Consider the following 57,671-nt stretch of genomic DNA (forward strand, 5'->3'; position numbering starts at 1 on the left):
GAGACGACACCATTTATCAATCACAACCGTAGAGCCTGGGAGACACTCGAATCATATCTTGCAGAACAGGCGGCAGATTACCCAGAGGAGGCAGTTCAAATTTACACCCGGCTGATTGAACAGGAAGAGAGACCAGGCTGGATCGAGTTCAACGACACTACCGCCAAGATCTTGGAAGAAGGGATAGCGGTCGGAGGAGAAACTGAGACTCAGGCCCTGGATATCGCAGAAGATTACTTCAGCCGTGGAGATGATGCCGCAGAAGAATTTTTAGACAATCATACCTGACCTCATGAGCAAGTTCAGGAAGAACCAATAATCGCGTCCAGATCCGTTGACTGGACCTCGTTCTCGATCTCGTTCATTCCCTTAAGCCGGTAGATGTCGGACTCGGCCATCTGCTCGCGCACCTCTTCGTGCTCCTCGATGTCCTTCGATTTGCACATCACGAGACAGGTCTGGATGCCCTCCTCCGATGTCACACCGGTGATGAAGTCGTAGAACCGGGCGAGCCGGATGTAGTCGAACCGGTCCGCGGCCTCGTCGAGTAGGATCGGGAGGTCGAAGCTCTTCGCCAGCGATAGCATGATCCCGAAACTCATCACCGCCCGTTGCGACCCGGAGGGATGCGTGATCTCCTCACCGTTCAACATACACCGGAACTCACCGTCTCCCTCGTGGCTGAACTCCAGACTCTCGCCGGCGAAGATGTGATCATAGGTCGCCCGCACGTTGGTCTCAATGCTGTCCGCGAGCTGGTCGACAATCTCGGTGATATCGCTCTTCTGCTTGACTTCCCGGAACACCAGCGCACCGATCGCCGCCACGTCCTCCGTCACGCGGGCCGTCTCCAATTGCTCCACGGTCTTCTCCACATTCTCCAAGTTCTGGTCGATCCAGCTCTCCAGCGCGTCCAGCACCTCGCCGGCCTCCTGCAGCTCCTCCTGCTTCTCCTCAAGGGCGCCAACCAGCTCGTCCAGCGACTCTGCATCGATCTCCTCTGGCACCTCGATGTCACCGAACGTGGACAGTTCCTCCTCCAGGTTCTCGCGTACCGTGGATTTCGCCGCTGCCACTGCCTCCTCCATATGCGACGCTGCCGCCGCTACCGCCGCCACGCTGTCGAATGCAAGATCCACCTCATCGATATCGTCGAACTCCGAGCAGAGCTTACTGTACGTTGTATTCCACTCCTGCTTCGTGTCGTCAATCTTGTCCTCCCGGTAGTCCGCCTTCCGCTTCAGTGACTTCCTCTCCTCCTCCAACTGGTCCGGCACCGTTTCCTTGAACGCCGACAACAGCCGCTTCGCCTCGTTCTGGGCCTCAATCGCCTCCTTGATCTCGTCACGATCCCCCTCCACCTCGTCGCGGTACGCATCCAGTGACTCGGTCGACCCATCCTCCGTCTGCACAACCTGCGGCGTGCTCGCAACGTCGGTGTACGACGGCTCGTCCTGGAGCGCGTCCACCTCGCTCTCTGGCACACCGACTGCCGCCCGGTCACCCTCAACGAACAGGACGGAATCGACGCCGTCCGGCTCCGCGACCGGATCGTCCAGCGAGTCGATTAATCGGTCCAGCTCCGTCTTCCGCTCATCAAGCCGGCCCTTCGGGATCCCGTGTTCCTCCCGTATCTCCGCCGATTCCGCGATCTTCTCCTGTATCGTAGAGATCATGTCGAGGCCTTCCTTGATGTCTTCCCCGTCCTCCAGCAGGTCGAAGTCGAATTCCTCGGTGTCTAGCGGCGAAAACTCCGTGACGGTCTCAATATTCTCGGTTGACGGCAGTCCCTCCAGCTTGTCTCGCCAGCCCTGCACCGTCTTCTCCGCAGCCTCGAACTTCGGCTGATCCTCCACCCACCCCTCCAGCTTCTCCCGGTCATGCAGCGCGTCTTCTACATCCCCGATCCATCTGGTCTGGTCCTGCACCCGGTCCACCAGTTGCGAGAGTTCCTGCACCTGTTGCTGGACATCCGGAAGCTCCCGCTGCCGCTCCGACACTGTCTCTTTGAACGACCGCAACCCGTCAGCACCCTCATCGAACTGCTCCGCGGCCACCTCCTGCGACAGGTCTGACGCGTCGAAGTCGTGGTCTAGGAACGCCTCCCGCAGCTCGCCAAGCTCCGTCGACAGCTGCTCGTCCTGTTTCTCACAGACGTTCTTCATGGCCGTCAACCGCTCCTCGTACCATTCGGACCGCTGCCGCCGCTGCTCAATCTCCTGTTCGATGAGTTCGGGCACATCGATGATCTCGCCGCTGACCGCCTCCGAGAAATTCGCGATGTTCGAGGGGGCGATCAGCACATCCAGAATCTCGGGATACACCTGCTTCTCCTCGAGCTTGTCCTTGATCTTCGTCACCCCGGTCTCGTCACGGCTCCCCCAGTCCACGCGCCGCAAGGCCTTCGGTACGTGCTCCGCCGGCGGTTCCACCTCCGTGATGTACAGCGCCTCTTGGCGGTTCACGCTCGAACCGGACCGGGTGAACCGGTACTCCAGCTTGAACAGCTCCTCGCCCTGGACGAAGTAGACCGTGACACTGCCCTCGTCCAGCGGATCCACCAGCATCTCCTGCTTCGCGGGTAGCTTGTCCTCCGCGTAGTCGCTTCCACGCCGGCCACGGCCGGGCGGGTTCATGCAGTACCGGAGCGCGTTGATGATGTTCGACTTCCCCGACACGTTCTCGCCGTACAGGACGAGCGGCCGATCCTGCGGGAACACCACCTCCCCCTGCACCCCCAGCACGCCGTCGAACTCGGCGAACAGGAACCTCATTGCTTCACCTCCTCCGCCACCGCGGCCAGATGCGTCTCAAAATTGTCCGGCAACTCCTTCTCGTCGACAGCGTCCGTGTTCTCTTCCACGAACCGCCTGAGCCCGTCAACCACCTTGGGCGGATTACTGCCCGCGAAGACATCGGCGTCCTCCCCGGTCACATGCTCCACCACCTGGGTCACCGATGCCTCGTCCGTCTTAACGCCCTCGTCCTCCAGCTGCTCAACGATCACCGGCACCGCCTCCAGCACCGCATCCTGCAGGTCCTCGCCGGACACGATCGACGTCGCCGGCTCTGTCCCCTCCAACTCGGGCGGCACCTTCTCCGCCTCATCGCTCTTGATGTTCGTCACGAAGAGATCGAACTCGTCGGGCACATCTTCCAGCAGGATCGGCGAGAACCGGAGCTCCCCCCGCACCGCCGGGTACACCAGCAACTCGTCCCCATCCTCGCGGGCCGCCAGCTCCGCCAGCAACTCCTTGAACCGCGTCCGCGCCTCACCCACCGACAGGCCCGAAAGATCCAGCGTCACCTCGACCACGATCTTGGACGGCTCAAACCGGTGCACCGTCGCTTCGTCGTTATCATCTACCGACACGTAGGCGAACGGCGACTCCTGCACCTCGTGACTCGTCTCCCCGTCCGCCCACCGATACTGCTCCGTCCAGTAGCTCCCCCGCACCAGCCGAGACGGTTGTAGCGACGGCAAATTCATCACGTTCCCGAACCCGCCGGCGCCGTGTTCCAGGTGGTGCATATGCCCGTTCAGCACCATATCGAACCCCTCGGAGACCGCCGCCAGCGCGGCATCCGGCAGTGCCGAGTCAAGTCCGCCCACCGTCTCGTGCATCACCAGCACCGGATACGTCCGGTTCGCCGCCGCCTCACCGATCTCCTGGAACTCGTCGACGATCTGCTCGCGGTACCCTTCGGTCCGGTAGTGCGTGTCCAGCAGCAGGAAGTCACGGCCGCCGATTGTGATCCAGTGCCGCCCGGGCTCGTAATGGAAGGTCTCTACCGTCTGCTCCAGCCCCTCCAGCACCACCTGCTTCTCGTGGTTCCCCCGCAACGCGTACACCGGCGCGTTCAGCGACCGGAACAGCTTCCGCAGCCGCACAAGGAACTCCTCCCCCTGGTAGTGCCGGAGGTAGGTGGTGTTCGTCGTCTTGTAGTCGAACACGTCGCCGGCCAGGACGTACGCCTCCGGCCCTTCGTCCGCACAGTTCCGGACGGCGCGCTCGAAATCCACCACCGAATCGTACCAATCGAGATACGTCTGGAACAGGTGGGCGTCGCTCAGCACGAACGTGGTCATGCCCGGAGTAACCGGCCTCTAGGAATAAATAATTCCGTAGGAGACACAGAGGATCTTCCAAAAATAACTATACGAAGATCAGAACACAATTTACAAGGAAAATTTATTTTGCTTACGTTTCGCTGTCAGGAGTATGGATACCGATACTGAGGATCTCGAATCACTCCTTCTGGACGGTGTATTCGATATCCCGGAGTATCAGCGGAGTTACTCCTGGGAGAAAAGGCAGTTGGATGAATTATTGGAAGACCTGCGGTATCTTCCCGAGGACCGGAAGCACTTCTTCGGCAACATAATCCTCGATAAACGCGAGGAGCAGCACACAACCGAGAAGAACCGGCGACTAGACATTTACCGGGTGGTGGACGGACAGCAGCGGCTCACGACAGCACTGATCCTACTGGATGTCGCCAGCGAGATGGATCCGGATGTGAAGGCCCCAATAGAAGAGGCCAACCTGATCCAACTGCCCAACGACCGTCCGCGATTACTTCCACAGGACCAGGACAAGGAGTTCTTCAGAGACAGCCTCCTCGGTGATTCATCGATCTCACCAAGCACGCCCTCACAAACGCGACTCGCCAAGGCGAAGGAGCATTTCCAGACAAAGCTCGCAGAACTCGACGGAGACCTCTCCATTTCGGGCTTGGCGAACCGATTGAAGTACGATATCCAGATCAACGTTGTTAAAGTGGATGACGATTCCGAGGCGGCCTCCATCTTCGAGAGCATCAACGACCGTGGGAAGCCCCTCTCCTCGTTAGAGAAGACCAAGAGCTTCCTGATGTACATGGACGGTCGGGCAGACTCAAGCCAATCGCTACGTAATCGGATCGATGAACGGTTCGGGGAGGTCTATCGCGAGCTCTTTGTCCTGGAGCGGGGCCACGACAGAGTCGACGATTTTGACGAGGATAGTGTCCAGCAGTTCCACTGGGGGATTTACGATGGCTACGACTCTGACGAGTACTTCAACAGCCTCGAAACACTGAAATCGCGGCTTTACGAGATGTACCGGAACGGCGATTACGACGGTGTGCAGACCGTCATTGATGACTATACAGCGGGGCTCCGTGAGGCGTCCGGGGCGTTCGCGGAACTGTTCTACTACAAGAGGCGGCCAGAACCGGTAGAAGAGCGACTGAAGCGGCTTCTGGAACTCGGCCGGCTGGCCAACGTGCTGCCTGTGCTGATCGCTGCGCAGCTGGAGTACGGTGACGCGAATCCAAACCAGATGGCCGAGGTAGTCGAAAAGTGCGAGACCTTGGTCTTCCGGATGTACGCCATAGACGGTCGACGCTCAGATACGGGCCAGGGGAAGTTGGTGCGACTGGCCCACGATATGCGGAAAGACCCGGAACACGCATTCAAGGATACGATCCAACGGATAGAGAAGATCATCCGCGACTACACGGATGACGACCGGTTCGATCAGAAGCTCCGGGACCCGGACTTCTTCAACTCAGTGTCGAGTAGTGATACACGATACCTGTTCTATCACTATGGGCAGCAGCTGGAGGCGGATGACGAGGAATACGTCCAGCGAGACCTTCCCCAGATTCTTTCCACAGACTTCCAAGTGGAGCATATCCTGGCACAGGAGCTAGATGAGGAGTACATCCCGGAGAATCTAGAGGACGAGTTCGAAGATCACGTGCATCGGATCGGAAACCTCACCACTGCCGGCCGGTACTGGAACAGCACGTACGGGGCCCTGCCGTTCCACAAAAAGAAAACTGTCCCAGATTCGGAAGACAGTGACCGCGAGAAAGCGTACGAGAAATCGAACCTGAAGGTCCAGCACGTCCTCGCCGATTACGACCAGTTTGACCGCGACACGATAGATGATCGAACGGACGACATGGTCACGTTTGCGCTTGAGGAATGGTCGCTGGATACCGAGCCCGGCGGCGTGAGCATCGAGGACGTCCCCGACATGGAGGAACTGAGAGAACAATTGGACGTAGACGAGGACGAGGTGTCTGCTCTGGAGCTGTTCGTGTTGCGCGGCGTCATGAAGAACCCGGGAGTCGCCCTACGGAGCGTCCAGTCAACGGTCGCCTCACTGGAAGACTCGCCGATCGAGGATACCGACGGCTGGAGTGATGAACGCACAGACGTGCAAAGCGCGCTCCACTCCCTCCGAAGCGAGGACTTGGTCTATCTGAACCAGCGGTCCTGGTATCCTAACTTCGAGTAGAGCGCTGCTCCTCGACAAGGGATTTTTATGTAAAATATGACAATATGTATGCATGTTCGACTGGTTCCGGGATAAGCCGGATCGGTCAGACTCTCTCTCTCTACGATCGGGCCATAGAACGCGATATTGAGCGAGCAGAGCAAAGTCCGTTCGTCGACATTCCATTCGCCGATCACACGGACCAGCGTCCTGATCCACCCGAAATCAATGGCCGAGTTCCAGACGAGATTCGGCGAAACAACCTCACGAACAACCTCACCGCTGTTGAGCGAGAGACGCATCCGAACTCGAAGCGGTCTCGGAGGCAGAATGCCGCCCTCCGTGAGGGTGCCCTGGACATAGGAATAGACTTCGAGATGGAACCGGTCGACGAAGACGATTTCCGGTAACTCATTATCTCGTTCTGTGAGAGAGCTGTAGAAGCCGCAAAGTAGCACTTCCTACATGTAAGAAGCTCTGTCTCCTGCAGTATAACTAATGAGTGGAGCTCTTCAATTCGATCTACCGGAGAACAGCGTCAGCAGGCTCTTAGATCAGTTTGAACTGGTTTCGCACCGATTCCTCCGGTTTTACTGATAAATATTGGACCCGTGCCCAAGGTTGTGGCTGCGCGCGCAGCGACCGGAGGGAGCGAGCACGGAGCGGTGGGCGGGGCGGCGGGGCTTGGGCCGGTCCGGCACTCACCAGAAAAAGAAGAGGCATCGGCCCCTACTCTTCCCACCAGCGGCGGTCGCGCTCCGGGAAGACGATCATACTGTCGTAGGTGACTGCGAGGGAGCACCGACCTTGGTACCAGTTCTTTTTGAGATGCCGCATCCGCACCCGCTCACCTTCCTGAACGAAGGCGGGCTTGCTGGCCTTCCACGACGTCCACTTGATTTTGGCCGTGTCATCGGCTATCAAGCCGACCTGGGCTATGGCTGGATCGGAGGGAGCCCACAGCTCGATCACGGTTCCCTCGATGCTCACCTCGTCGGTCGGCACGTCCGGGACGTCCTCGATCGGGCAGATGGCTCCGGGGGCCGCCTTCAGTTCGTCCATCGTCGCGAACACCGCTTCGGTGATGTCCTGCCCCCGTGCGACCCGCCTCGCGAGCACCCGGGAGACGGCGGCCCGACTGTGGTCCGTCCGAAGCCGCTGTGCGATCCGGTCTGCTTCTTGGTTCACCTCCGCCAGCTCCATCCGGGAGAGGCGTTCACGCGGATCCGTCCGGTCCGGGGTACGTTCCTCCCGCTTGCGCTGCCGCCGTTCGGTGACGACCTCGCGAGTTCGCTTCGCCCGCCCCTCTTGGGTACCGAGTTCCGCCTGGGCGCTGATGTGGTCCAGTTCGGCCTCCCGGGCGCGTATCTTCTCTTCCTGCGCGAGGGGCAGGTGCGAGAAGTCCTGGACAATGCCGTCTGGGTGGTTAGAATCCACCTTCGCCTGCTTCTCCTGCTGGACCGTCGCCCGGAACTCCGGCTTGTCGTCGACGACCTTGAAGCCGTCCTCGTCGACGCCGGCGTCCTCGGTTCGTTCGAATCCCTGTTCATCGACCGAAACTTCATTACTCGAAAGCTGCTTACCTGACATTGGAGTTCACCAACTCCGAAGGCGCTCACGCGCCGCCACCGCGATGTCCTAGCATCGCGGTTTTTCCGACGATATCGACGTCCGATAGCACCGACTGCGCGCTCTCGCTCGCGCCTTCGCGAGCGCCCTACCGGGCGCGAGCGAGAGCGCGCCCGAGTGCGGCGACCCCAACCAGCACCGCGCGCCGACCCGCCCGGAGCGAGCGGCCAGCGGAGAAAGCGTGGGGGGTGAGCAGCGACGCCGCGCAACCCCCCGCGCTTTCCCGCTGGCGTCGAGGGCACATTCACTTTAGCCCGGCAGTCCGCCCGCTACTGCAGGCAGACCGCCCGGAATGGTCGGTCGCGAGCGACGCGGAGGGCGGCAGCGGCGAGCGGGGCGGGCCGTGGCGTACACACTGTCCAGCCGGCCATATCGCTCGGCTGGCCATCCACCGTCCTGGCGGACTCAGAAAGGGCGAGGCCGCCTCGGTCGTCCCCCGACCCCGCAAGCACCGCAGGGACGAGGAGCGCAGCGGCGGTCGCGGGATGCCGAGCGGCCGAGGGCTTTCAAGAGTCGTCTCCGTCGACGCATCCGATCACGCTTTAGGTTCACTGACCCGGTCAGCTTGTCGCAAAGGACGTCGACTCCCTCTCCCTCGAGGTTCTCCACGTGGACTGCTCCGCCGACTCGACGCGATGATCAGCCAGATCCCGTGTCCAGTACGTGGCCGCCCCGTCAGGACAGCAATCCGCACAGAATTGGAGCGGCCCCTCGAGATGACCGAGTTCCACGCGGAATCGGGTGAGCGCCGCGAGCGCGTCGACGACGAGCCCGCAGTCGTCACACGCGTAGTGGTCGCGTTGCTCAGGGTCCGGGGTTACCTGCGTTGCACAGTCGACACAGATCGGGTGACTCACCCGTTCGTCCTTCCCCCAGGTGTACGCGGTGCCGGTGTCCGTGCCGGGCGGCGCCGCACAGAACGCGCACCCGACGAGCGTTTGTTGGGTCACGACTCCGTCTCGCCGGCGTCCGCGGCTGCCGTCCAGCCCTTGTGGAAGACGCCGAGCTGCCACAGCGATTCGAACGCCGCGCCGCTGGGCTCGTGTACGAGGACTCGCTCGTCGACGACGGGAGTGACCGTCCCGGCATCGAGCAGGTCTCGGACGAGATCTTGTGCTGCCTCATCATCGAGATCCGCTGTCGACGGCCGGCGCGCATCTCGATCCTGCGCGAGAAGTTCCCGCTCGAAGCGTTCGTGATCGTCTGCCGTATCGTCGTGGATATTTGGCTCAGACATATGCATCCGGGGGCAAGTAACGACCTGCCCCGCACCCATCCTGGGACGCGACAAACAGCTCTCTCGAGCCCTCTTGGGAGCCTTCGCCCTGACGACTGCTCGACCCTCCACGCCCCACGCCATCGTCCGGGTGGCAGCTCTCAACCGTGGCCCGCGGCCTGGCACCTCGGCCCTGTTGGCCGCGAACGCAACTTTGGCCGGCCATCCCCACCACATATCGGTTGATTTTCCTGCTGTCTAGTAGCCGAATTCGGCCCCAAATCGCAAGACAGCGATACCTGACACCAGATTTTGGGAGCTGTCCGGGGACTCACTCGTTAGTGAGTCTGGTGTCTAGTGCTGCCGTCCTTCGATTTGCGGACTCAGAACGATCCCTATCATATCTGGTGTCTAGAACAAGTCAGGGCTGGTGTCAGCCGGTCCAGTCGGGCGATTGGAGAGGAAGCGTCTATTGGTCAAACGAAACGAACTGTTTCGCCCTGTCCAGAGCGGACTGGTTCTCGTCCCGATCTTCTTGCTTCGGCTCTTGCTCGAACTCACGTTCTTCGAGAGCAGTTTCCAGCCGATTGCGTTCGGAGCGTACGGTAGCGAGTTCTGATCGGAGCTGGTTGACCTCCGTTTCAAGTTCCTTGATTCGCTCCGATTTCTCCTTCAGTTCGGACTCGAGACGCTCGACCTTCGCTGTCAACAGCCGGTTCTTTTCGTGTAGGTGTGCTCGGTCCAAGTCACCAGGTCGCTCGTCGCTCGGGAGAGCATCAGGTGCCGACTCCGACTGGTCGTCAGCTGTGTCCTCCTCGGGCGTGACTTGCTCTCGCCCGTGGTTCAGGCCCGCGTCTTCGATGGCTTCCAGTGTCTCGTTGTAGGTTTCGTACCCTGGGAACCCCTCGTAGGTTCCATCCTCTCCCTCGCGATCGACGAATGCGTCCTCGGGACAGACTTCAAGCGCGACAGCCGCTTTCCGAACGGCCCAGAAGGGCATCTGGTCGTAGGTTCCGCCGTCGACGCGGTCTGACCCGGCCTCCGGGACCCACACTGGAATGTCGTAGCCGGCGTTCCGCAGTTCGTCGACGGCCGCCCAGTAGTCGTCCCCGTCGAGGTCCGCATCGGCGTCGGAGATAATCCCCGTCGCGAGCGCCATCAGCTTCGCTGGCCCGCCGCCGGCGTTCACCTTTGAATCGCCGAAGGTGTTGGCCTGTTCGCCGACGAAACAGGACTGCCCGCTTTCACTGTGCCGCCAGCTCGGGTCGAACTGCGGCCGCGGCTGGTTTGGATCCGTATCATAGGCATCGCTCGCGTAGTGGCGGGCGATCTCGGTGATATCGATGTTCTCCACGGCTTCGTAGACATCTTCTTTGAACGGCGTAATTGGCCGCCCTTCGAGGGTGCCGTCGAGTTCTGCCAGCCGCTCCTCACGTCGCTGGAGCGCCGCCTCACGCTGGCGCTGTCGCTCCCGTTCGCGCTCGCGCTCCGCTTCGACCCAGGCCTCCAGCGTTGCCCGCCACCCATCGTGGTCCTCGTAGAGATCCGGCCAGAGTGTCGCGACCAGCGAGTCGACGCAGTCCGTGTGCTCGACCCGTGTGAGGTCGTCGGCCCAGCTGACTGCCTGCTCGATGAGAGTATCGTCGACGGTCTCGAACGGACGGAGCTCGTAGCGGACGTCGTCGGTCGCGATGGGTGTGACCACGGCATCGTGGTCGGCGTGTACCGACAGCGGCGGCTTGTACTGCCGGTTCTTGTTATTCACCCAGTCGGGCTGGATGACATCGCCGGCGCCATCAACGCGTTCGTTCACACGGGTCTGTGCCTTCTGGAGCCACGCATTCGAGCGGTCGAGGAACTCATCGAACACTCGTTCGAGCGCATCCGGATCGTCGCTGAAGTGATCCGCAATCGGGAGTGTGGCCTCAGGGGTTCCGAAGACGTACGCGCCCCCAACAGAGTCCAGCGCATACACCGCGTCCCGCGTGCCATAGAGCGTCGCATACTCCTCGAGGTAGGCGTCGAGCGTTCGCTCGACGAGGGCACGGGTCTCGGCATCGAGGTCGCCACGCTGCGGCTTGATGTCGTCGGCGAGGTCGATATCGCCCCAGGCGGGAACTGCCCGGAGGTCGGAATACCCGGGGGTCGGGGGCTCATCCTGCCAGATGGTCGTCCCCTCAGACTCGTCGTAGCGACAGGGTTCCCACCGCTGGAAGGCCGACGATGTCTTGTAGGTAGTGACAGCATAGAGCGTCCGTTCCAGGCGGTCGTGAATCTCGTCGTAGTCACGATCGAGACGGGCAACCCGCCCGCGCTGGGGGTATCCGGCCTTGATCGCCTCGACGTCGTCGTGGTCGCGTTTGATGTACCACCCGACGAAGTCGTTCAGCCCGATAGTCGGGTAGTCACTGACGGTCGCCAGCGCCTCGTAGACGGGTTTGGCGCGACGGTAGTGCTCACTGATGGCTGCTTCGGAGAGCGTCATCTGGTGTGCCCCTGCACCTCCTGAGCGGGGGCGAAACGACTACGCACTGGCATCGCTCGATTCCTCCTGGTCGCCGGCGTCGGCCAGCTCGATTCCGACGTAACAGCGCCGCGTCTGGCCGTCCAACCACTTCTTGTCACGCTCGAACTGAGCGTGGTCACGAAGCGTCCGTGTGAATCGGTTTTTCGGCTTCACCTCGTACTCCCCTGCCTCAGCATACTGCTCGTACGCATCGTAGACCTCAGCGACCGCGACGACCCCGTCGTCGGATTCGGTGAGACGGTCCCTGACGAATGCCCGAATCCCGTACGGGTCCGCCTCATCGTCTTCTTGTGCGTCGGAATCGGTCGAGTCACTCGGGGGCTCCCCTGCCGGATGGAGCGTCCCGTCTTGGATCGCGTCCACGAGTGGCGGAACGCCGGTAGCCGTCTCCGTGTCTGGCGTGTGGATGTCGAGCGTCTGGTCGTCCCCGATAGTCGCAATCGCATACGAGCGCTCCGTATAGTCCGGAACAGGCAGGTCGGTACTGGGCACGAACGGCCGCTTGACGGGCACCCAGTCCGATTCGAACGCCTCACGTGACTCGTAGGACTCGGGCAGTTCCCCCGGCCTGAAGACGGTGTAGGTCTCGCTCTCGGCGTCGTAGCTGTACGTCGCCGGGAACTGGTCTTTCGACACGGCGTCGAAGGAGTTGATCCGGGCGTGCTGGCCTCCAACACTATCTTCGAGGACGAACGCACCGTCCCGCTCGAACCAGCGGGTGTGGCGACTACCACCGGTGGCCGGTCGGACAGCTGTCACCCCATCCGCGGCTCGCGCACCGCCGTTGAATGTGACGTTGTGGTTCATTGTATACAGCCGCGTCTCCCCGGAGGAGAGCTGATTTCGCGGCTCATCGAGAATTTTCGCAAGCCGGTCGGCGATCTCGGCGGCTGGTTGATCGTCGTGGTCTGCGACGACGAACAGCGGAATTCGCTCCTGTTCCTGGGCTTTTCGGAGGTTCGAGAGGACCTTCGCCGGACGGACGTGCGTGGTGGTTTCGACTTCGACTTGGAGCTCCCGGTCGAGGTCCGAATGCGTCGCGATGGCGTCAGGGCGGGACTCCCCGTTTTGATCGAGGACCTCCACGGAGAACCCCGCAGTTGCGAGGGACTGCTCGACCGTTTCAAGGACTGCATCGTGGTGGTCGCCCCCGCCGGTCGGTGACGTCGACGTGTCGGGCGTGGCTGCCTGCTCACCCCCGTCTGTGAGCCGACACTGCACCGACGATCCCCCGTCCGGGAGATCGACCTCGATAAGCGAGGATGCCTCCCGCACTTCCGGCAGCGTCTCGTAGCCCTGCGCCTCGATGGTGCCTTCCTTGATGCGCGAGAGCAGTTCCTCGTCGACGTCCTCGACGGACACCCAGCCGTTCGTCTCGCGGACATCGTTCGACAGCTGGACGGCACGGATCGCCCGAGCCATCGCGACCTCCAACGGCAGGTCGTCGGCGTTCTCCAGAGCGACGTCAGTCGCCGCGTCACGGCTCTCCACGGTCGTCCCGCCGGCAACTCCGTACTCCTCGCGGGTATGCTCGTGGACGGCCTCCAGGGCCTCATGGAACCGCTCTTCCTGCGTCCCGGTCAGAGGCTGCTCGCTATCGGGATGCCCGGGCGGAATCGGGAGTGGTTCGATACTGAACGGGTCGGGACCGGTTTCGCCGAATTCCGGACTCGGGAGCTGGGCGATCCACTCGCCACGCGGGAGCGAACTGATCCGATTCTTGAACTCGACGGGATCCATCGCCTCGTGAGAGAGTGCCTCGGCGATGTCGGCATCGACGGCGATCTTCCCGACGAGCGGACTGCCGATGTTGTTCAGGACGTTCAGGTAGACCTCGCGGTTACCAGCCTCCTTCATCTGCTCGGGGAACTGCGTCACGAGTTCGATGGATAGCCGGAACTCCCGCCCCTTTTCGAGCAGCGTCGTCAGCGTGTCCGAGACGACGACCGATGACGCTTCGTCGATGAGCAGGTTCGCCACGTAATCGTCCGGCTTGCGGGCCAGCTCGTCGCCGTCGCGACGCTTGACAGCGTCATAGAGTTGCGTCAGGATGATGCCGGTCATCACGCGAGCGGCCTCGTCGCGGAGATCGCCCAGATCGAAGATGACCACCTTGTCTTCGTCAAGGAGGTCGCGGAAGTCGAACTGCGACTCGGTGTTGTTGAAGATTCGACGGAGGTGAGCGTCCTGCGTGATGTAATCCATCCGGTTGCTGATGCCGCTCACGACGTTCGAGAACGTCGCCGGGTTCGAGCGCAGGTGTCGCTCTAATTTCTCGGCCACCTGCGGGTCGCTCGCCCGTGGCGCGTCTTCCGGCGTCGGGTCTGGGGGGCCGGCGGCGTGGAACTGCGTGACTGCGTGTTCGAGCTGGTCGTGCGTGAAGTAGTCCACGTCCTGCCGGAAGTGCCCGTTTTCGAGGCCGTACTCCTCGTCGTACATCGCCTTGATGAGGTACTTGATGAGCGTCGGCGAGGCGATGGCGTCCTCGTAGCGCTCCGGCCCCATCACGAGTTTGATGAGCTCCTCGTAGTGATCGGCCTTGTCCTGGATCGCGTCGACGCGACGGACCCCATCCTCCAGCGCCGGCGTGATGTCGAAGAACGCGAACCCGGGCAGGATATCGGGCACCGAGAAGTGGAGGACGTTCTCCTCGAGGTCGTCGGTGCCGAAGCGCTTCGCGTGAGCCCGCATATAGTTCTCGGGGAGGTTCCCGCCCTTGGAGTCGATCAAGAACACGGGGCCAGTGGTCTGGTCGTACAGGGAGAGCGCGTCGTTGATCAGCGCGACTGATTTGCCAGCGCCGCTCTTCGCGAACCGGCCGACGTGGAACGGGAGGAGATGCAGCGGAATCCGCATCGGCTCCGGCGTCGGCGTGCCGTCCTCCCCGAGACCGCGGCCGATCGCCATTCCGGAGTTCGTGAACGCATCCATGTGGTCCTGCGCGGGGAGCGGTAGGGGCGTCCGGCTCTCGGGTTCGGCGTCGGACCCCCGCCCACCCTCTGTGGTGAGTTCGGTCGCCGGCGGGACGACCACGAAGTTCGCCAACTCACCCGGCCCGAGGACGAGATCGGGGCGGGTCTTCCGCCAGTCGCTTTTGATCGTCAGGCCGGCGTTGAAGACGCGGTCGGCGTGTTTCTTAGCCCGACGACCCTTTCGGAGCCCGCGGCGGACGCGCTTCGGTTGGAGCCGATAGTGGGCCCCGTTCAGGTGGTCGAACACGGACCCGATATCGTCGAGGCGGTGGTCGACGCGCTCGCGCTGTCGGTCGGTGGCCACGAGCGAGAGCGCCCGCATATTCACCGTGAACGTGTGCTGTGGCTCTTTCTCGTCGATGGCCTCGACGCGCTCCCGACCGCCGATGTCGAGGTATCGGCGCTGGCGGCCGGTATTCGAGGGGCTCTGTGGTTCGTTCTCGGTGTTTCCGAGGAGCTCGCCGAGGAACCAGTCGATGATCCGATCCTCGCCTTCGCGGAGTTTCCGCTGGCGTTCCCGTGCCTCGTGCGTCCAGTCCGGCTTCCGCTGGAAGAGCACCTGAAACGCGATCGGGTGTTCGGCGCGGGTCAGCTGGTCGATGAGTGATGCGAGTGGAGCTCGAGCGTGGTCATCGTCTTCGCCTTCGGTTTCCGTGAACTGCGGCAGTGTCGTCATCCAGTCTTCGCGTCGGGCCGCCTTTCCACACCAGGTGATTCCCAGCGGTGTTGTCTCCTCGACGCTCGGGGGCCTGTGATCCGGTTGCTGCCGGACCTCGGGCTCGGAATCGGACGGTGGGCTCGTCCTCAGATCGTCACTCGACTCGGTCCCGAACAATAACTCAGCGTCGTCGTCTCCTGATGTGGTATTCTCAGAAACCACGCTCCCACCGTCACCGACTGGTTCCTGGCTCGCGGCGTCGAAGAACGGCGCAGGATCCGCATCGGGGTGTGGGTCATCGCGGGTTTCCTCAGACGTCTCAGTATTCGTCTCACGGCGGTCATCGCCCCCGGAGCCGCTGCCGTGAGCCGGCTCTGCTGTCGACGGGAGCAGCTTCGCTTCCAGGTCAAGGGTAACCCGCTCGAACGTCACAGTCGGCGGATACAGCGTCCGAAGGCGCTCCTCGAAGGCATCCATCCGCCGGTCGGCGCTGTAGTAGAACTCGACCGGTTCGTCCGCGCCCTCGCTCACTGCGAGGAATTCGAACACCGGCGGCGGATTGCCGAAGGGCCCGATACCGTTGAGAAGCCCATCGTTGCCGGCATCAAGGCCGTGGAGGCCGGCGAGCTGGCGAACCACAGTCTCCGGTGCGAGATCACTCCGGGACGGCGTGATTCGGATGTACTCCTCACCGCTGTTCGCAGCCGTGGGGTCTGACGGATGCTGCTCAGTCATCCTCCTGTGAGGCAGTGCTGGTTGGGTCACCGCCGTCGGCCCGAGCGCCGGCGGGGCGACTGTCCGGGCTCGTTACGCTCGCACTCGACTCGGGCTCGAGCTCGGCCACGTCAGCAGCGCCGCCGTCGATGACGTGCGCCTCGTAGTCGCTGGCTCGAATCCGGAGCGGGAACCAGCCTTCCTGGTCGATGCCGACGAGCGCCTCCGAGTAGCCGTCCTCGTCTTCCCCCGCCTTCGCGGAGGTGACCCAGTTCACCTGCCGCTCGCTGAGATCGAACCACTTGGCGATCTTCTCTTTCTCCTCGTTGACGCGGTGGAGGACAGTCAGCGAACAGAGGTTCGCGATGGTGCGTGCCTCCGGCGTCAGCGCGAATTCACCCCCCGTTTGCGTGATGAATTCGAGGCTCAGATCGAAGTGGCGGCTGTGCCGGACAGCCGTCTCCAAGAAGTCCAGCGAGACGGCGTCGTTCATCAGGTAGTGCGCCTCGTCGATGCAGAAGACGACGCGCTTGTCCGTCTGCTTGACCCGCTCGTACACGCTGTTGAACAGCACCTGCATCATCAGGCTGGTCTCCGCTCGGCCACGGGTGCCCTCCTCCTGGTGGAGATCGAGGTAGATGACCTTCGAATCGAGGTCGAACTCGGAGGGGCGAGCAAGGTTCTCGAGTTCTCCGCCCTCGCGGAACGACGGCCGGAGGTCCTTGAGTAGCGACTGGGCATCGGACTGGACGGCTTCCTGCTCGCCCTCGGTGACATACCCGTACTCCTCGGGGTCTTCGACCATCTCCTCGAGGACCGTGATGACGTCGCGGATGGTGGGCGAGTCCCGGGTGTGCGTCTCCGGGTCGCGGGTGATACCCCGCTTCTCGTAGGCTTCCTGGACGGCCCGCCGGAGCGTCTGGTTGCGCTCGCCGAGCGGGTGGTCCGCGACGTGCTCGAAGAACGTCGCGAAGAAAGTCATCACCCAGTTGATCTGCTCGCCCCACGGGTCGATGTCGTCGACCTCCTGTAGGACGTGGTCGGGTGTCGGCTTGATCTCCAATGGGTTCAGCCCTCGCCGGCCACCGACCGTGATGCGCTCGCCATCGAGCGCCTCGTTGACGCCGGCGAACCCCCGCATCGGGTCGAGCATAATGACGACCGTATCCTCGTCGAACATCGCCCGCCGCACCAACCGAAGCTTCGTCGCGAAGGATTTGCCCGCGCCGAGTCTACCGATAACCATCATACAGTAGCCGGTTTGGCGCTTGAAGCGGTCGAGGATGAGCGGGCTCGAATTCAGCGCGTACGTCCCGTACTCGATACCAGGTTCTGCAAACGCACCGGAAACGAAGGGGAACATCGCGCCGACTGCCCCACCGAGCATCGGCGTCTTGCTGTCGAGCGTCTCGTTGAACTGATCGAGAGCGATGGGGCTCGCCGACGTGAAGGTCTTCAGCTGTGACCACCGTGGCGTCACCGGCGTCAGATTCGCGGGGGCCTGTCGGGCTGTCGTCGACACCGACTCGGCGTCGATGTTCTCGCGGTCGTCGCCCCGGACCGTGAGATACATCGAGACGTCGAACGCCTGCATGGTCGTGTTCCGGAGGACGTCGTACATCTCCTGATGGTCCTCGAGGTCTTTCTCGACGCCCCGGGCGCTTGCACGGTGTTTCTCGGTCAGGTACTCGTAGTCGGCTTCGAGGTCCTCGATCTTGTTCTCCAGCGAATCCAGCGTCTCTCGCGTGTCGCGAGGGTCGATGTGGATGCTGACATCCGTCTGCTGGGTCTCGGCGGCTGCGTACAGCTTTTCGAGGAAGCCGTCCATCGGCGCATCGGGGTACTCGCCGACCCACAGGCTCTGTGCCCACTGGGTGTCGGTCCTGAGAGCGCTGGGTGTTCGCTCGATACTCGACGGCGAGACGACGGTCTGGTGGATCTCGGGGATACCGTCGACCGCCTCACCGTCGGCCTCGTAGTCCACGGTGAGCTGTGGCTCGCCATCATCCGCCCCATCTCCGTCGGGGGTCTCGTCTGCGGTCGCCTCGTCGTCAGTTTCCGAACTATCCGAGCCGGTGAAGGGCAGCAGGTTTCCAATCATGGTTTGTTGATGACGGGGGACGTGCGGAGCACCTGTTCGGGGTCGCCGTACTCGATTTCCGTACCGCTCCAGTATTCCGCGATAAGGCGGGTGAGTTCGGCCGCATCGACGGGGCGCGTGTCACACCCCTCGATGCCACGCAGGCCGCGCTCGACCCGCCGGCGCCGCTCGTCCAGTTCCTCGAGCATCGCGGCTCGCTCCTCTTCCTCCGGTGGCGCCGTGATAATCTGGACGAGGACGCCCAGCACGGGAATCCCAGCGAGCTTTTCGAGGAGGCTGGCCCGTTCGTACCGGACCTCCTCGGGCCGTACCGGGATCAGGACGTAGTGATCGCGAATGGTCATCTGGCGCTGCGCCAGCTCCCGGTCGTACCAGTCGACGTAGTGCTCGATGAGCGCCTGGAGTTTCTCGTTCGATTTGACGTCCGGGTCACTCAACCGGTCTTCGTACCGCCCGACGTACTCGTCGGCGGGGAACGACTGTGTCGTCGAATAGATCTGGATCGGGAACTCGACGGTCGTATTGACGAAGTCCTGGAAGGCCTCTGCCTTCTGCGCCCACTCCTCGTCGGTCGCGAGCGCCATCGTCGGCGGCGACACCTGTACCGCGCCGACGAGGGCCCTATCCGTCCGCTCGATGGCGTCGTGTCGCGGGTAGACGCGCTCGACGTGGGTGTACTCCTTCGCTTCCTCGTGGGCAATCTCCGTCTCGCTGCGGTGGAAGTTCACGAACAGACCGAGCCAGTCGAGACTGTTGGTGTAGCCGGGCGTGAGGTAGACGAACAGCCCACCGAAGGCGATCGCAATTGCTGCGAGTGGGATCGTGAGGGCGGACACCGGAATGCCACGAACGGTGAGTGACGGTGGGATAACGACCTGCGTCACTAGGACGACCAGGACACCGGGAAGGCCCGCGACCGCAAGGTCCGTCAGGGAGTACTTCCCGAGGAACTGGGTGTCGGTACCGAGCGACTTCGGAATTCGTTTCGCGGGGTCAGTTGCGGAGCTCATGGGTTACTGGATGTATCGGGGCGGGTCGTCTCTCGACTCGCGATTCCGGTTCCGCGGCTGCGGGTCGCGGAGAGCCTCGTCCCGCTCGAACTCTCCGCTCCCGTCGTTGCCACCACCATCCCCGCCAGAGCCGGTACTGGCGGTCGAGCCACCACCGCTGCCACCGGAGCCGCCTTGCCCGCCGTCTCCGCCGCCGTCCGTAATCGCCTCGCGAAGACGGGAGCCGGTCGTGTTGAGGCGCTGGCCGGTCGCGTGCGCTCTGGAGTCACCGGAGTTCAGGACGTACTGCCCACCGCTCTTGACCGCCGGCTCGTCGCGCACTCCCCGGACGAAGTTCTTTCCGCCCTGTTTCGCCGACTGGAGCCGTTCCCGGCCTCTCGACAGCCGCCCACGAGCCTTCTGCGCCGAGACGTGCCGAGCAGCCCGATCGGCGATGAAGAACAGAGCCCCCGCCTGCCAAAAGAGGATGAAAGGCGACGCCACGGCAACCAGCGGGATGATGAGCGCCGTCAGCCATGCTCCGAACTCGCCGGCGGAAGGGCCGATGCTGGTCCCAAGGATATCGCCAAGTCGGAACAGAAGAGCGACTGGAACCGTCATAAACAGGAACGGCACGTAGAACCCCGCGAGCTTCTTCATGAACTTCGAAGCCAAGGCGAAGGGACCGACTCCCGGAATCCAGAAGACGATGAGCAACGGCATCAGGAAGACGAACAGGTAGAGCGCGAGGTGACGAGCCAAATAGATCAGACCGATGAGAACGAACAGGATGAAGTTCGTCGACAGGGCGACGACTGTGCCGAGGACTCCCATCGTCGAGAACGACAGGGTCTGGAAGAGGGTAATATCGGAGACGGAGGGCACAAGGAACCCCGCCAAAGCGTCCATAAACCGGAGCGAGAGTGCTGCGATCCACCACCACGACAGGATGCCGAGCAGCCCCGAGAAGGCGCGTTTCTTCAGCTTCGAACGATGGTAGCCGTTGAACAGGTGGCTCGTCGACTCGAGGAAAATCACAATTCCAATAGAGAGTCCATACAGCGTGAGGGTCAGCGGGATCATCGTCTCCCAATAGAAGTCGTAGATTCGAGGCCAGGCACCGTTCGAGGGAGCACTGAAGACAGAATCGGGATGTGGGGTTCCCACGACAGTTCGCAGAACAGCATCGCCGTGATTCTCGATAACCGTCCGAATAGGGCTGAACAGAATCCGGAGTAGTTCCTGAATCGCCCCGATGATGATATCACCGAGGGCACCACCGTCGCCGCCTCCGTCGCTTTGTGCAGCCACTGGAGCTGGTCCGAGAACAAGTAATCCGACGAGACCCGCGACAGCCGAGACCACTCGTCGACGAACCCTACGCATCGTCACCACCACCAGGTAGTAGTTCGATGTCGATGTTCTTGCAGGGATGCTGGACGGCGGCCTGGTCATCGATGTGGTAGCCGCCGGTTAGATCAGCGCGAATCGGCTGTTCAACATCACCGTGCGGGGTTTGGACGACTACGGTCAACTCGACAGAACCGCCCTCGCACGAAACCGAATCGTCGTCACTGATGATCAGCACTCCACGTCCCTTCAGGAATCTCTGCTCGGTGTTGGGCTGAAGGAACTCCTCTTGTGGATCCTGTGGACGTTCAAACCTCGTATCGGCGACCCCATCTCCTTCGATAACCTCCGGCGCATTCGAGTACGGGGCGTTTCGGAACCCAATATTGTAGATCCACGTCGGCCCGGAACCGGTGTTTTCCACCGTGATGAAGAGCCGGCCAGTACTGTTCTGGTCACTTTCGTCGACCTCCGGCTCAACATCTACGACGCTAAGCTCCGGACGAAGCTCAATCGACATCGTATCCGAAGATTCGCCCCTAACAGCGACCAGCTCGTATTCACCGGCATCGTAGGAGCCGCCGGATTTGTAGAGAATCTGGAGTTCTGCAGTCGTCGCCCCCTCCGCGACGGTGGTCTGTTCAAACGTGCTTCCGTCCGGGGCAATCAGATTGAGACGGTCGGCATCGTGATCCTCAGCTAGCGTCACGACGAGGTGCGGACCCGTGAATTCGACCTCCTCGAAGACGGAATCAGCGGGTGGGGACGACGTTCCTGTCGGCGATTCCGTTCCATTACCGGGGTTGTTCGTTCCCGAACACCCGGCGACGCCAGAGAGGAGAGCAGTACCTGACCAAGCTAAGAGACGGCGTCGGCTGATGGGCCGCTCTACCTCTCGACTGTTGGATGTAGGATTGTCTCTGGTCATTATAGGGACCTCCATGGGGGCCAAATCCGCCACCCAGTGATCCGGTCGACGAAGAACACCGCAAGGAGGAACAGCGAGACGGGCACGCCAATCCGGAACAGCGTCGACACTATCTGGAGCACTGAGCCTTGCAGCAGCACGGTATCCGAGTCGCCGGTATAGCCCGGGGGGTTGAGCCACCAGTGACCCGGTTCGTATCGGGCCGACACACCGCCTGGGGGCCGTTCGATCGTCGTCGTAACGGTTCCGTTGTCGGTCGTGTTGACCCACTGCCCGTTGACGACGACGTAGCCGTCCCGTTCGGCGGTATTGATTGGTGCGCCGGTGTTTGCGTTCTGGAGGATAACCCGGACGGTGACGGTGTCTTCGGTCTGGTTCACCACCTCCAAGGTGAGGTTGCTCCCGTAGATCTGGATTCGAGCGAACTCATCGGCGGGCCGCTCCGCCTCGACACCTCTGACGAGGCCCCACGCACGGACGGTCTCGAGCTGCTCGTCAGTTGCGGCCCGCGTCGCGATGCCGTAGCTGGCCGTGTACGGCTCCGTGAGGATATCCAAGTGGACGTTCGACGGGAGCGTCGGCGGCGACGTCGACGTGCCGTACACGTCCAGTATCGTCACGTTCCGACGGGGCGACGGCGTCGGCCCCGTCTCGATGGGATACGCGTTCACCTGGAGTGGATGGAGCGGCGAGTGAGCAGTCCGCTGTCCATCGTCCGAGCTGTAGACCAGCGTATCCCAGTCCTTGTCTCGGGCCGAGTAGAATCGCCAGACACCTCGGACGTCACCGTTTGGCAACTGGTAGCCGAGCCACGGCTGGTTCTTGTAGACGACGAGGCCGAGGTCGCCGTTCGGATACTCGGCGATGAAGCCGGCGACCGCGAGGTCATACTTCGTGACCTCGATGGAATCGGTCACCGTGACGTTCTCGGTCGGGTACGAAACGGAGCTCTCCCAGTTGGTACAGTCGCCCTCTTCGTTGTGGGCGGTACAGGTCTCGACCTCCTTCCGAAGCCGAACCGAGATGTTCGCCTGGAGCGTGAGCTGGTGCTCCTCACCGGCGTACCCATCCAAGGAGTACGACAGCGCCGGCGTATGAGACCCACCAGCCGTCGTCTCCTCGTCGCCGTCGACGAGGAGTTTCGTCTCCTCGATCTGGTGGCTCTCGAGACTCCAGTAGACGCGCCGGTCGCCGGAGGTGTCGTCTGGCGGCACTACCACCCGGTAGTCGACGGTCCCGCGGAGCGTTCCATCCGGCGCGACGTAGAGCGGCTGTCGCGACGGCGACAGGCGTGCTCGTGTGGACGGCTGGACGGCGAACACCTCGGTATAGGCTTCCTTGATGAACCGGCCGCTGGAGAGGTCGGCATCGGGCGGATGAATCAACACGGAACTGTTCGTCGCCGGGAACTCCTGGTGGTCGCCCCGATTCCATTGCTCGACCGCCCGCGGTGGCGAATCGAACGGGACATCGGTCCCCTCGCCAAGCTGCTCGACTGCCGACCCGTTACTCAGATCCGCACCGTCGGTCGCACCGTCTTGATCCCCCGACCACAGTTTGTGAAAGGTCTCCTCCGGGACGCCGTGGTCAGTACTATTCGGGGGATGGGCGCCCACTGGAACGGCGGCTGTCGATGCGACGAGGACGGCGGACATGACGAGTGCGAATCCTGGTGCGTAGTTAGAACCCACAACTCGTGCCACCGACCACGATGTTGTTCAGGATGAACTGGACGATCTCCGTCCCGAGAGGGGCGACAATCACGCCCCAGAGCAGGCCCTGATTCCGGACCGACTTCATCTCCTTCTTCCAGTCCGAGCGACGGGTGAACGGGATCGCCACCGTCGCGCCGAGCGCGAGAACACCGCCGATGAGCGGCCCACCGAACTGGGTGATGGTGAAGATGTTCTGGATGGTATCGGCCATATTCGAGTCGCAGAATGCGCTCCCTGGATCCGACTGTGCGGCCGCCGTCCCCACGAACAGGATCAGCGGGAGGAGCGCCAGCAGAATCGGGCCGATGGACCTGTGGATGATCCGAATGACGGACGTCGATTCCTCAGTACTGGCCGGCGTCTCGCCGGAGGGGACCTTAGCACACATCGTTTGTGGGAAAGGATAGCACGACCAAAAGAGGTCAGAAAATTTGGATGAATTTGGAGATCTTCAAAGTTCTCCAAGTTCTCTAGAGAAGTTCTCATTCCGCGTGGATATATGCGACCGCATAGCCTGGGTCGAACTAATGTCAGACGCGGACACAGCAACCAGCGCCAGCAACTCCGGCTCGGATGTTAGCGACGATGTGGCCCGAATCAATATGCGAATCCCGCAGGACAAATACGAGTGGTTACAGGAAGAACTCGATTCATTCACGAGTGATACAGCCCGATTCCAGTACCTCATCCAGTTCTATTCCGACCACAAAGAAGACGACGCCGACTGCTGATCTGCTACTGACAGGACGACTTAGACCTGTAGCGGAGCAACGATGAGAAGCGGGCAATCCTCGCCCTCGAAATAGTACTGCTTCACCGTAGTCGCGTCGTCGAACTCATCGGCATCTTCAGGGAGGGTAATAGTGCGGGCGTTGCCGTGTTCGTGGATCGAGTAGATGCCGAGTTCTGAGAGGTCCTCGCACTCGGCGGGATCCAGTTCTCTACTGATCGCCTCTAACCACGCTTCCACTGACACGGAGGGCCCCTCGTCCGAGTCAGTTTCAGAGAGGTTACTGCGGGGACTCGCTTGCGCCATGTTACATTTGCACATACTTGCGCCTTATCTACTAAATATTGACGGCCAACACATTTCTTTAATTCTGATTATATGAGTAATGTAGTGTGTGTCTGACGCAGACCAGGTATACGTCAAGAACAGCTACTGAGCGGCTTCAAGGCAGGCTCGGATATCAGCACCTGTCGGGATAGTCAGAATTGCGAGAGGAACGGCCACTAACGACCACCCAACCGAATCCAGCTGAGGGAGTGGATACGTTGAGAGATAGCCGGCAATACCCAGGGCGACGAGTGGGGTATAGAAGAGGGTCGGAGCCACTGACCCGACCCTGATCGCAAGCGTGGGAGCGGTCGGTTCGTAGACCGCGTCGACGTAGGGGCCTCGGCGATTGATGCCGAACGAGACCGAGTCCGCATAGAGACTGTGGACCGCGTAGTGGGCCGACTCGTGGAGCACCCAGGCGACGCCACAAGCCACCAGATAGACACCGAAGACCAAGACCGTCTCGTGTAGCATCGTAGCTCAGACCCACACGTTTCGAAATGGACGAACCTCGTAGTTAAGCCTGCAGGCTGGCTCGGGGCGAACACAATCTTAACCAACAGCACAGCAGGCTTCCGGTGAAGTGTTGGTTAAGACTCTAACGATTTGTCGGCCCCCGTGCCGATCACTCGATCTCGATAACCTCGCCGTCCCCCTCTTGGAGCTGTTCCCGGATTTCAGCTAGCAGTTCCTGGCCCTCGTCGTAGAGTTCACGGCCGTCCTCGGGCGACACCTCATCCGCATCGAGCTGGTCGATGATCTCCTCGACGCGGTCCATCCGCCGTTTGATGTCGGAGTCTTTTGCCATCTTTCTACAGCAGGGAATTCCGGCCTTCAGGCCGGGAGGAAATGCGGCAGGATGCTGACCAGCCGTTACTCGGTGGCTGAGCCGGAATCCAGCTCCCGTTGCGCGTGGAGTAGCATCCCTCGCCACGTCAGTCCGTATCGTTTCTTCGTCTCTTTCAGAGACTCGTACTGGTTCTCCTCTACTTCAATATTGATGTTCTTCATGTCTCATGGTTTGTGTCCGATGGTGTTAACTGTGACTAACATTTTTGTTATATTGTGTCCGAGACGGTGACGAAGACGCTTCAGGCCACGCTCGCCACGCCCACTACGGGCAAAGAGCAACGCCTCCAGCGACTCTTGGACACCTACCGTGACGCACTACACGACGCATTCGACGCCGGGGCTGACACGATGGCCGCCGTCAACGACATCGTGACGCCCTACGACCTGCCCTATCAAGCCAAGGACGCGCTCAAGTCCTACGTCCCGCAACTCCACGACACGTACGATGCCGAGGAGTTGGACGACGAGCATCCGGTTCGGCTCGTCAATCGGGCGGCCACGTTCGACCACTCGGAGAACCGCGACTACGGCTTCGTGTGGCAGGTTCCACAGCCCGGACGTGGGACGAACTTCTGGATTCCGCTTCGGATCAACCCCGAACAGGAATCGCTCTGGTTCGACCTGCTGAACGGCGACGCGACGGCGGGCGAACTTCGGTTACAGCGCCACCGAACGTCGTGGGAGTTGCATGTCACCGTCGAATACTCGGTCGAAGTACCGCCTGAGTCGGATGACCCGACGTACATCGGCTTCGACATCGGCGAGAGCGCGTTGATTACGGGCTGTGCCCTCAAACGCGACACACCACGGAAACCGATGCTCGTCAGCGGCAGTCGAGCGCGACGCCTCCGCAAGGAGATGCACACGACGCTCAAGCGACTGCAAGAGCGTGACGCCGCCGAGTGGCGGATTGACGAGCGATTCGACCACTACCAGAACGCCCTCACCGATATTATCGAGAAGGTGTCTCGGGAGGCCGTCGACTATGCCCGACAGTTCGAGAATCCGGTTATCGTCCTAGAAGACTTGTCGTACATCCGCGAGCATCTCGACTACGGCACGTGGATGAACCGCCGCCTCCACAACTGGGCATTCGCCCGCCTGCAGGGTCGAATCGAAGATAAGGCGACCGAGGCAGGCATTCGCGTCGAATTCGTCAATGCGGCGTACACCTCACAGACGTGCCACGCCTGCAGCCGGCTCGGTCGGCGGACCGAACAAGCGGAGTTCATGTGTCCACATGACGACTGCCACATCTCGGAGTTCCAAGCAGATATCAACGCGGCGGCGAATATCGCCAGTCGCGCTAACCCGTGGGGAGAGAGCGTCCGTTGGGAACCCGGACGCGATGACTCGCCTCGGGATGGGAGCGCCTGTGACAGCGCCACAGTCCACCGCGAGACGAGTCCGAGCCCCGGACAGATGACCCTCGCGGCCTACTCGGACTGAAACCTGCCAGCCCGGATTCCCCTTGGAGGGGAAGCCCCGCCGTCACGGCGGGGAGGATGTCACCTCAGATCACTCCTAACCAAAGAGCGGTGATGAGCAACAGCAGCAGGAGGAGGACAGCAATCGCGGCCTTGTAGTAGACCGGCGGAAGCCCCTCGGGAGCGGTCGCCTCCTCGACTGCCTCGGCCAGTTCTTGTTCGTGTTCGTGCTCCTGCTCGAAGGTCTCGTAGGCGGCCTCCAGCTGTTGCTCCAGCGGCTCAATCTCACTGGCGAGGAAGTCATTCCGGGACTTCGCGATGTACTCGCCGGCGGCGGTCGGCGTGATCGCGGCCATATCCGCCACCCGATCCGCGATCAGCCGGTCGTCAGTATGGCCGATGGCAGTCACGATCGGCGTGTTCGCGGTGAAGATCGCTTCCGCGACGCGCTCGGTATTGAACGCCTGGAGGTTCGAATCGCTCCCGCCACCGCGGCCGACGATGATCGCGTCGACGTTCTCTGACCGATCCAGATGGTGAATCCCATTCGCGATGGACGCCGGTGCCTCCGACCCCTGGACGGTCGCATCCTTCACCAGGATGTCGACGGTAGGGTCCTGCTCGTGGATCGCGCTCTGGATGTCGTAGCGAGCGTCGCCCCGGAGGGAGGTCACGACACCGACCCGCTCTGGGAACGCCGGCGGACGTTGTTTCTGCTCGTCGTCGAACCAGCCACGCTCTTCGAGTTCGCTTCGCAGCCGCTCGACGGCGGCCGCCTGGTCGCCGTCGCCGACGACGATCACCTCCCACGGCTTGAGGTCGATTTTCCCGCCCTCAGTCCAGTAATCGATATCACCCTCGAGGATGACTTCGGTCCCGTCCTCGAGGTCGGCGTCCATCTCCCGGTAACGGTTCGCCCAGATCATACAGGGAAGCTCGGCCTCGCCGTCGGTGAGCGTGAAGTAGAGCGCCGTACTGTTCTGATGGAGATCCGTGACCTCGCCAATACAGCGGACACCATCGAGGGCAGACGCGTCCTCGACGACCGACGCAATCCGGTCGTTCAGCTGTGACACGCTGAGGACTTCTCCTGCCTCAGGCTCGACCGCCTGCCGTTCAGTATCCGGTGCGTCCGCCATACACGCTTCTAACCTTTGATTGGCAGTTCCAAAAAGATGCTTCACGGATTCCCCAGGCGGGTGTTGTTTGGATGTCTGACGAAAATTGATACTGTTTGAGAAGATTGGTTCGGTTATGAAATCTAGGACAGTTACTGTTGACGCTGTTGGTCAATGTGAGGCAGTGCCAGATTTAGCGACTGTAGAGGCATTTGCAATTGGTGAAGGTGAGTCCGCTAGTGATGCCCGAGCTATGGCGAAAGATCGAGCATCCACCATCCGGGAGTCGATAACTGACATCTCGACGGACCAAATCAGAACTGTCGACCTCCGGGTTCAGGATACGGACGAGATGTTTGATCCTGTCACTGACGCTCCATTCCAAGCAACCGAGCGACTCCACATCGATTGTCTTCCAGAAAACGCCGAATCGGTTGTGGTCGATATAACAAACGCCGGCGGACAGATACAGACCGTACGGTTTCATCTCCATGAGAACAAGCGTCGAGAACTTCAGGACAAAGCCATTAACTCGGCGATGGAACGCGCTCGCGAGAAAGCTGAACAAATGGCTGCTGCCGAGGGTCTCGCTGTGGCAGAGATACAAGAAGCGGCGACGACAGACGTGAGTACTGGGTTTGAAAGTATTGTCGACGAGGCGCTGGATTCCAGTCCCGACACGGATCTTCATCCAGCACCAATTACTGTCTCTGAGGGTATCGAAGCCGTGTATGAACTCAGTGAGGAGTGATCTGAGGAGATGGACAAGGTTGCAGATGGGTTGTTCGTTGGAACGCTCAAGGATGCCGGTGATAAGGCACTGATACAGGAACACAGCATCGTGAACATCGTCTCACTAACACACGGTGAGCCAGATGGTGGGTTTTCCTCTGATCTGGCGGTCGAAAATGTCCCTATGAAGGATGGACCTCGTAACGACCAGCAGAAATTCGATCGAGCTGTCACCCATGTTCTGTCTTGTCTCAAGACTGGGGACAATCTTCTCGTTCATTGTTCGGCGGGAACCTCACGTAGTCCAGCGGTAGCGGCGACTGCGCTCGCACTCTACGATGAAATCAGATTGGAAGCAGCGTTCGAGCAGGTCTCGAACCACCGGAACGCCGTCGACCCACACGAAGCAGTAGTCCGACAGGCGGCACGCGTCCACACCCAGCACCGTGAGTAAGCTAACCACCGGCATTTCAGTTAGGCTCCTCAAGGAAACTGTATGCAAGTCGGTCTGATTTCCGACATCCACGCGAACCTGCCAGCCCTTGAAGCCGTCCTGGATGATATGCCACCTGTCGACGACATTATCTGCGCTGGCGACATCGTCGGATACAATCCCTGGCCACGTGAGTGTCTCGAGCGGGTTCGAACTGTCAGTTCACTCGTCGTACAGGGCAACCACGACCGCAACGTCGAGACGCCACATCGCTACGAACACAATGACATGGCCCACGCAGGGCTCGAATTCGCCCAACAGGAACTGAGTGACGCGCAGCGAGAGTGGCTTTCCGAGCTCCCAGAACGAACGGAGTTCGCAGACGACGCCTATCGGTTGGTGCATAGCCATCCGGATCCAAACCGGCTCGGGTCCTACGTACGTCCCGCACAGTTCCCGAAGATGCGACCCTATCTGGACGATCACGTTGGGATCGTACTCGGTCACACCCATATCCAGCACAAAGCTACGATCGACGGCCGACTCATCGTGAATCCAGGGAGTGTCGGCCAGCCACGAGACGGCGATGAGCGTGCTGCGTACGCGGTTCTTGATACTGCCGCTGACGAAGTCGAACTCCGGCGGGTGGAATACGATATCAACCGGGTGATTTCCCGTGTTGAGGAGTGTGGGCTGCCCACTAAAACCGGGACGCGACTTCTCGACGGTTCGTGAAGCTATTTCGGATGCCGAGTTGGCCTATCTACGCAGCTTTGCACGTCAGTTTTATATCTGTTTACCCGGAACACCGCTGTATGGGTCTTCCTGGTCCCGGTTTGGGGTTTCATAGACCAGAACAGCACCGCCCCGTGAGATAGGGATGCATCTCTCAGTCAGGGAATCCGATTCCGGATAGCTGGCTGATCTCGCATCTTGGATATCTTGCGGGCGTCGCCGGCGCACTTGCGCCGTTGGGTGTCTGTTCTGGTCATCGACACCCAACCATGACCGCACGAAAGTCTCACTCTGACGGCGACACGGAGCGCCAGCACACGTTGAGTGCCGCCTCAAGGTTCTGGCGGGACTGCGACCGGTATCACGACTTGGCGGAGAATTTCGCTCAAGATATCGCAGTTGTACACCCGGACAGCTGGTCGGGCCGCCATCCGGGTTGTCCCGGAGACACCGAGTGTTGCGGGTGCTGTCGTACCAGTGTTATATACTACGAATACATCCCGAAATCACGACACAGTGAGGACGAGTGGCTCTGATGGTAATGCCGATAGCTTCGGTCACGCGAAACCGGTGAATTAGATAATCACTGACGCGGAATCGGCTGTCAGAGCAATCTTCGGGTATAGGATTCACCACCCAGCAGTACGCAGAGCATCGACAGTTTTTCTCAGCGTCTCGGATGTCCGGAAGGGTGGAGCGAGTTCCAAGACCACGGGGCCATTATAGCCCGATGAATCTAGAGTGTCCACCATTCTCCCCAGATCATGTTGGCCGTCCTGTGGCGGGAGATGTTGTATCTCCCCGGGTGGCTCCTCAAGACCGCGCAGAACATCATCGCCAATCCCGTACTTGTCCCGGATGCTCTGGAGACGATTAGTTTCCGTAATGGGCAGCGACCCGTGAAGGTGGACGTGTGCTGGGCACCCAACTGCATCCAGCATGGCGAGCGGGTTCGGTGCGTGACCGAGGTCGATAGTAAACTGTACCGACGGCACCTCAACGTCTTCTGGTTGCTCGCGTTGTAAATCAGCCCTTGCCTTCTCGAAGTTCGCGATGTCCGATTCTTCGGTCAGGAGATATTCGAAGGGCCCTCGCGGACAGACGTTCTCGATCGTCAGGACCGGAACACTGTCAAGATTCTCGTTGCTCTCAAGTCGATATTGAGCGTTTCCGAACGTCGCGACAAGCTGTTTTCGTCTTCGCTGTAGATCCGCGTTCTCGCTCGCGTAGGTTCGTGGTGGATGGAAAACAAATACTGATGGGTCACAGTAGGGGTAACGACTCACACCGCCGTCATTATGAGTCGAATCCCGATCTTGGAATCCGAGTTGTGCATCGAGGACCTTGTCAGCGCAGGCCTTCGCTCCCGACGAGCTACAGCCACTAAGCAAGGGGGTGCAGTGGACCGATTCGACGTCGAGATCACGTTGCGATGCACGCTCTACAGCGGATTCGTTGTGTAGTTCTTCATTAAGGAACGATCCGAGTGGTCCGTGTCCCCTCGGTGGATTTGGTGTGAAAAGCTCAATACTCAGATCCATATCGGCGATCGTATTGAGGTACTCCTGACGAACGGGGTTCTCGCTGGATAGAATGCGACGCGGGACAGAGACACGGATTGGTCGCCCCATCAATAGAATATCGAGTTGTGGTGCCGATAAGTAGGTTTCCCAGCTACAATCGTCTGTGGATTACTGAAGTCTACCATCGACCCACGTAATGCTATGGTGAAATCCCGTAACAAGATAGAGGATGCGAAAAAATGATGAGAGGCTACCGAACCATTACGTCGCCTGCCCCGATAGTTCGGCTATGACGGTTCCCATATTGCTCTCGGCATCTCCTGAGCATTTTAGTCACGCTGCGAGTCTTGCGGACGGAATCGAAGCAAAATTGGATTGGAAGCATACAGAATCTCTATCTCGGGGTAACACGCTCTCAGATGAATGTGAGATGGAGGGTGTTTCACCCGAGTCCATTACCAGTATCCACCTTCCACCTGGAACGAGCCAGCCCCGAGGGTTAAGCGTAGCACCGGGGAACGTCGGCGACATAACTGATTTCGTTCATAGCGCGTTCGGCGACCGAGTTGAACCTGAGTGGCTGACCGTCCACACTACGCGTACATTCGACTACCGGGGACACGTCGAACGGCTTGCAACGATCACCGAGGTCGGTGGCTATCCACTCGCCGTCGAGAACACGCCCGACGCCTCGTGCTACCACACGCCCGAGGATATCGCGGCGCTGGCTTTTCTCGCCAAGCAAGTCCCTCGACTCAATGACGTGTCGATACTAATCGATACTGCACATGTCGCGATGGAACGGCGTGCGCTCACCGTTGACAACAGAGCGTTTGAGTCCGTTCTGGAGCGTGCTGATGAACAGCTCCGCGACCAGCTATCAGAGGCCTTCCAGCAGCTCCTACGGGACAATGTGAAACAGAGCAAGAATGATTCCGATCTCGACGTAGCACCCCCTCCAGAGGAGAGTCCGTGGCGTCCCGTATTCGCCACGCTCGCGATCGTCGGTGGTTCGCAAATCCAAGCAATCCATCTCAATGACCCGACTTCAGATGGGCTTCCCGAAACGCAGCGACCAGCAGATGGGCTTCGGTGGGTGTTATCGTACTGCAATACACACGATATTGCGGTCGTGCTCGAACCAGGTGACGCTGACCGTGAGTCGATTGCGGAAACAATCTCGGAGCTACCTATCGTTGGCTAACCCCGGACCCACCCTCAAGATCTCCCTATCAGTGATAGCTGAGCGTAGGTAGTCGTAGTGACTATAGAGAAGGTGTCTGTCCGACCCGCCTGCAACTTGATGAACTTCGTATCATCGCCACGCGACGTCGATTTGCTCCACCCGGAGGGTTCCATCCTGGCTGATAGAAACGCTAGAGATCCCCGCGTCACCGGGATTATGTACGTACGAATGCCCCCTGGTAGTCGGGATCGCTGTCAGTCCGCGTTGGTGGGTGTGTCCAGAGAGACAGGCGTCGACACCGGCCGCCGCCAGTGCGACCCGAAGCGCTACGGAGCCGAAATGGTAGTCTCCGTCGTGTGAGTGCTGTCCGCGGATGTCGAACGGTACATTGAACGGGGAGATGTGGCTTGCGACCACGGTCGGGTTGTTGGCCTCCTCTACCAATTCGACGAGCGTCTCGAAGCGGGTATCCAGTCGAGTGAGCGACGTCTCGAACGAGCGGTTCGTCGCCTCGGTGCCAAGTTTGTGTGCGAGGTTCGTTTCGGACAGGTCGCCGGCGAGGTATTCCCCTGCCGCACGGAGAAGAGTGCTGGCGACGGCATCTGGCGTCCGTGCCTCGTCTTCGACTGGGATGTCTGGGTAGTCAGGAGATAGCAGGGCTGGCGTGAAGTCGAACTGCTCACAGCCCCATCCGGCGATGGTGAGCGACCACTCTGCCCCGACGACCACGTTTCGAGTAACGCCGTGAAGTGAGTGGACGTTCGTGAGCCCCTCACTCAGCCGCTGGGTGCAGTCGACGGGGTCGTGGTTCCCAGGTACTGTGAGTACTGGAACTCCCCGCTCATCGAGACGCTCGAGGAATGCCCGACCCCGTTCTTCGTAGGCCTCGCCGGCGGACACGGACTTGGCATGCTCGCGGTTCTCGTCGATCACGTCACCGAGAGACAGGACGATGTCGTGTGACTCAACCGGGAGGTCCGCAACCGGATATTGCGCCCCTGTTGCCCGGAGGTGTAAGTCGGAGATGACCAGTAAGTCAACGGTAGGGCCCTCGACATGACAGATGGATTTGGAGCCGGATTCAGTCATTTGTCTGTAGGGTGCTCTCAGCGGTGGTTCGATCGGGAAATCGTTCGCCGCAGGCCAGATAGTCGACCAACCTGTCGATCGCTAACGGGCGGTAGTCGAGTAGCTCGACCGAGAAATTGATACGTCGGCTATCGTAGTCGACGAAAGGGAATTGGTTCGGCCAGTTGTTGTGGTGGTGGCCGTGAAGCAGCCACCCATTCCAGTTCGAGGGGCCGTCTGCCGGGTCGTGGATGGCATAGAACGGAACTCCGCGGTGCTCAAACTGAAACTCTTTAACGAACTGGACCCGGTCCAGTTCTTCTAGTACGGTGCCGTCGTGGTTGCCCAGCAGAATGACGATCTCGCCGTTGAGTTCGTCGAGCCAGTCCATTAGGGCCGCAGCTGACGGACGAATAGTCAAGTCGCCACCGTACAGCACCTCGTCATTTGGGTCGACAATGGCATTCCAGTGCTCGACCAGCATCTCATTCATCTCCTCGACTGAACTGAATGGTCGGTCACAATAATCGATGATGTTGTCGTGGTCGAGATGAAGATCCGAGACAAGATAATCTATTGTATTTTGTATCTATCACGTTGTGACCTAAAAGTGACTTACAAAAGTGGAGGTGGGCATAGAGAGGGTCTGTGACAAGTTGTTGGCTAGTTGTCTGGACATAGTCCGGCGGCAGGCAGTGTTTTGTTTTTAAAACTTGGACAGACCTTCACTTATTGATCGACACGGAATTAGAACACACATCAGACGAATTCCAGTATGTCCGATTACGCAGACACATGTATGGAGTCCCAAACGAAGGACTGCTTCCGATGTGGTCGTTCAACCACCGACGTGAAATTGCGAGCGGGCCGGGGGAAGATGTGGCTGTGTGAAGCATGTAACAGTGAGTTCTGTCGCCAGTGTCGTCAGATGAATGTCGCCGTTCCTGACGACTTGCCTGCACAGATTGCAGAGTACTCCGCCCGAGACGATCCTGGACGAGTTGATGGAGAGCGTGAAACCGATAGAACCGACCACACGTCGCTTGAGGAGGTACTCAAGCCCGTCCCAGGCATCGGAACAGGCATACTCGAAAACCTGGGTGAGCACGGATTCACCACTCCTGAAGACATCCAGAACGCAAGTGAGGCTGAACTTCGACAGGTGGCCGGCATTGGCGCCAAATTAGCAGCCCGGATCGACAGTCACCTTTCTGACTCGGACGCGAACGAATCTGATGAATCAGACAGCTCTGGCTTAGGCGATCTTTTCGGATGATAGTGGACAGGGCTTTTGGAGGAATCCTTTTCGTCGCATCGAGATTATAATTGTTTGCTCCCGGCTTCAGCTGAAGGTTGTCAGAGACAAGGAGGCGCATTACCTCCATCATATCCTCAGAGAATGAAAAGCATCTGATGGGGTGAGCAGGTCACGTCCTGATGATATCTACCCTACTAATACCGCGATCGATTAATGACGCAGCTGAGTCCGAATATAAAATCGGGTTAGGTTCTGGAAGAACTCCGACAGCAGGATCAGATAGTGTTCAGAATTACTCTAGAGGTGGTAACAGTATAATGAAGAACCAGGATGAGCACGATAGAATCCGCGGACGAGTTGGACAGGGAGGAAGTAGACGAATACATTGACCTCCTCCATGATCGTATTCAGTTCCTTGAAGAGGAGTTACAGGATGCTGAGCGCACCATTCTTGAAATGCGACAAGAGGGGGTTGAGACTTCCCTTGCCTCGTTTCTTCAGGCGGAAAGGGAGGATTCGTCGAAGGAACTCGGTGAGGATTTTGAGACCGATATCCGGAATGTATCTCGGTATGTTCACTACCTAACGACGAAATTTGATGTGGATAAAGATACGCTGGAACAAGTGCATGGAGACATGGTTGAGAGCATAAAAAGAAATATCGACGACAAATCAGATCTTAATCACGCTTCTCTAGCTTTGTGGGTTATCCTCATTAAGCACGAAGAGATGGCCCGTGGGGATTAACCAAATCGCTCTTCGGAAGGAGATTGGTGACGGTGAGTGCTGCGGCTGAACCGTAACGCTGTAGGCTGTCAACCCAATACCGACGCTGTCCGGCGTTCAACAAGGTATTCAAACACCTTTGATTCTTATTCAACGTCCCACCTTACACTCACTGAAAATGAAGTGCTGCACTCGAAGTATTGACCCTCGCTCAGGAGGATATGAGGAGTATAGGTTATCTCTGGATCTTCACGTCAGACTGGACAGGGAACAGCCATACCTTCCGGAGTACGCTCAAACTTTTCATCAATAACCACGTTATCTCCTTCATCGCTGCCTATGTTATCAATTTGCATCTTATCACTATCAGGTTTCACCCTCCCATCGGCAGAAACGACAAACCAACCATTGCATCTGTGAAGAATTCAACAGAGGCAAATAACCTGGGTCAGATTGAGTTTTGAACAGTATCCGAGTATTTCTCGCACATACTACTCCTTATGTCGACTACTGCCGCAGTGTTCTGGCAGGAGTGTGATCGCTACCACGAGATTGCGAAACGGTTTGAGCGCAATATCGAGATCACACATCCCGATTATCTGACGGGGCGAAGCGGCTACTACTGTTGTGGCTGTTCCTGGTGTGCAAAAGAGGTCAAGTACTATGAATATACAGGACCTCGACTGTGAGAGAACCCCGAACTGAGAAGCCTTTCTCTGTCTCACATGGCCGCGCTCTGCTTGTCAGGCAATGATCCGGTGGGGGGCGTGGGTTTGCCTTTTCGAGACCAGTTGCTTCGCTCCGTAGCGATCTTAATCACGCGAATATTGTCTGATATCGTTATTCCAGTAAGTCGTCTGGATCGAAGTCGTCAAGATCGCCGGGATCGAATTCGTCTGCTCCGCTCTGTGTTTGTGTGATATCCTCTATTGCGTCTTCAGTCTGTTCGGCAACAGTTGATAGGGCATCAGCAAATTCTTCTAAATTCTGGAGTTCTTCCTCCTTGAATTCAACTGCTGGTGGAAGATTTCGTAATTGGATGATGATTTCTTGGATCTCACGGAGGTTTTGCCCTAACATAGCGTTGAGGGGGACTTGGATATCCCATATTTCGTCTACGCCATGATTTGCTCGTTGACCAATCAATGTCTCTCCAGTTTCGTTTTCCCCTGCAAGTCCAGTGACGATGTTCGTCCAGTAGTAGTCTCCTTTACTGGCTTGGACGATGGCACTTGATGCAGCGAAGGTCCACGATATCTCTTCGAGGAATACTTCCGCTTCATCAGTAATCTCTTCAGATAGATAATCTCGCGATTGACACTCTGAGAGAAGCGCATCATGATCATCAAAATTGTCCAGTATTTGCAGGGCGACAATAGTCTCTCCTTCTTCGTCGATATCTCTAAACAGTTCCTGGAGTTCCTCCTGAACTGGATCATCTGAAAGCCATCTTGCATGGAGATTCGCAATAGTGGGTCGAAGCGATCGACGGCGCTGAGTCAGCCGAGAAATCCCCTCGGCAACTGGTTCGAGTATCTCATCGGGCAGATCCTCAACATCCTCCTCATCGGGGCTGATTCCTGTGGGCGCGTCAGACATGGGATTCATGTCGTGCATTAAACCCGACGTATAAAGAAATACTGACGTGTGACAACAAAATTATCTATGTTTTCGAATCCCGAGTCTGAGGTATCAACTCAGTGAATGATTCTGTTCTTCCTCCCACTCTTTGACTCCGGGTTCTTTCTCTTTGATTTGTTCCATAAGGTGTTCGTGGGTTATTCCTGGAACGTCAGAGGGAGAAACAACCCCTTCATCGATGGACTCACTGGCTGCCGCTTGGCCGGCTTGTCGAACAACGCTAGCGATATCGGCTCCCGAGAACCCTTCAGTCCACTCGATAATCTCGTTCCAGTCGAGGTCGCCACTGACACGTTTATCTTCGAGGTGGATTTGGAAGATGTCGCGGCGATCGTCGGCGTCGGGGGCGCCGATGTGGATTTTGCGGTCGAACCGGCCCGAGCGCCGGATCGCCCCGTCGATGTCCTCGACGAGGTTCGTCGCACCGATCACACAGATCTCACTCCCCTGGATCGCGTCCAGTTCTTGGAGCAACTGCGTGATCATCTGACGAGTCCCATCTGTTTGTTCAGGACCACCGGACCGGCTTCGCGCCAGCGAATCTAACTCGTCGACGAACACCACACAGGGTTGTATCTGCTTCGCCTCCGCGAACAACCGCTGTACGTTCTGCGCGCCTTTATTGACGTATTCGGATCCCAATTCAGCTGCTGACACACCCGCATAGGGATAGCCGAGTTCATTGGCTGCAGCTCGTGCGATGAGGCTTTTCCCGGTCCCTGGTGGGCCATAGAGCAAGACCCCGTTCGACATATCGACCCCGATCGCGTTGAACACTTCAGGATACAGATGGGGCTTGATAATCCCGTCGTGTATCCGGCCGATTTCTGCGTCGAGACCCCCGACGTCCTCTAGCTCCGTACTCGGTGGGTTCTCGAAGAACTCAGCTGCTTCGATAGCTGCTTGTGTGTCATCGGTTTCGACTTCATCGAAGGTAGATTCTACCTCAGATTGTACGTCAGTTTCTGGTCGCGACTCATCTCGCATGCTATTGGATGGATTAAGACCAGCATCTCTCAGTTGTGATTGAGCGTTTGACCGAAGCGACTCCGCTTTATTCTCGTGAGCCTGCACGACGACAGGACTGTCCTTGGCCTCAGCAAGTCGCTCATGTACATCTGCTGCCTTGCTGAAGAGGGCAGCAGCTTTCTTGGGCTCGTCGCCAGCGTGATTGCGTGCATCCTCTGTGAGATCCTCCACTCGCTGCTCGAGGATGTCCAAGCTTTCAGGGCTAAGAGTCATGAAGAATCACCTACCAGCCGCTCAGGCTTCTTCCTGCATTTTCTGCAGCTCTTTATCGATTTGCTCGTCGATCGCCGATTCCATACCACTGCCGAGTTCTGCTTCCCCAGAGCCAATTTCGGCCGCCTCGATCTCCTCCGCTTCCGACTTGATCTCGTCAAGATCGAGGCTGAAGTCGGTGTCACCGCTCCGGTCGAAGTGCATGTCGACTTGGTCGATGACGTCCTGAACGCCTTCCTGCTCGAGATTACTGTTCTCGAGAGCATTCCGGATTGCATCGGCGTTCAGGTCACCGATATCCAGCTCGATGGGGAGTTCCTCAGCAGGGTTCGCCATGAGATCACGACGCTTGGCTTCGAGTGAGAGCTTGATGAGGAAGAACTGCTGAATCATCAAGTTCTCCCACAGCTCGGACCAGAAAGACCGGTACATGTCGGCTTCTTTGGCCTTCGCGTAGAGCCGGGATTTTTTCCGCGTGCCAGCGTCCAGGGCTTTTTCGAGGTATTGCTTTTTTTCCTCCGAGAAGGAATCGACCTTCTCTTCGATCTGGCGCAATACTTTCTCTCGGCGGTCCAGATCCTCGTCGATCTCTTCGACGGTCCAGCCGCTATTGAGTGCGCCTCTCTGTTCGTCGGCGGAAAGCCATTGTTTGACTGGTTCGCGCAGTTTCATAGTTCAATATCGTTGATGTCGAAATCCTTGCTCGAGTTGTCCAGTTCGGGCTCGTACAGGGTGACGACTATTGCTACACCAGCAACGGTTCCGAGTACGGCGCTCCAGATGGCCGCCTTCAGTTCGGGGTATGTGAGATCGAACAGTATCGGACCGACCGTGAAGTCAACAGCGAGCACCCCAACAGCAAACGCAGCCGCGAAGAGGACGCCACTCTGTAGTCGATACTCGACGGCCGTGTAAATGCCAGCCACGAGGGCAGCACCTGCAAGGCCGTGTAAGACCGCGATCAGTAGCGGAATGTGTGGTTGCATTGTTTTTGGGTTTGCGTGCTTCTAACGTCGATGAGCCAGTCGGAGTATGGATTAGACACACCCACAGGAGGTCGCAGGACCTCAAGTACAGCCCTACAGTCCCAGTAGGCGGGAGTGCCTCTTCCTTGCAAACTCATCGACAACTACTGATTGGCCGTCCTCAAGCCAAGAGCTGATTTCTAGACTTTGCTGATTCGCAGTGTTGCACCTCGCATCAAATCTTACCCAGGTTTATGACCCGTATCTCATTCAGTCATATTACATGAACAATCTTGATAGGGTGAGAGCTACCGTCACGCAGACAAAGCGTGTTTCTCACAGGTGTGGAAGTGGGCCTTTCCGCACGCATATTCACACTCTTCGGGGATGGCGTACTGCCGGCCGAAGCAGTGTCCTCCTCCAGCGGCTCATAGGCTCGAAACCTGCCCACGTAGACAGTTACCGATATCCTCCTAAGGTCACAAGAGTCGAATCGCTGGTCAGGTGGCAGACCGTGGTATCCTTGACAGATGTGAACTCCACTTACTGCTCCAACCTACCAACAATTCTCTACAGAAAAGCGCTTGAGAGTGCGCCGGGGAGGAGTTGAACCTCCGTCGAGACCGGGTTGGTCCCAGGGATATGCCACTACCACACCGGACGCACTTCTGCGTTGTTGCCATAGAAATGAAGTCCTGGTTCGGTTTTATATCTATGTCCGATTTAAGTACCTGTTATCAAAGGATCCAGAACAGCTATAGCAGCGCTGCGATGTGAATCTGCTGAATTCCTCGTTTCGTCCACGTTTTCCAGAAATTCATGCCACTGATCCAGATTAATCTCTCTGGCAGCGCGCAAAACCGTCCAATGGAGCCATTGGTTACGAGCCTCCTCGTTGACGAGAACTCCAGAGAGGTAAAAAGGCCCAAGACGAGAGACTATATCAGCAAATACTGCTGGTACAAGGGTCGTTGTATCTGGAAGTTCGTTCGATATATTTTCAGCCGAATCGAGAATATTCTGAAGCGATCCCGGGACTTCGGCAGGCCTATGAAACTCTATTAAAGCCCCGATAGCAGCACCGAAGAACGTGGCGAGAAATGCCTCCCGATTGGGGACTCGTCGAGCGTATGTTCGTGCATGTTCTATCGTCGTGACGTGCCAGTATGCGGCAGCCGAAGGTTTAACCCTGACACCCATCAGTCGTAGCCCACGTCCCAATATTTCTGCTGTCGGATATGATACTCTTGGCGACTCAAATTTCTCAAACGGGATATTCTCAACAATAGTAGGAATCCACGAGCTTCCCTCCTCTGGGTCGTCGAAAAGGGTAAGATATCCGATCCACTCGCCACCGAACCGATACATGAAGAACGGAGAACTGTCTTTTTGAGCAACCTCTGCAGCGAGCTCAGTGACCTGCCAGCACCTAGTTTCAGAGAAGTCTGATCCTGGATCGCTATGTTTCGTGTGCCGAGCAGCTGCGAAGCCAAGAACAGCGGCGCGTATACGGACTGTTTCGCAAGCAGATGAGCGAGCGTCTTCAGACACGACTCGTAGTCCAGTCAAGATGTGGTGCGACCAGTCGTCGATACAGCCAGCCGTTTCACCGTATTGTTCGGAAATGATGTTTGAAAGTGCATTTCCATATAGGGTTACGAGGAAATCGAGTCTCTGGTCTTGGGACAGATGTTTCCATACTGTCTCTGAAACTGCGCTCCTGAGTACCACATTCCATTCTGTCTCCTTTGCTGTAGGCTGATACTCCTGTGCGAGGAACAAAAGCAACTCTTGATGAAGCCCTGCCAGTGTACGGTAATCAACTGTCCCTTGTGCGGCGGTATGAACCCTCCGTACAACTGGTCCGGCATCCGTGGGGTCACGTTTTTTAATGAACTCGCGGATTAGCAAGGTGAAAAAAACCCTCTGTTTCCGATATTTCTCTTCTTTAGATATTCCCATGTGGTCGGTGATATGAACCATAAAGGAGTCACAAACTACTGCAATAGACCTCTGCGACAGTTTAGCGTCCGACTCTTCAAGAAGAACAAGAGGAATGCGTTGGCAAAGGTTGCGATACAGGTCAAAGTCGTTTGAGTCACACACAGCCTTAGCTTGAATTTGGGCCAGAACGCGAAGATCATCCTCAGCCTCCTCATTGGGGTATGTCTCAAGAGTAGTACCTACTGTTGACACGAGTGCTTCACTGAAGGCTATTAGCGCTGTGTCGCTCTCCTTAGCCGCCTGAAGCGCTCCACCGAATATAATCGTGAGCCATCGTCGGCGCTGTTCACTGTTGTCGTCATCCATTTCAGCATAGGTGGTAAGTGAGTTTGAGGCACATCGACGTAGTGCAGTGTCAAACCACATTAGGTTCAGATTCCATGAGCGGCTCGTTGTTATAGCATGTCTACAGACGAGTTGCACCACACGCTGTGCCTGCTTCGAAGAAAGAGTAAATTGACCCGAATCACCTGAATGTCGATCCGTTGGTCCTTGTTCCTGAGTACGACGGATCGCCGTCTCTACAAAAGTACCGAGATATATGCTTTTCTCATCGGACAAATCCTGGCATTCAATAAAATCTCGAAATAGACGTTTTGCCCATTGGTCTTTAGACTCACATCCATCAGCTGCGAGAACGTCAACGAAAGCAAGCCCGTAAACTTTCGCAGCGAAAAGCGGGTTATCTCGTTCTGTTGCAGCCTCTCGAACCGTCCCTCGAATACGATCCAACCGTTCTACGTCTGGTTTTAGACCCTCAAATGTGGATATCGTTGCAATGGTCTCCGCAATATATCTATCTAAGCTTATATTTTGGTCCGTACATAGTGGTGCAATCAGAAAGTCCAGGGCTGTTCCGAGATCAAAGTCATCGTCAGATTTATCATATTCTATTTCTATTTCAGATTGATAATGGCTCAGTTGATACAGTTTCGCTCCTAATGCACCCCCTGTATTTTGTTCACCTTTCATAGAAAGAATAATATCAAGGGGATTATCGACATTTCGGAACGTACCAAACGTTTCAGAGACGAACTCACTTTCAAATTCTATTAGTCCATTTTGATGCTCTTCACGATACTGATCAACTCCTGTATTTATCGCTTGCTGACATCCAATTTCAGATGATATCTTATTAAATACTTGTTCGCAACGAGATAGTATGCCGACACCACCGAAGGCGTTATTTAGATCAACAGATCTTGCCAAATCCATTAAAAGTGGAGTGTATTCCTTATTCAGGAATTGCTGTGAATCAGACCAGAGACTGTGGATGAACTGCCATCGGAGTAATGATAGTAATAAATACTGTTCCGAAGGGCCAGCAGGAGAAATGAACGTACGGAGTTGATTAGTCCTTGAATCCTCTATCATCACAAACGAGGGGATTTTGTGGGAAAATTGTTTCTGCAGACCCCGAACCCACGACTTTACGTCAATATGCTGTGTATCCGTCCCTTGGATCATCTCCAAGATCTGTTCTCCAGCCGATTCCAGACCGGGAGTGCCGTATCCGACCCATTCATCAAAGATCCTGGAAACAATCTCTAAGCTCTCTCCAGATTGCTTCAGTTTCGCCAAGTCATGCCGGTCCTCATATAGAGCAGACATCCCATTAGTGAACGCAAGCGATGGCAACGGATGCATACGATCCGGAATAGATTCCCCAGCGAAGTAGAGACTCAATGATCCTCTGGCAACTCTCGAAATGAGCGAGAATGCCCAATCATCCCCGAGCGTCCGAAAAATAGCGACAGCACCACCGAGCATCGATTTCATGAACGACCAAATATATTGATACCATTGCCGTTCAGCAGCTTCCGACTCGTGTTTCAGTGGGTCGTACCCGGGATGTTCTAATGACCAGCCACCCAAACGATCAAGTTGTTCGTCGATAGTTGATATACGATTGATGAGTTCATCAGTAGTTGCCTCCTCAGCGTGGTGTGCCTGAGCGATCCATGCAAACGCTTCCTGAACCGGGGTAGCCAGATTCTGTTCTAACTTCTGATTCAAATCATGGCGGACCATATGTCCGACCATCCCCTCGCCCCATGTCACATCGGTAAAGCCATCGGCATCGTTTAAACTCTCAGGAAGTGTGGAATGGGAGGGTTTCTGGTCCCATATTTCTAAATCACTTCGACTCTCGTGGCTAATCACATTAATCATCCCAACCAAAGCATGAATACCCATGACGTTTTCAACGAGAGATATATTTCTCGAAATAGAGGATTTTGTGAGAAGTGCATGCCCGAACTCATGATGGAAGGTGACCTGATCCTCTGTCCCGAAGAACTCGATGAGGGTGGTGAAATTGAACTCTTCGTCTGAGACGGCGTCGGACTCGCTACCGAGAGTTTGGAATATCGACTCTCGATTATATGTAATCGGACTTGGATAAGAGGCCGACTCCGCATCAAACCCTTCCGAACTCACATAGAGAATATCGGCACCAGGGTAGTACATCCCTTGAACTCCTTCCCAACCCGGCAATGGGAGTTGTCGCCTAAATCCAGGGGAGTTTTCCTCATCAATCCCCTGAGTACCCAGAGGAAGAGGCACGGTGATGATTAATACTGGCTCCTCGGTGAAAACCATTTCTCCGATTGGAAATCGACCTCGATTTTGGTATACCAGTACTACAGTCCTGTAGACAGATTCGAAGCGTTGGAAGATATTCAACTCTATTCAAACAACAATCGATCTACCCCATCAAAAGACCAAGCAGGGAACTCTGGCCTTAGATTGGTGACGGTACAATATTCCACAAGACCAGAAAAGAATAGAGCCGAAGGATACGCTTTCACGTAGGGCGAAGATAGAGCGTTCGCATTCCACTGAGAATTTCGAGGTTCTGAAGCACGACGTGAGCTTCCACAACGTAATGCCCATCGAGATCAGCTGTTGACCGAACTGGTCCGGACGCCTCTGCGTAGTCCTGTTTTTCCTCAATCGTCACTTCGAAAGTATCGCACGGTACGGTGATAGTTTCGCCGTCAATTTCGACCGTAACCTCTTCTCCGTCGAAAATATCTGGATCCGCTGCGCCTTGAGTTTCGAGTTCCTCGACGACGCGTGCGTCATTGCCCCGGAACTGAGGCCCAAAATAGGACCAGTCGGGATCAATCGTGACATTCCGGGAACCACCATTCGGGCTTTCAGCTGACGTCACAGTGTCCATGAGTTGGTCTCTATCGATCTCAAACTGTAACCGATGCCGTTCACCAGGTCCGAGAGCGACCTCTATCTCTGGTTCTCCGACAACGTTGTTGGTCGGGATAGACTCATGAGTGATCCCCAGTTTGACCACGGCGTCAGTCGATCGGTCGAGAGGGTTCTGGAATGTCACCGTAATGGGGATAGTCTCCGCTTCTGGCCCGTAGAACGAGCCATGGAGTTCGGGAACGCACGACTCTGCATTCGTCGGCACGTCGAACGCGTAACTGCAGTTCGGACAAATTCCCAGTTCTCGAGACATCTCACCGAAGGAATCGTGGGTCGGCCGAAGAAAGACCGGACCCCCACAGTACGGACAGTCACTATCGGCAACATCTGGATGCCCGGTGTCGACGTTGTCAATGTACGCCGCCTGTAGACTGTTTGCTGCACGGTCGGCGAGTACCTCATCGAGCAGCTGTCGACGTGCGTTGCGGAGGTGGTCACCAGCTCGGAGGAGAGCGTCGACAGTATCTCTAAATGCATCGGCGTTGAATCGCTCCGCCGCCAACCGTGCGTTGGCATCCCTCAGAGCAACACGACTCTCCTGAAGTCGCTTTCGGGTCTCCTTGCCGACGGGACTAGCCCACTGGATAGATTCTGCCTCTTTAACAGACCTTGGAACAGCCGTCAAATCGGCTCCGGACCAGTTCTCGACAGGCTCGAAGCCGACTGGAAGGTCGTCTTTCGTCCGCGACGTACTAACAGTGAACTTGAGGCTCTCGCTTTCGAAGGGGCCCCACGACCAGATGAGCACCCGAATATGGTCTCCCTCACGGAAGGCGGTGAAGTAGCAGTCATTCGGTCCGTTCGGGAAATCACCATCAGCACGCCGGCGAACGAAGAACTCGTTCGCATTACTGGAGAAGCGGTCAGCGGGGATGCAGGTGTCGATGATCGAGGTATCGATATCGCTGATCAAGAGTTCACAGCGTTCGGTACCGTGCACCTCCACCTCGTACTCGGTCGACAACGATGTTGGAGGGTCAACGGTTGGATCGCCAGCGATGACGTACGGATAATGGTCGATGCCACTCGTCACAGCACTCTGGTTCAGAAGATACGCACGCTCAGCTGGAGTGTAGCCCGACCTGAGCAACGCGTAGTGGAGAGCACCATGATGGGGCATACATTCGGTGATTCGATACGTCCCGATGAAGCTCCGGGCGGATTGAAGTAGGCTCAAGACGACGTGGACGGGGAAATCCTTGCCGTCGTTCACGTCGGTCATTAGTGAACTGCATCCGTTCAGGAACACCTGCGAGGCGTCCAATCGATCCGCACGAAGCGCGTTCTCTTCGAGAGCAAGTTCGGCCCCTCCGTTGCACACGAAGGGAGGTTGCGGCGGCTCGAAGTCGAATGCCTGGTGATCACTTGGTGCCCCGACAAGCAGTCCATCCTCAAGGCGCGAATACATATTCGTCCCATGGAGAACGGCCGATAGAGACGCCATGCCCGCCTCATTCGCGGCAGCTAATGCATCAGTCGTCACCGCATCGTGGGCCAGTAACTCTCCTTCCGGGTCGTCGAGTGTCACGTCTCGTCTGAGGTCTCGGACCGCTACGTGGTGGGTACCGCTAGAGATGGAAGACTCGTGGCAACGGTCATAGAGCGCTCTAGCTTCCTCAACGGTTCGACCAGTGATGACGCTACAGTCGAACCGGAAGGGTGGATGTTCCATGCATAACGTCTGAAGCTGACGCAGAGTCTCGGCTGAGAGGTCTACCGGCGCATCGACATAGACGATTGACTCCCCAGGCGCGATGCGATTAACTTGAGTGACGAGTCGCTCGTCACGTTCGGCAGCGATCTCAGCGGCGAGGCTACCGAACGGACCCGCCTCGGAACTGGTGATGACGACCATTATGCAAACCCAATCGGTTCGGTCTGATTCGACCCCCGAAGCGGGTACTGGTCACGCAACTCGTCGAAGCTAATGGACCCCGCTTGGAGCCGGACGAGAACGTCAACCACCTTGTCGAGGGGGACCCAGACTTGGTCGGTCGTATCGCGCTCACGGAGGGTGACGACATCCGGGCCCTCACCATCGAGCCCCGCGGGATCAACTGTGATGCAGAACGGCGTCCCGACCTCGTCCTGACGGTAGTATCGGCGCCCGATACTCCCGGACTCGTCGAGCATCGCCTCGACACCAGCGTCGCGAAGGTCGTCGACGAGATCGTTCGCGACAGCCTGGACCCCGTTACGGGACTCCATCGGGAATACTCCTGCGAACTGCGGTGCGACACTAAGTTCGAGGGCGAGGAACTGGCGGTCACTCTGTCCGTTCTCCGCCGCCTCGACACGCATTGCGTGTTCGATGAGTGCGTAGACGATGCGATCGATACCGAACGAGGGCTCCACCACGTGGGGCCGCCGGTGCTCGCCGGTTTCAGTCTGCTCCTCGTATCGGAACCCGGCAACGTCGGTGGAGATGTTCACCGTCTCTCCCTTCACTTCGATGGTGACTTCCTCTTCCTCGAATGCGGAGGGATTCCGCTCGGCCAGTTCTTGGAGTGCCTCGGCAACCGCAGGTGCGGCGTCACCGAACTCCGGACCGAGAACACTCATATCAGGATCAACGACGGGGCGCTCGACGGTCTTCTGCTCGTCGTACTCGTGGAACACCTCGTAACTGTTGCCCTCGCCGGAGTGCTCCTGGTGCTTGTGGAGGTCGTAGTCGGACCGGTACGCGAAACCGGTGATCTCGACCCAGTCTCCGCCGACTTCCGCCTCAGCATCCCAGCAGTCGGCAGCGTAGTGTGCGAGTTCCCCCGAACGGTGCTGGCGGTATCGGAACCGACCCATGTCAATCCCGATCTGCTCGTACCACCGCTTGGCGATCCCGAGGTAATAGGCCACCCAGTCACTCGCGATAATACCATCATCAACCGCGTCCCCGATCGCCATCTCGACAGGCTGCCCGTCTTCAGCCTCCTGAGCCGCCTGCGGGTACAGCGTCACCTCAACATCACGAACCTTCTCTAGCGGAGGTTCATCGGATTCAGGATCGATGAACAGCTCGAGTTCAGCCTGAGTGAACTCCCTGACCCGGACGAGCCCCTTCCGGGGATTGATTTCGTTCCGGTAAGACCGCCCGATCTGAGTAACGCCGAACGGCAGCTTGTTGCGTGCGTACTCCTTCAGGCGCGGGAACTCAACGAAGATTCCCTGCGCGGTTTCTGGACGCAGGAAGCCAGACTGGCCGCTACCGGGCCCGATAGTGGTTTCGAACATCAGGTTGAACTCCGTGACTTCCTGGCCCGCTAGCGGCGCCTCACAGTTCGGGCAGGTGAGACCGTGTTCGGCGATGATCTCTCCGACTCGGTCAGTCGGAAGACTTTCTGCCTCCTCAATACCAGTTTCTGGAGCGTCCTCGACGATGTGATCGGCCCGCGTGCGCTCGTCACATTCCGGGCAGCCGACGAGCATGTCGTCGAAGCCATCCAGATGTCCCGATGCTTCGAAGACGGGCTCGGCCATCACCGTCGGGGCCTCGATCTCCATGTTACCTTCCTTGACGACGAACTGCTGCCGCCAAGCTTCCTCGACGTTCCGCTTCAGGGTAGCTCCGGTCGGTCCAAACGTGAAGAACCCTCCCGTGCCTCCGTACGCTTCGGAGGTCTGGAAGAAGAACCCACGTCGCTTCGCCAGTTCTCTAACGTCGTTGTGGTCGGACATAACGCATCTCTTCCTTGTTCCCCATCGGTTGTAGCCCCGATTATAGCTCGTCTCAGATACCTCGACCACGATACTACTGCGAAGTAGAGTCGAGGTTCTGCAGTAGAGTCATATCTGTCCCAGGTTTAAGTTGAGGATGTCAAATAGCATCAGGGGGCACACAGCGGAAACCTTCATAATACATGTAACACAACATGTAGATTGGATGCAGGAATGGACAGTTGAAGAGGTACTCGCAACGAATGATGAGGGGACCTTTTTTAGTCATCATACACAGGACCTCCTGGGTTCAGTGTATGGGCCCAATTTGTGCGACCAGCCGATCGCCAAGCTATCGGCCCCGAATCCAATCGATAGCGACGACCGGCTTCGCGTTGATCCTCTGGCCAGGGAGCTGTATCTCCCAAAAATTCACAAGAGTATTGGATCACTGTCTAATGAGGTGCAGACAGGGTTCCTCCAGTCGGAGCTTGCTCACGAAAATACACACGCCGTTCTCTCCGAAGCGCATCCGCAGTATTATCAGATGACAATCGATACGTCGTTCTTCGCGGCGATCGAGGCTATCAACCCAGGAACAAGTAAACGGGTGTTGGATGCTGCTCACTGGCAAGCTATCGAAGCAGCGATGGATACAATTCGGGCCTCCCGGGTCGCACAAGAAGCTGAAGCAATCGCAACCCAACGAGAGTATTTGGAGACACGAAGTACCACAAATTCGTCGTTTTCAGAATTGCGTGATGAATTCAGATTTCACCAACCTCTTGACAGATATTTAGCCGGAGAAGTTCATCAGCAGGATCTCCCTGATCGGGTGCATCGAAACGCAGCCTATGCATTCGCCGATTGGCTGAAAGAGCACCTCGAGTCCAAGTGGGATATCCCAATTATTGATTTATCCTTCCGGTTGGGAGATGATCTTGGCCTCGTGAATCCGGACGTGGCACTGTTAGCAGCAAGTACGGTTCCAGAATCCGAATTGGCAGAAGTCGAAGGCGAACCTGACGCGCAATTCGATCTGTATTGCGAGGTGGTTGACAAGCACTCAAACTTCGATACCCAGTATGTTTTCAGCGAAGAGATGACTACCATAGATACGGCAGAACTAATGTCTGCGGAGGAGTATGTGAGGCGGTCGCGAGAACACGCTCTAAAGTCTAATATAGACAAAAGAAATTACGCTGGTGTGCCGGTTCGAGCTACATCCTACCCGGGTACTGGAGAGGGACAAACACTCAATCATCTTCTCAACGGGATGTATGTCTCGACGAACGCTGACGGAGAACGCTTCATCTGGCTTGCCGAGGAGCTTGACTGGGCGTTACAGACGGAACTACTCGATATCGCAGTCAAACTTTGGGAACTTCGAGAGAAGGCCTTCTTCGACGTTCTTCGTCACGATCACGACCAAGTTATCTATGGAATGAACCACAATCCGACACATATGTTTGAACTCCTGAAATCGATTCAGCGCGGGGAGGTTCCGGATGAGGCAACCACACTTGACAATCGGGATGTAGAGCAAGCTCACGACCGGTTCATCGATGAAGTTGCTCCAAAACTAAAAGAAACCTACGCGAATCTCTTCACCGATCTTCAGCGTCTTGGCAAGGCCATTATTTCTGATGATACAACAACAGTACAACGCTATTTTCAGTAGTACCTGAGCAACGAACTTCCAGATTCCTGGAATCTTAGGTAGAGCCAAGTTAAATATCGTGGAAGCGGTGGGTGTTATTTGATCATCTCATTTGCGGGTCTCGAAGGAATCGACTTACCGTCCCGTCGCTTCAGGGAGATCGATATTATTTGAAGATCAGTTCATTGCTTCGGCGAAACTAAGGAGGAGCCGCCAGCAGCCCATAATCGCCACCCGAGGGTCGTCAGCGATCTCGTCCGCCTCCTGCGCGAACTTCCGGTACGCCTCAGCGAACTCTTCATTCTCGATGTCGCCATCCTCATCGACATCCGCGAGAGCCATCATGATAACCTGCTTGACGTGCCCTACATCGGTTTCGAGGCTCTGACCGACAGGTGGTTCGCCGCTGCTTGAGTCGTCCTCGTAGGGGTTGTCAATGGACATGACAATTGGGTTATTGAGGGGAACAAAACATACTGTGTCTATTACAGCATCCACACCCACGCCGGATTGGCTAATGAGTATCTGACCCAAATTTAAGTTGGAAGGGAGAAACCCATAAATTATTGAAATGACCGAACTGCCATTCGAGTCTCGGTATAACGATCGAGGATATTCACAAACTGTTCCTCTCCGAGGAATCAGTGATGTCGCGGGAATGTACTATCCCGATCTGGACGCATTATACATTAATTTGAACGACGACTCCAAATACCGCCAGCTCTTATCGAATAAACCACGTTCTGTGGAGGAATTTGGATTTAACGAGTTTCTGGATCTACTCGGTCCTAGAGTAGAAACGTTAATTCACGAAAGTGTACATGCGAAGACTCATAAACAAAGTGCATTATGGGAACATCGATTTGCGCAAAGTCGATGTACACAATTTGGATTTCATTATACTGCTCGGAACTTACACCGCTCACAGATGGAGTTTGAGGACTGGTTGGCCTCCTCCCTCGTAGCTGATCGAGCACTGGCATATCGCCACCGTGTTTGGTTGCCGCTACAAGAGAGTCTCGCTATACTCAGAGAGTTATCTCATAGCTCTATGAGTGACGCGATTAGCCAATATATATCACATCTAGAGGAGAAATTTGATTTGGGTCTCCCAGCTACTGTGGAGCATCCGGGCTATAAACTTCCAGATTCTGAAAACGCTGAAAATGCTTGGGAAACCTACACAACATTTCATCAGTATATGACACTTCAAGCAAAAGAGAAAGCAACTGCTATTTTAGGTGAATCAAAGGCAACAGACCTAATTGATCACTTGGCATTCTATCTTTCCATGCCAAAACCCTCACGAATTGAGTCTGCAGACCCAAGCGCCCAGTTCCTCAATTGCATGATGTTCATCGTCAAGCATCTCGAAGCAGCAATTGATACCTCAAGCAAATCATCTAAAATTAACGGAGACGAAATTGCTCAGTCAATACTTTCAGAGTTCGGATACATTCATAATATTGTTATAGATGCCGACGGAAAGCAGAGGGGTTCCTATTTTCAACAGGCCTTAGAAAGATTTTGGACGTTTGGAGAGACGGAGATTGCACACCAAATGATTGATGTTTTTCGAACTGAATACCAAAAACTACCTAAAGAAGGTGCGTGTTTTGTGTATATTGAGAACAAAAGTAAGACAGATTATATTGAAATGGAACATCCTGTGGATACCGGTTCTCGTGTTCCAGCGATTTTGTTGTTACTAATGTGGGAATTTCTTGATGGAATACGTAGGGGGGAAAATCGGATTTCAACACCCGCTCCATTTGTTCAAGAACGTCTCGAGTGGTTGAATGACACCGAGTTTTCAGTAAACCAAACAGTAGATATTCTCTCAAAACTTGCAAATAAAGCTATATCTGAGCCTGAGCGTACGAGGTCGGCGCAAAATTTTGCTAGCTCGATATTTGATGACCAATTTCCCAAAGTAAATAAGACACCGATAGTCGATTGGTCTGCACCGTAATAGAGTAGACAAGCCACTTACCGAAGGGGTTAGATTCGTTTTTGAAGGTGGGGAAATTCGCCAATTCCCTACTGACCAGTTATACCGTAACTCTCTCTACAATAGTGCAATGAGTCTATTAAAGATATTTCTCGGACAGGTATATTAACACGATGTCTCTGAGTTAAGTTGGAACAATCCTCGTTTTCAATATATGCTTCCGGAACACCTTTTGATAATATAAGTGTGACTTGGAGAGCTTCAAATTCTACGATTATGACTAAGAACGGATCCCCAGTGAGTTATCCCTCAATACGGTTCGATTTTGGACCTGTAATGTCGCCACGAGATACCACTCAACATAGGGGTAGTAACACAGAGAGGAGCAGCGTCAGTCGAACGCCTATCAAGCTCAAATCCACTGGAGGACGCTCAGGATGAGTTCCCAACGTGCACAGAGGCATACCGAACAGCACGCGCGAGCACTCATCTCGCGAGCGCGGTCAATTGCTAATGAGGAGCCGACTACTGCTAAATCACTCTTCATCCAAGCAGCAGACGCCTATGAGCGACTCGCAGTAAGTTCTCGAAGTGAGGATACTGCCGCTACCTATCGCAGACGCTCTGAAGAACTCCGTAGTTCGGCACAGGACCAAACTAATCACAGGCATGACTAGATCAATTCTATAGAAGATGAGATGACTCGACTTAGTTTCTGATCTGACTCCCCACTATCTGGTACGTCCGTTTACAAAAGCGACGAGCGGTGAGCTGTACGGCCTATCTCTCGTCATCTACCGCCTCAAGCCACTGCTGCCACAACTCTTCTGCCTGAAAATCATTATTCTCAAACCGCTGTGACGCAGAGTTGAGGAAGAGTTGCTTGGGATGAGCGCTTATTTGTGATTTGTCTGCATCTTTTGATGTTGCAGTAACGGGAAAGACCACTGTCACCTGGTGATATCGTGATGTGATAGCCCCAATCGCTCGAAGAATGACATCAGCTGTCTCGTCAGGGGGTCCACTACGCGCCAACCGAAAAACAGCCTCTGAGAGCGACAATATTGCCCGAGCCGCCGATTTATCGTCCTGTAATGACACGTTGAGTAAAGAAGCAATAATGAGAGCACCCCAGAAACTACGATTTTGTGCGGATGTCTCATCAATCGTGTATTGAATAATAGCCGGGACGATCCGTTCGATCCCTCGAACATTTAGATGGTTAGCCATTTTATTCGAACACCGAAGTAGAGTTTGGAGATCTTGCTGTGTCCGTTTGTCCGCACGACCAGTAAATCCTGAATTCAGGATTTCGAAAGCCGATGAGACAAAACAAAGGTAGAGACCTCGTTCTTGTTCATGCGGTTCATACTGCTCACTAAGAAAGTTCTCTACGACACGGGCAAAACACTGGATCCATTCAGTTGCGTCGCCATTCAAGTGGTTTCCATCGGAGTAAAAGCAAATCATCGCCATTGCATGGCCGTACACCTCCGAATAGAAGGTTAGATCTTCCTCTCGTTCGGTGGCAATATCTCTGATGACTTTGTCAAACTGGTAAATCTTCTTCCCGTCTGGCTCTGCTTCCGGACTTCTGGGAATGACTGTCGCCATCCCTCCAAAGAACTGTGAAACGGTGATATTTCCCTGACTTGGGTCAGCATTAAAGTAGCTGTCAAGTTGAGTTGGATCCCCATCGTGCTTATATTCACATAGTTTTCGAAGAACTCCATCCAGTGACTCATGGTGATACGTGGTTTCTGCTGACGAGGCACTCTCCTGAGACCCTTCTTGGAGTACTCCCGTCACGGCGACTCCCGAATCGATTTCCTGAAATTCAGTCACAATCTTTTCCCAGTCCGCGACGATACTCTTATCACTCATATTATCGAACATCGTCGCCAGTGTGTCTGTGAATTTATCCTCGATATGCAATGTTTCGGGCGATGGACCCTGTTCAAATATGAAGTTGAGGACGTCCGAGAACGGATTTTCGACGAAAGGGTTAATCTCTGCCCGCGCTCCCACGATAATCATCTTCCTTGCTAGCGATAATGACAGATGATCAAGTGGGAGCCCACGCTCGTTAATGAACACTTGGATGCTGTTATCTTGCGGATCCTCGATAAGTAAGAGGGTCGGAAGGGAGTTCCGTTTGCTCGCTGCAACGAGTTTTTTTATTACATCTTCGCCGTACGTTTCGAATATCTCCTGCGAAAGTTGATCTTCAAAAAATTCAGTAACGGCATCAAGCCCTACCATCCCTGTACTTGTGACTTCAAGGATGGCTCTCACCACGAACTCCATGTTAATATTATTATCAATCAAAACCTGGAACTCGTAAATATCGTTAAGATACTTTATCAAGAGAGAAGCGAACGTCGCAGCAGGTTCGAGATTCACTCTGCCCGCGGCTGTATTGACCTCAGTCGAGTCTTGGTGACGATGAGCTTGCATCAACGAGAATATTGATGTTAACGCGGCTTCCGCCGCTGTGAGGATAAGCTGAAACGCTGGACTCTCCGGTACTTCCCGGAAAATTCGATGTACAGCGGAGAGGAGTGCCCGCTCGTAAGACAAACGGAAATGTTCCCACTCAGCTGTTTCCTCCCGAGACTCGTACACGAAGGGGTTGTAACCCGGATGGGTGAACGAGTATCCGAGTGAACTCAATTCGTCATCAATCTCCGAAATTCGGTCAGATATAGCCTCTTGTGAGGGGCGTTCAGCATAGAATGCTTGTGCCACCCATGCAAACACTTCTTGAACGGGTCTTGCACGATGTGAATATATCGTATTCCGTATCTCCCGTGCAAAAAGCGACCTTAGCGTATTCCGAGATAATTCTCCGTGGGCTAAAGATGAGTGTAAAGAGTGGTTGGCCTCTATGCTTGTATAGAGCGTCGGACTATACTCGGCCAAAGATGTGGAAAGATAGTAATGGCCGAACTCGTGTTGGAAGGTCACTGCATCATCTGTCCGGACATGCGTAAGAAGATCCACGACAGTCAATTTCTCTCTCGATTGGTCGACCTCCTCAAGTACGCTTTCTTCATTCACAAAGGATGGCGAGTGATAGGAAACCTCCTGGGGATCAAACCCCTCCGCGCCTACGTAGAGTGCATCAAGATCGGGATAGTATGTCCCCCTGACCTCATCCAGCCCAGGTAGTGGGAGTGAATGAGCGTAGCCAGCGCCGAGCTCTGGATACGATGGCTCATCGCTCCCGACCAAGGTATATAACATAGGATATCGTTAAGAGATGCGTCTGATTACTCCTCAGAAGATTCGTTATCATCGTCATCTTCAACCTCATCGCCCTCTCCGAGGATATCGCTAACATTTTGTCGGGAAGCATATCCCCCACTTAGATTAGAACTGGATTCGTCTCCTGTGTCAGGGCTCGGTCCGTCATCCTTCTTCTCATCCTCGGTCTCTTCATCATGTTCCTCAAGAATCTCCTGGAACTTTGCAGCTCCCGGTGAGGCAAACCCAGGTGTGCCTGTTGGCTCTGAAGCGTCTGAAGCGGCAGTTGGTTCAGAACCCCTGCCGATCGGCGACTCTTCCTCTTCCCCAAGATACGACTCAACAGTCAATACGATATCATCAGAGGAAAGATCGGCACGCTTCAGAATTTCGTATAGATAATCCGTGTCTTCCACAACTGGAACCTCCTGATCCCAGTACTGTTCATGAAGGTTTTCGTGCAATCGCTCAACTAGCCTACGTCGAATGGTGTCCCACTCTTGATCAGAAACCTCGATCTCTGAGACATCAAATTGACCAAGATCCTCATAAGCTACCCGAGTTGCAAACTCAATATCCTCAGGTGAGTTCACCGAATCCAGCATCAATCTTGGATCACCGATGACGCTCGTTACGATGGTTTTTGCGGTTGATCTGTCGATACCCTCGGTTTCCGTGAGTGTTTCAACCCAATTCTTACTGATGGTCGTTGGAATCGTCTGCATGGTTATCGGTCACCTCCCAGATTAGTGGGGCCGAAAATCACTTTGAAATCGATGCGGTTCTCCTCTTCATAGAAATTTATAGGGACATCAATCTCGGTTTCTGGTGTGTCAGGCAATCCACTCTGTTCTTCTGCTGGTGTCAGAAGTCGATTATAAATTTTCTTTGGGAGACATGACGTTAAGGTAAAAAGACGAAGGAGAGCTGTTAGTTCCAATTCCAAACCTAGTTCGTCATAGATATCCATATTTTGACCAGTTATCTCACCTTCAATAGTGAGATAACTACCCATAAAGTCATCATCAGATTCTATCTTTTTGAATACGACACTCGGGGATTCAAGTTTCATATGACGACCGGCGACAGCATACATAACCGCTCCTTTAGGATCGATTTTTAGAACGTCATCAGTATCTACGCCGGGTTCACTTGGGTCATCGTACGCGTCCCAATGCTCTATCATGTAATAGAGGATTCGAGCTTTGTCAGATTCTGGGGAGAATGATTCTGGGTCATTAGCATCTTCTCGCCAGAATTCGACCATCGCTGGGATTTTGATGACTATCTCTCTGTCACCCTTATTTTTAATCCGTTCATCATTTTCAACAGAATACCCCTGAGAGATATGGGGGACTGTACATATAACAGAGTACTTCTCTAGTTTTCTCCAGACATAATTCTCAACGAAATTCTCGTCCTCGGAGTTAATATCAGATTTAACTCCTGATCCACTAACTATCGAATCAGAGTCGTGTACTTCTGCTACTATTTTTTCATTTGGCTCATTAGAGTCAAGATCGTCAACTGAGATTATTAGCTCTCGGTCAGCTACGTTTCCGTCAAGATTCTGGATTGCGAACCAGCCTTTCCGACCCTTTTCAGTACCAGTTACCTCGTCGTACCAACCATCCAAAAGAGGATAGAATTGTTCCCAAGTTATCTCTGGAACGAATTCGTCTCTCTCCTTTTCATTGTCGTCGTCCCGTTCTCGATCCTTGGCTGTCATCGTCCACCTCTGCTATCGGTGATACCCTGATGCATGTTTGATAGAATTCCCCGCGTGGGTATTGTTCTTTTGCCGTTCTTCGCGTTACTCATAGTCGAATCTGACTGTTGTCTTCTCAGTTGGATCAAATCTAAGCCGACGGCCGAGCTCAGACTATATCTGACCCACCTTTTTAAGATCACAATTATCGAATTCGTCTAATAGAAATCTGGCGTCTACAGGAATTCCTGCACAGCAGAACGCCGTTTCCCGGCAATAGCCCGCCCAAGGCGTTCAAGTCGGTTGTTCAAATGGGAATATGTTCTACGCGAGGACGTGTCCCTTTGAGTTTCCTCATCAGTCAGATCTAAATCACCATATGCTAAGCTGGGGTAGTATCGACTGAGACTGCCTGCTTGCTGGATACATTGTTCCAAACGGGCTGCTGATTCAGCTGCTAACAAGTGGTCGAACTCGTCATAGATCGGCCTTATTACAGTATCATTCAGATATTGCCAGAGGTGCATCCCTGAGTTCAATAACAACGTGTCCTGCGCCCATCCAGCACCATCCGTATCAAGATACATGACTCGATCCTCAGAATGCAAGACGTATAGGTTACGGAACAGCGCGGAAAGTGAGCAGGTTTCTCCGCCCCCGGGATATGCTGTCGCCACTACTGGAATGAGTGAATACGCACCGGCCTCATGTGCTGTGGTCAGCAATCGTTTGCGGTGAGTCCGAATTACATCGTCTTGAGTGACTGTCGGGACATCCGCATTTAAGCTATCATCGGAATCCACAACAAACTCAACGTGGTCCTCATACGTGGATTCATAAACCGCCTCGGTCAGTAACTCCAACTGACCAGATTTGTCTAGTTGAGCTACTTGCTCTGAGTCAAGAGCTGCAGCGCATACGATGACTTGATCAGGTGTAATCAGTTGGTGAGTTCCGGTCACGAATCGGAAGGCATATTCAAAGAGACTTACTTCCCACAAAGTATCAAATTGTTCAGAAAGATCGATAGCAAGTGATTCATACGTTGTCGTAGAATTACTTTGAGCAGATTTCAGATCTTCCTCAATGTTCGTAGAGAGAGAAGCCTGGTCTTCGATACGATGGCTACGACCCTTCATCGTTAATTTTGATTCTACAAGTAGGCGAAGTAGTGAGTTCACTGCCGTAG

General features: G+C 56.3%; 45 protein-coding genes (2 of these 45 cut by a window edge). 12 read left to right on the plus strand and 33 right to left on the minus strand.

All coding sequences use genetic code 11. The features are described 5' to 3' along the window. A protein-coding gene (locus tag DVK00_RS21855; RefSeq protein WP_199722494.1) for a hypothetical protein crosses the window boundary here: on the plus strand, positions 1–288 show its end. 4,200 nt of this gene lie to the left of the window's left edge; the window shows 288 of its 4,488 coding nt (coding positions 4,201–4,488); its start codon lies off the left edge, out of view; it ends in the stop codon at positions 286–288. A gap of 14 nt (positions 289–302) precedes the next feature. On the opposite strand, the gene DVK00_RS18960 is transcribed toward DVK00_RS21855, so the two are convergent. Then, positions 303–2,774, minus strand: coding sequence for a hypothetical protein (locus DVK00_RS18960; RefSeq protein ID WP_121578289.1), 2,472 nt, complete (start codon positions 2,772–2,774; stop codon positions 303–305). Further along, on the minus strand, positions 2,771–4,090 hold the full coding sequence (locus DVK00_RS18965) for a metallophosphoesterase (RefSeq protein ID WP_121578290.1): 1,320 nt from the start codon (positions 4,088–4,090) through the stop codon (positions 2,771–2,773). Before DVK00_RS18965 ends, DVK00_RS18960 begins: the two co-directional genes overlap by 4 nt. 133 nt (positions 4,091–4,223) lie before the next feature. Here DVK00_RS18965 and DVK00_RS18970 point away from each other — a divergent pair, with 133 nt between their 5' ends. Continuing rightward, positions 4,224–6,290, plus strand: coding sequence for a DUF262 domain-containing protein (locus DVK00_RS18970; RefSeq protein WP_121578291.1), 2,067 nt, complete (start codon positions 4,224–4,226; stop codon positions 6,288–6,290). A gap of 708 nt (positions 6,291–6,998) precedes the next feature. On the opposite strand, the gene DVK00_RS18980 is transcribed toward DVK00_RS18970, so the two are convergent. From DVK00_RS18980 to DVK00_RS19030, 11 genes are all read right to left on the minus strand, one after another. Beyond that, the gene (locus tag DVK00_RS18980; protein ID WP_121578293.1) at positions 6,999–7,859 is read right to left on the minus strand and encodes a DNA-binding protein; all 861 of its coding nucleotides are present in this window, start codon (positions 7,857–7,859) and stop codon (positions 6,999–7,001) included. A 599-nt stretch (positions 7,860–8,458) separates the two neighbouring features. Then, entirely contained in the window at positions 8,459–8,848 is a 390-nt protein-coding gene (locus DVK00_RS18985) for a hypothetical protein (protein ID WP_121578294.1), read from the minus strand. Continuing rightward, complete coding sequence (locus DVK00_RS18990; protein ID WP_121578295.1) at positions 8,845–9,135, minus strand: hypothetical protein; 291 nt, start codon at positions 9,133–9,135, stop codon at positions 8,845–8,847. Before DVK00_RS18990 ends, DVK00_RS18985 begins: the two co-directional genes overlap by 4 nt. A 448-nt stretch (positions 9,136–9,583) precedes the next feature. Beyond that, the gene (locus DVK00_RS18995) at positions 9,584–11,599 is read right to left on the minus strand and encodes a hypothetical protein (protein ID WP_121578296.1); all 2,016 of its coding nucleotides are present in this window, start codon (positions 11,597–11,599) and stop codon (positions 9,584–9,586) included. A 39-nt stretch (positions 11,600–11,638) separates the two neighbouring features. Continuing rightward, positions 11,639–16,006, minus strand: coding sequence for a primase-like DNA-binding domain-containing protein (locus DVK00_RS19000; RefSeq protein ID WP_121578297.1), 4,368 nt, complete (start codon positions 16,004–16,006; stop codon positions 11,639–11,641). Continuing rightward, the gene (locus DVK00_RS19005; RefSeq protein WP_121578298.1) at positions 15,999–18,086 is read right to left on the minus strand and encodes a VirB4 family type IV secretion system protein; all 2,088 of its coding nucleotides are present in this window, start codon (positions 18,084–18,086) and stop codon (positions 15,999–16,001) included. The genes DVK00_RS19000 and DVK00_RS19005 overlap by 8 nt, the downstream gene beginning before the upstream one ends. After that, the gene (locus DVK00_RS19010) at positions 18,083–19,096 is read right to left on the minus strand and encodes a hypothetical protein (protein WP_121578299.1); all 1,014 of its coding nucleotides are present in this window, start codon (positions 19,094–19,096) and stop codon (positions 18,083–18,085) included. Before DVK00_RS19010 ends, DVK00_RS19005 begins: the two co-directional genes overlap by 4 nt. Positions 19,097–19,099: 3 nt before the next feature. Further along, complete coding sequence (locus DVK00_RS19015; RefSeq protein WP_199722495.1) at positions 19,100–20,386, minus strand: hypothetical protein; 1,287 nt, start codon at positions 20,384–20,386, stop codon at positions 19,100–19,102. Between the two features lie 67 nt (positions 20,387–20,453). After that, complete coding sequence (locus DVK00_RS19020; RefSeq protein WP_233560845.1) at positions 20,454–21,353, minus strand: hypothetical protein; 900 nt, start codon at positions 21,351–21,353, stop codon at positions 20,454–20,456. Next, entirely contained in the window at positions 21,353–23,008 is a 1,656-nt protein-coding gene (locus DVK00_RS19025; RefSeq protein WP_121578302.1) for a hypothetical protein, read from the minus strand. Before DVK00_RS19025 ends, DVK00_RS19020 begins: the two co-directional genes overlap by 1 nt. A gap of 25 nt (positions 23,009–23,033) precedes the next feature. Then, positions 23,034–23,456, minus strand: coding sequence for a hypothetical protein (locus DVK00_RS19030; RefSeq protein WP_121578303.1), 423 nt, complete (start codon positions 23,454–23,456; stop codon positions 23,034–23,036). A 139-nt stretch (positions 23,457–23,595) separates the two neighbouring features. On the opposite strand from DVK00_RS19030, the gene DVK00_RS19035 reads away from it, so the two are divergent. Beyond that, positions 23,596–23,799 (plus strand): hypothetical protein, encoded by a 204-nt coding sequence (locus DVK00_RS19035; RefSeq protein WP_121578304.1) that lies wholly within the window; start codon positions 23,596–23,598, stop codon positions 23,797–23,799. Positions 23,800–23,819: 20 nt separating this feature from the next. Here DVK00_RS19035 and DVK00_RS19040 read toward each other — a convergent pair whose 3' ends face one another. The 4 genes from DVK00_RS19040 to DVK00_RS21860 form a co-directional block, all read right to left on the minus strand. Continuing rightward, positions 23,820–24,104 (minus strand): hypothetical protein, encoded by a 285-nt coding sequence (locus DVK00_RS19040; RefSeq protein ID WP_121578305.1) that lies wholly within the window; start codon positions 24,102–24,104, stop codon positions 23,820–23,822. Between the two features lie 123 nt (positions 24,105–24,227). Beyond that, on the minus strand, positions 24,228–24,602 hold the full coding sequence (locus DVK00_RS19045; protein ID WP_121578306.1) for a hypothetical protein: 375 nt from the start codon (positions 24,600–24,602) through the stop codon (positions 24,228–24,230). Between the two features lie 151 nt (positions 24,603–24,753). Beyond that, the gene (locus tag DVK00_RS19050) at positions 24,754–24,936 is read right to left on the minus strand and encodes an exodeoxyribonuclease VII small subunit (RefSeq protein ID WP_121578307.1); all 183 of its coding nucleotides are present in this window, start codon (positions 24,934–24,936) and stop codon (positions 24,754–24,756) included. A 65-nt stretch (positions 24,937–25,001) separates the two neighbouring features. Then, entirely contained in the window at positions 25,002–25,139 is a 138-nt protein-coding gene (locus DVK00_RS21860; protein ID WP_170845497.1) for a hypothetical protein, read from the minus strand. 54 nt (positions 25,140–25,193) lie between these two features. On the opposite strand from DVK00_RS21860, the gene DVK00_RS19055 reads away from it, so the two are divergent. Then, positions 25,194–26,429, plus strand: coding sequence for an RNA-guided endonuclease TnpB family protein (locus DVK00_RS19055; RefSeq protein WP_121578308.1), 1,236 nt, complete (start codon positions 25,194–25,196; stop codon positions 26,427–26,429). Between the two features lie 64 nt (positions 26,430–26,493). Here DVK00_RS19055 and xseA read toward each other — a convergent pair whose 3' ends face one another. Continuing rightward, positions 26,494–27,546, minus strand: coding sequence for an exodeoxyribonuclease VII large subunit (gene xseA, locus DVK00_RS19060; RefSeq protein WP_121578309.1), 1,053 nt, complete (start codon positions 27,544–27,546; stop codon positions 26,494–26,496). A gap of 115 nt (positions 27,547–27,661) precedes the next feature. Here xseA and DVK00_RS19065 point away from each other — a divergent pair, with 115 nt between their 5' ends. Genes DVK00_RS19065 through DVK00_RS19075 form a run of 3 tightly spaced genes read left to right on the plus strand, consistent with a single transcriptional unit; the run spans position 27,662 to position 29,425 of the window. Further along, entirely contained in the window at positions 27,662–28,276 is a 615-nt protein-coding gene (locus tag DVK00_RS19065) for an SIMPL domain-containing protein (protein ID WP_121578310.1), read from the plus strand. Between the two features lie 9 nt (positions 28,277–28,285). After that, positions 28,286–28,711, plus strand: a complete 426-nt coding sequence (locus DVK00_RS19070; RefSeq protein ID WP_121578311.1) for a dual specificity protein phosphatase — start codon at positions 28,286–28,288, stop codon at positions 28,709–28,711. A 42-nt stretch (positions 28,712–28,753) separates the two neighbouring features. Further along, positions 28,754–29,425 (plus strand): metallophosphoesterase, encoded by a 672-nt coding sequence (locus tag DVK00_RS19075; RefSeq protein WP_121578312.1) that lies wholly within the window; start codon positions 28,754–28,756, stop codon positions 29,423–29,425. Between the two features lie 629 nt (positions 29,426–30,054). Here DVK00_RS19075 and DVK00_RS21235 read toward each other — a convergent pair. Further along, a complete protein-coding gene (locus DVK00_RS21235) occupies positions 30,055–31,056 on the minus strand; it encodes a sugar phosphate isomerase/epimerase (RefSeq protein ID WP_147435910.1) in 1,002 nt (333 codons plus the stop codon). Positions 31,057–31,378: 322 nt separating this feature from the next. Here DVK00_RS21235 and DVK00_RS19085 point away from each other — a divergent pair, with 322 nt between their 5' ends. Then, positions 31,379–32,152, plus strand: a complete 774-nt coding sequence (locus tag DVK00_RS19085; RefSeq protein ID WP_121578314.1) for a hypothetical protein — start codon at positions 31,379–31,381, stop codon at positions 32,150–32,152. Between the two features lie 111 nt (positions 32,153–32,263). On the opposite strand, the gene DVK00_RS19090 is transcribed toward DVK00_RS19085, so the two are convergent. Next, on the minus strand, positions 32,264–33,223 hold the full coding sequence (locus tag DVK00_RS19090; protein ID WP_121578315.1) for a metallophosphoesterase: 960 nt from the start codon (positions 33,221–33,223) through the stop codon (positions 32,264–32,266). Further along, positions 33,216–33,686, minus strand: a complete 471-nt coding sequence (locus DVK00_RS19095; RefSeq protein ID WP_342764779.1) for a hypothetical protein — start codon at positions 33,684–33,686, stop codon at positions 33,216–33,218. Before DVK00_RS19095 ends, DVK00_RS19090 begins: the two co-directional genes overlap by 8 nt. Positions 33,687–34,130: 444 nt before the next feature. Between DVK00_RS19095 and DVK00_RS19100 the strand changes: the two genes are divergently transcribed. Both DVK00_RS19100 and DVK00_RS19105 read left to right on the plus strand, forming a co-directional pair. Continuing rightward, positions 34,131–34,478 carry a helix-hairpin-helix domain-containing protein gene (locus DVK00_RS19100; protein WP_158598831.1) on the plus strand — a complete coding sequence of 116 codons (348 nt, stop codon included), beginning with the start codon at positions 34,131–34,133 and terminating at the stop codon, positions 34,476–34,478. A 312-nt stretch (positions 34,479–34,790) separates the two neighbouring features. Further along, on the plus strand, positions 34,791–35,207 hold the full coding sequence (locus DVK00_RS19105) for a hypothetical protein (protein WP_121578318.1): 417 nt from the start codon (positions 34,791–34,793) through the stop codon (positions 35,205–35,207). An 819-nt stretch (positions 35,208–36,026) separates the two neighbouring features. Here DVK00_RS19105 and DVK00_RS19110 read toward each other — a convergent pair. The 7 genes from DVK00_RS19110 to glyS all read right to left on the minus strand — a co-directional run bounded on the left by DVK00_RS19110 (position 36,027) and on the right by glyS (position 47,938). Beyond that, positions 36,027–36,785: a hypothetical protein gene (locus DVK00_RS19110; protein ID WP_147435915.1), complete on the minus strand. Its 759-nt coding sequence runs from the start codon at positions 36,783–36,785 to the stop codon at positions 36,027–36,029. 93 nt (positions 36,786–36,878) lie between these two features. Further along, the gene (locus DVK00_RS19115) at positions 36,879–38,069 is read right to left on the minus strand and encodes a 26S protease regulatory subunit (RefSeq protein WP_121578320.1); all 1,191 of its coding nucleotides are present in this window, start codon (positions 38,067–38,069) and stop codon (positions 36,879–36,881) included. A 21-nt stretch (positions 38,070–38,090) separates the two neighbouring features. Then, the gene (locus DVK00_RS19120; RefSeq protein ID WP_121578321.1) at positions 38,091–38,741 is read right to left on the minus strand and encodes a hypothetical protein; all 651 of its coding nucleotides are present in this window, start codon (positions 38,739–38,741) and stop codon (positions 38,091–38,093) included. Then, the gene (locus DVK00_RS19125; protein WP_121578322.1) at positions 38,738–39,055 is read right to left on the minus strand and encodes a hypothetical protein; all 318 of its coding nucleotides are present in this window, start codon (positions 39,053–39,055) and stop codon (positions 38,738–38,740) included. The genes DVK00_RS19120 and DVK00_RS19125 overlap by 4 nt, the downstream gene beginning before the upstream one ends. Positions 39,056–39,757: 702 nt before the next feature. Then, positions 39,758–43,639: a hypothetical protein gene (locus DVK00_RS21240; RefSeq protein WP_147435916.1), complete on the minus strand. Its 3,882-nt coding sequence runs from the start codon at positions 43,637–43,639 to the stop codon at positions 39,758–39,760. Between the two features lie 205 nt (positions 43,640–43,844). Beyond that, positions 43,845–45,794, minus strand: coding sequence for a periplasmic heavy metal sensor (locus tag DVK00_RS19135; RefSeq protein ID WP_147435918.1), 1,950 nt, complete (start codon positions 45,792–45,794; stop codon positions 43,845–43,847). 326 nt (positions 45,795–46,120) lie between these two features. Then, a complete protein-coding gene (glyS, locus tag DVK00_RS19140; RefSeq protein ID WP_121578325.1) occupies positions 46,121–47,938 on the minus strand; it encodes a glycine--tRNA ligase in 1,818 nt (605 codons plus the stop codon). A 205-nt stretch (positions 47,939–48,143) separates the two neighbouring features. Between glyS and DVK00_RS19145 the strand changes: the two genes are divergently transcribed. Next, positions 48,144–49,598: a hypothetical protein gene (locus DVK00_RS19145; protein WP_121578326.1), complete on the plus strand. Its 1,455-nt coding sequence runs from the start codon at positions 48,144–48,146 to the stop codon at positions 49,596–49,598. Between the two features lie 156 nt (positions 49,599–49,754). Here DVK00_RS19145 and DVK00_RS19150 read toward each other — a convergent pair whose 3' ends face one another. Beyond that, positions 49,755–50,021 carry a hypothetical protein gene (locus tag DVK00_RS19150; protein ID WP_121578327.1) on the minus strand — a complete coding sequence of 89 codons (267 nt, stop codon included), beginning with the start codon at positions 50,019–50,021 and terminating at the stop codon, positions 49,755–49,757. A 484-nt stretch (positions 50,022–50,505) separates the two neighbouring features. Between DVK00_RS19150 and DVK00_RS21245 the strand changes: the two genes are divergently transcribed. Continuing rightward, positions 50,506–51,549, plus strand: coding sequence for a hypothetical protein (locus tag DVK00_RS21245; protein WP_147435920.1), 1,044 nt, complete (start codon positions 50,506–50,508; stop codon positions 51,547–51,549). A 759-nt stretch (positions 51,550–52,308) separates the two neighbouring features. Here the strand turns inward: DVK00_RS21245 and DVK00_RS19155 are convergent. The 4 genes from DVK00_RS19155 to DVK00_RS19175 all read right to left on the minus strand — a co-directional run. Continuing rightward, a complete protein-coding gene (locus DVK00_RS19155) occupies positions 52,309–54,774 on the minus strand; it encodes a hypothetical protein (protein ID WP_147435922.1) in 2,466 nt (821 codons plus the stop codon). Between the two features lie 26 nt (positions 54,775–54,800). After that, positions 54,801–55,499, minus strand: a complete 699-nt coding sequence (locus DVK00_RS19165; protein ID WP_121578330.1) for a hypothetical protein — start codon at positions 55,497–55,499, stop codon at positions 54,801–54,803. A gap of 2 nt (positions 55,500–55,501) precedes the next feature. Continuing rightward, complete coding sequence (locus DVK00_RS19170) at positions 55,502–56,503, minus strand: hypothetical protein (RefSeq protein ID WP_121578331.1); 1,002 nt, start codon at positions 56,501–56,503, stop codon at positions 55,502–55,504. Between the two features lie 215 nt (positions 56,504–56,718). Then, positions 56,719–57,671 carry the 3' portion of a hypothetical protein gene (locus tag DVK00_RS19175; protein ID WP_121578332.1) on the minus strand. Its footprint extends 124 nt past the window's final position, so only the last 953 of its 1,077 coding nucleotides appear in the window; its start codon lies beyond the right edge, outside the window; the stop codon is at positions 56,719–56,721.

This window comes from Haloarcula sp. Atlit-47R (assembly GCF_003665985.1).
GTDB lineage: Archaea > Halobacteriota > Halobacteria > Halobacteriales > Haloarculaceae > Haloarcula > Haloarcula taiwanensis.

What these genes read in the sequence shown, in the direction of transcription:
- DVK00_RS18960 (WP_121578289.1), bottom strand. Translation starts at nt 2,774, where the DNA reads ATGAGGTTCCTGTTCGCCGAGTTCGACGGCGTGCTGGGGGTGCAGGGG.
- DVK00_RS18965 (WP_121578290.1), bottom strand. Translation starts at nt 4,090, where the DNA reads ATGACCACGTTCGTGCTGAGCGACGCCCACCTGTTCCAGACGTATCTC.
- DVK00_RS18970 (WP_121578291.1), top strand. Translation starts at nt 4,224, where the DNA reads ATGGATACCGATACTGAGGATCTCGAATCACTCCTTCTGGACGGTGTA.
- DVK00_RS18980 (WP_121578293.1), bottom strand. Translation starts at nt 7,859, where the DNA reads ATGTCAGGTAAGCAGCTTTCGAGTAATGAAGTTTCGGTCGATGAACAG.
- DVK00_RS18990 (WP_121578295.1), bottom strand. Translation starts at nt 9,135, where the DNA reads ATGTCTGAGCCAAATATCCACGACGATACGGCAGACGATCACGAACGC.
- DVK00_RS18995 (WP_121578296.1), bottom strand. Translation starts at nt 11,599, where the DNA reads ATGACGCTCTCCGAAGCAGCCATCAGTGAGCACTACCGTCGCGCCAAA.
- DVK00_RS19000 (WP_121578297.1), bottom strand. Translation starts at nt 16,006, where the DNA reads ATGACTGAGCAGCATCCGTCAGACCCCACGGCTGCGAACAGCGGTGAG.
- DVK00_RS19005 (WP_121578298.1), bottom strand. Translation starts at nt 18,086, where the DNA reads ATGATTGGAAACCTGCTGCCCTTCACCGGCTCGGATAGTTCGGAAACT.
- DVK00_RS19010 (WP_121578299.1), bottom strand. Translation starts at nt 19,096, where the DNA reads ATGAGCTCCGCAACTGACCCCGCGAAACGAATTCCGAAGTCGCTCGGT.
- DVK00_RS19020 (WP_233560845.1), bottom strand. Translation starts at nt 21,353, where the DNA reads ATGACCAGAGACAATCCTACATCCAACAGTCGAGAGGTAGAGCGGCCC.
- DVK00_RS19025 (WP_121578302.1), bottom strand. Translation starts at nt 23,008, where the DNA reads ATGTCCGCCGTCCTCGTCGCATCGACAGCCGCCGTTCCAGTGGGCGCC.
- DVK00_RS19030 (WP_121578303.1), bottom strand. Translation starts at nt 23,456, where the DNA reads ATGTGTGCTAAGGTCCCCTCCGGCGAGACGCCGGCCAGTACTGAGGAA.
- DVK00_RS19035 (WP_121578304.1), top strand. Translation starts at nt 23,596, where the DNA reads ATGTCAGACGCGGACACAGCAACCAGCGCCAGCAACTCCGGCTCGGAT.
- DVK00_RS19040 (WP_121578305.1), bottom strand. Translation starts at nt 24,104, where the DNA reads ATGGCGCAAGCGAGTCCCCGCAGTAACCTCTCTGAAACTGACTCGGAC.
- DVK00_RS19045 (WP_121578306.1), bottom strand. Translation starts at nt 24,602, where the DNA reads ATGCTACACGAGACGGTCTTGGTCTTCGGTGTCTATCTGGTGGCTTGT.
- DVK00_RS19050 (WP_121578307.1), bottom strand. Translation starts at nt 24,936, where the DNA reads ATGGCAAAAGACTCCGACATCAAACGGCGGATGGACCGCGTCGAGGAG.
- DVK00_RS21860 (WP_170845497.1), bottom strand. Translation starts at nt 25,139, where the DNA reads ATGAAGAACATCAATATTGAAGTAGAGGAGAACCAGTACGAGTCTCTG.
- xseA (WP_121578309.1), bottom strand. Translation starts at nt 27,546, where the DNA reads ATGGCGGACGCACCGGATACTGAACGGCAGGCGGTCGAGCCTGAGGCA.
- DVK00_RS19065 (WP_121578310.1), top strand. Translation starts at nt 27,662, where the DNA reads ATGAAATCTAGGACAGTTACTGTTGACGCTGTTGGTCAATGTGAGGCA.
- DVK00_RS19070 (WP_121578311.1), top strand. Translation starts at nt 28,286, where the DNA reads ATGGACAAGGTTGCAGATGGGTTGTTCGTTGGAACGCTCAAGGATGCC.
- DVK00_RS19075 (WP_121578312.1), top strand. Translation starts at nt 28,754, where the DNA reads ATGCAAGTCGGTCTGATTTCCGACATCCACGCGAACCTGCCAGCCCTT.
- DVK00_RS21235 (WP_147435910.1), bottom strand. Translation starts at nt 31,056, where the DNA reads ATGGGGCGACCAATCCGTGTCTCTGTCCCGCGTCGCATTCTATCCAGC.
- DVK00_RS19085 (WP_121578314.1), top strand. Translation starts at nt 31,379, where the DNA reads ATGGAGGGTGTTTCACCCGAGTCCATTACCAGTATCCACCTTCCACCT.
- DVK00_RS19090 (WP_121578315.1), bottom strand. Translation starts at nt 33,223, where the DNA reads ATGACTGAATCCGGCTCCAAATCCATCTGTCATGTCGAGGGCCCTACC.
- DVK00_RS19095 (WP_342764779.1), bottom strand. Translation starts at nt 33,686, where the DNA reads ATGCTGGTCGAGCACTGGAATGCCATTGTCGACCCAAATGACGAGGTG.
- DVK00_RS19100 (WP_158598831.1), top strand. Translation starts at nt 34,131, where the DNA reads ATGAATGTCGCCGTTCCTGACGACTTGCCTGCACAGATTGCAGAGTAC.
- DVK00_RS19105 (WP_121578318.1), top strand. Translation starts at nt 34,791, where the DNA reads ATGAGCACGATAGAATCCGCGGACGAGTTGGACAGGGAGGAAGTAGAC.
- DVK00_RS19110 (WP_147435915.1), bottom strand. Translation starts at nt 36,785, where the DNA reads ATGTCTGACGCGCCCACAGGAATCAGCCCCGATGAGGAGGATGTTGAG.
- DVK00_RS19115 (WP_121578320.1), bottom strand. Translation starts at nt 38,069, where the DNA reads ATGACTCTTAGCCCTGAAAGCTTGGACATCCTCGAGCAGCGAGTGGAG.
- DVK00_RS19120 (WP_121578321.1), bottom strand. Translation starts at nt 38,741, where the DNA reads ATGAAACTGCGCGAACCAGTCAAACAATGGCTTTCCGCCGACGAACAG.
- DVK00_RS19125 (WP_121578322.1), bottom strand. Translation starts at nt 39,055, where the DNA reads ATGCAACCACACATTCCGCTACTGATCGCGGTCTTACACGGCCTTGCA.
- DVK00_RS21240 (WP_147435916.1), bottom strand. Translation starts at nt 43,639, where the DNA reads ATGGTTTTCACCGAGGAGCCAGTATTAATCATCACCGTGCCTCTTCCT.
- glyS (WP_121578325.1), bottom strand. Translation starts at nt 47,938, where the DNA reads ATGTCCGACCACAACGACGTTAGAGAACTGGCGAAGCGACGTGGGTTC.
- DVK00_RS19145 (WP_121578326.1), top strand. Translation starts at nt 48,144, where the DNA reads ATGCAGGAATGGACAGTTGAAGAGGTACTCGCAACGAATGATGAGGGG.
- DVK00_RS19150 (WP_121578327.1), bottom strand. Translation starts at nt 50,021, where the DNA reads ATGTCCATTGACAACCCCTACGAGGACGACTCAAGCAGCGGCGAACCA.
- DVK00_RS21245 (WP_147435920.1), top strand. Translation starts at nt 50,506, where the DNA reads ATGGAGTTTGAGGACTGGTTGGCCTCCTCCCTCGTAGCTGATCGAGCA.
- DVK00_RS19155 (WP_147435922.1), bottom strand. Translation starts at nt 54,774, where the DNA reads ATGTTATATACCTTGGTCGGGAGCGATGAGCCATCGTATCCAGAGCTC.
- DVK00_RS19165 (WP_121578330.1), bottom strand. Translation starts at nt 55,499, where the DNA reads ATGCAGACGATTCCAACGACCATCAGTAAGAATTGGGTTGAAACACTC.
- DVK00_RS19170 (WP_121578331.1), bottom strand. Translation starts at nt 56,503, where the DNA reads ATGACAGCCAAGGATCGAGAACGGGACGACGACAATGAAAAGGAGAGA.